Below are 53,136 nucleotides of genomic sequence, written 5' to 3' on the forward strand. Positions count from 1 at the left end.
GCAAATCAATAAGTCATTCTCTTGATAGGTATATTCTGACTGACACTTGGGACAATGCGGTAAAGACATAAAAAACTCGAAAAGCTGTATTATGCCGTGAATGCGCTGTTTTTAAAAATCTGGATGCCTTGTTAAAACGGAATTTTGATATCGACCAGTTTCCAAGACCATCCCGAGCGGTGCAATATAAACTGGACTTCTTTATCTTGCTGGGTTTGTAGCGTGACTTCAAAAGCATTCCAAGCTTCGTAATGGCCCGAGTAGCGCATAGCAGGTTGTTCTTCAGCAGTGGTCGCTTTGGGGGCATCCGATTCGGGGTTAGAATGCATATCTTGATTCAAATTTTGCTCAAGGTACGAACGCTCAAAGCGTTCTTTCAGTGCTTTGCCTTGTAACAGCAACATCATACCCTCGGGAGTCAGCGCAACTTCGACCAATCGATCCATTAAGCTTGATGCCACCAAGGCACCTAAAGCATTTGCAGGGCCATTTTGTTGATCTTGCAAATCACCCAAACGAATGTGGATGCGTTCTTTTAAATGTGTCTGAACGCTCGGAAAATCGATATAGCGAGATAGCGTCTGTGCATCATTTTTTTGCACAGCATTCTGGATTTGATAAACCACCCAATACGGCGATGCAACCACATACCCCAGAATAACCAGCACCAGAAGTATAAGAAGATATTTAAGCGTTTTCATTGAGTGTGCCAATATCTCCTTTTACTACATGATACTGGTAAAGTCTTATGACTCAGCATAAAACAGAAGCATAGGTTTGAAATACGAATGAACATCCGACTGCTTAATTATGAAGCTGTTCGTCGTCTTCTTCGTATTCGTACAAGTAGCTCATGCAGCCCCAGCCGTCGTAATCGCCGTTAAATTCCTGCCCGATACGCGTAAACCACTGCTCTAGATCTTCAATATCTTCATATTCTGGAATCATGGTGACATGAATGTTGAGCACCCATAAATCTGAGCCTTCAATATGCTGATCTTCTTGAAAAAAAGACACTTTTTGTTCTTGGTGCAACAAATGTATTGCGCATTTTTCAAGATCGGCCTGCTCTTTAAATACAATCGAAAATTCAAACTCGTGTGGCTCTTTCAGGTCATTGCCATCTTCAACCATCTGCCAGAGCACATTGCCATTGTCGTCGTCTGGAAATAATTCGTAATTTCGGCTCATTCTTTTATCCTTGTTGTGATGGTGCAAAAGTCTGTTTTTAGCTTAGCTTACTTTTATGTCAATTTTAGCGTCGGATACGTTTTATTACTCAATTTTATGTCATGGTATCCAGAGCATATACCAGAATTAAAACGGCACAGTCGAACTCAATTCGAGCGCTAAACCTGTGATCGGATGAATCAAACTAAGACGTGTGGCGTGTAGTGCCATACGACCAAGTGCAAAATTCTGCGGTTGCGGATGGTACAGTTTGTCGCCCAGAATCGGATGACCAATATGCATGAGATGCACACGGAGCTGATGCGAACGCCCAGTGACGGGTTCAAGCCGCATACGGCTTTGCTGAGTAGCAGCACAATATTCCAGACGCGCATATAGGGTTTTGGCAGATTTACCCGTTTCAAAATCAATTTTCTGCTTGGGGCGGTTTGGCCAATCGGTGATGAGTGGTGCTTCGATACAGCCTTGGGCGTCGGGGCATCCTTGTACCAACGCAGTGTATTCTTTTTTGATTCGGCGCAATTGAAAGAGTTTGCTCATAGCCACTTCTGCATCACGATGCTTGGCAAACATGAGTAAGCCCGAGGTGGCCATATCCAGTCGATGTGTCACTCTCGCCTCTGGATACATCGTCAGCACACGTAAATACGCACTGTCTTGATGCTCAGGCAGACGGCCCATCACCGACAATAATCCCGCAGGTTTATCCACCACAATCAGGTCATGATCTTCAAAGATAATATCGAGTGGATGTTGGGGCGGATTATAAATAAAGCCTGAGCGCATAAAGCTGGTGTGTCTTTTACTGGAAACTGGCTGCGCACCATATCAAGCACATTTTTAACTGTCAATTGGGGTGTAAAACTGCTCTTATTTAGAAACAGATGAGACACAAACAATCTGTAAAAGCTGATTTTTTTGATGAAATAGCGCAGAATAGTTAGCATATTTTTATAGAACTCAGGTTAGAAGTTTTATGAGCGATGTCGCTTTTACTGCATTTTCATTGATTGGTGTCGATGCACAAAAATTTTTGCAAGGCCAAGTGTTATTGCATGTCGAACGCTTAGCCGAAAACACCACCCGCTATACCGGAATTTGCGATTTAAAAGGCCGTATTCATTTCGGTCTATGGATCACCAAGTTGAACCCTGAAGAGTTTATTTTGGTCACCACACACGATCAGGGTGAAGAATTTGCCAAGCACATCAAAAAGTACGGTGCATTTTCTAAAATGAAACTGGACACACTTGGCCCGGTTTTCCCTACCATTCAAGACACTACGACCGTATTTTCAAATGCCGAGACAGATGTTGCCGCTTGGCAGCTTGCGGCCATTGAGTCGGGTCAAGCATGGATTTCTCAGGCCACCGAGCATGTGTTTCAACCGCAAGAGTTACGCTTGCATCAGCGCCTTGGTGTGGACTACGACAAAGGCTGTTATTTAGGTCAGGAAGTGGTTGCCCGCCTCTGGTTTAAAGCCAAACCTAAGCGCTGGTTACACTTGGTGGCAGGTCAAGGTGATGTACCTGCCGCAGGTCAGCAACTGCATGCAGATGTTGAGGTGGTCAACAGTATCGGCACAGCCACAGGCTTTACCGCTCTGGTGGTGGCCAAGCCAACAGTATTAGAACAAGCAGCAGTTGAGCTACATGAATTACCTGCACATTTAAGTGGTGACGTTGCACGCCCACAAAGCTAAAGCAAAGCATAAAGGGCTCAAATACCGGCGTCGGTGTTTGAGTCTTTGTTTTTTATACCTTAGCGCTGCATTAATCACATTTTGTAACCAAAACTACGCCATTATTTCGGCATTATGCTTAAAGCATTTTTGTTTGGAATTTTTATGAAACTTTGGCTTCATACATTGGTTTTAAGTTTAGCGGGCATGGGTTTGGCACATGCCGATGTAAACACGGTACAACAAAATTTAAAAAAGAATTATCCAGATATTGCGGTCAGCTCGGTCACCCCGACGCCCGTCAAAGCTATTTACGAAGTATTGACGCAGGGTCAAATTGTTTATACCAGTGACGATGCCCAGTACTTTTTGGTCGGTAACTTGGTTGATCCGAAAAATCAGCGCAACCTCACCGCAGAGCGTATGCAGCAGGCCAATAAAATCAACGTGGCAGATTTGCCTTTAAATCAGGCCATCAAACATGTCAAAGGCAATGGCAAACGGGTGCTGTATGTTTTTAGCGATCCTGATTGTCCATACTGCAAACGCCTTGAAAAAGAGCTGAGTCAAATCGACAATGTGACCATTTATACCTTTCTCTATCCATTAAAAAGCTTGCATCCAAATGCCGAAAAGATTGCAGCTCAAATCTGGTGCTCAAAAAATCCGTATCAGGCATGGCAAGATTACCTAATCCGCGATCAAGCACCGACCGCCTCTGCACAGTGCGCAACGCCTATCCAGAAGAATCTGGCCTTGGGTGAAAAGCTGAATATTTCGGGCACACCGACAATGTTTTTGAAAAACGGCGAACGTCTTGCCGGTGCGATGGATGCCGCAAGTTTGAATACCGTGCTAGATCAGGCCAAATAAGCAGGTTGCTCAGTTTTGGGGTTATTTCGATAATGGATAATCGTAATCACCCCATTTGCTGGTCTGAATTCCCATACCATGTAAACCTTCAATTAGTTTCACCGCAGAACGCACACCATCGATAATCGGAATGCCAATTTCTTGACTCACACGATCGGCCATTTCGGCCATACCACCACAGCCCAGCACAATGGCGCCAATTCCGTCTTGCATTTTGGCCTGCTGACAGCTTTCGAGCAGTTTGATATAGGCATATTCCTTGTCATTTTCTAGGGCGAGAACTGGCAAATCGATACAGCGAATTTTGGCACAGTGCCCTTCAAAGCCATATTGTTGCAATAAATGCTCGGCAATAATTCGGGTACGTGACAAGGTGGTGACAATCGAAAATTTCGTCGAAACCAAAGTCGCCATATGAAACGCCGCTTCGGCAATACCAATTACAGGAGCTTTTGCCAGCTCACGTGCAGCATGTAATGCAGGATCACCGAAACAGGCAATAATGTGCCCATGCACCCCCTGCTCGCGCCCTTCTCGAATTAAATCGAGTACGCCAATGGCCGAAATCGCCTCATCGTAGTGCCCCTCAATGGACGGCACGCCTGTTTTTGGATTTTGCGCAATAATCTGGGTAGAAGCTGCGGCCACTTGCTCAGCGGCGAGACCTATAGAGTGCGTCATTTCTTCACATGTATTCGGATTAATCACTTGAATGCGTGTATTTATTGCTTCATTTTTGCGCACGATGCTCTTCCATTTTGCTCGAGATATTGCCCGATTCTCGCATGTAAATTTTAAAAGACACAAGACATCCTCAATAAAATCATCACTTCCATTATTTTTTGATGATGACATGATGTAATTGGCGTGAATCCTGCATGACTGGTCTGAACAGTTCATCCGCATGATGTAGCACTATGACAGACAATTCAAATTACAGTCCAAAATTGACCAATGAAGATTTGGCACCCGCTAAACAAAACTGGTCGTGGTATAACATTTTTTCATTCTGGATGGCCGACGTACACAGTATGGGTGGCTATATTGTTGCAGCCAGTCTGTTTGCACTCGGACTGGCAAGCTGGCAGGTTTTTCTGGCATTAATTGTGGGTATTGTGATCGTTCAGATCTGCGCCAATTTGGTTGCTAAGCCAAGCCAAGTGTCAGGCGTACCGTATGCCGTCATTTCCCGACAAGCCTTTGGGGTCTATGGTGCCAATATCCCGGCATTGATTCGAGGGTTAATTGCCATTTCTTGGTACGGTATTCAAACTTGGTTGGCATCGAATGCGCTCATGCTCATTTTGCTCAAATTTTTTCCAAGTCTGCAACCCCTCACACTGAATAGCTTTGCTGGCTTAAGTAGCATTGGCTGGATCTGTTTTGGCTTTATGTGGGTATTACAGGCTTTAGTATTTTGGAAAGGCATGAATGCCATTCGGGTATTTATCGACTGGGCAGGCCCGCTGGTATACGTGGTAATGTTTATTTTGGCAGCGTATCTGGTCTATAAAGCAGGCTGGAGCAATATCTCATTTAGTTTAAGCGAAAAAAATCTCACGACTGGTCAGCAAATTACCCAAACATTTGTAGCCATTGCATTGGTGGTTTCTTATTTTTCTGGGCCACTTCTTAATTTTGGGGATTTCGCCCGTTATGGCCAAAACATGCAACAAGTGAAAAAAGGCAATTTCTGGGGTTTGCCATTTAACTTCATTTTCTTCTCTCTGATCACCGTGGTTACTGTCTCGGCGACCTACAGCGTATTTGGCAAAATGGTGACCGATCCGCTGGAAACCGTTGCCATGATTGACAGCACGGTGGCCGTGGTATTGGGCCTGATTACAGTACTTACAGCCACTATTGGCATTAATATTGTGGCGAACTTTGTGTCTGCCGGATTCGATTTTTCTAATATTTTCCCACAAAAACTGAGCTTTCGTGGTGCAGGGATGATTGCCGCCTTAGGCTCGGTACTCATTACTCCATGGAATTTGTTTAACTCACCCGAGCTGATTCATTACACCTTAGATGTGCTGGCCGCATTTATTGGCCCGCTCTTTGGTATCTTGATTGCAGATTTTTATTTTGTAAAAAAACAGCAGGTAATGGTCGATGAGTTATTCAATGACAAGAGCACGGGACAATACTGGTATAAAAAAGGTGTGAATCCAAAAGCAGTTTGTGCGCTGATTCCTGCTGTCGTGATTGGCTTAGTATTTACACTGGTGCCTGCGCTACAACATCTCGCGCCGTTTAACTGGTTTATTGGTGCATTTCTTGGCGCAAGCTTCTACCGTTACTTAAGCCGCGAAGAGGTGAAAGCCATTCAACGGGCTATGATCAAACCTTAATACACGCTGCTTTTCTTCATAAGCTCTCCATTTTTGGGGAGCTTTTTACATGGTCTCCCCAGAACGATACGCCTTGTAGCAAAATCCTGTAAATTGTCTCGATTGAACCATTTACATTCGGCATAAATTACTTAATATGAACTAGATCACAAAACACAAATACTCATCAACGGAATGATATGAGTAAGCATTAGGATTTTGGTACATGAAAAAACAGCTTCTTGCCCTTGTTGTGGCACTATCGACTACAGTGAGTTTTGCAGCAACCGCACCGCAAGCCCAAGGCAGTAATCCTGCACAAAACACCCCGTTTGAAAAAGCAGAACAGCTTTATAATCAAAAAAATTATCCAGCGGCTTATCAGGAAATTGACCGTCTGGCCAAAACTGGTAATGCGCAGGCCATTTATAATTTAGGCTTTATGACCGAACTGGGCCAAGGGACCAGCAAAGATCCGAAAAAAGCCTTACGCTATTATGAAGAAGCATCGAACAAGGGCTATTCAGTTGCCACTTATCGACTGGCCCAGATTTATTCGATTGGTGATTTGGGCGTAGCGAAGGACGCTCAGAAATCACGCCAGTATCTAGAAAAAGCATCGAATGCTGGCTTTGATGAAGCAACGGTGGAGCTGGCGGTATTACTCTTTGCAGAGAATAAACCGGCGTCAGATCAGCTTGCTTTGCAAAAACTCAATCCGCTGATCAAGCAAAATAATTACCGTGCCATGCACCTTAAAGCCATCTACGACATCAGTCAGGGCTTTAAAACCAAAAATGAAGCGACCGTTAAATCGGGCTTGAGTACCATCGAAACACTGGCCAAAAAAGGCTATGTTCCGGCCTTGATGGCGGTGGGCAATATGATGGCCAATGGCAACATTGTGCCGCAAAATCTAGATGAAGCCAAAAAAATCTTTACCGCGCTGGCGCAAGAAAATGTGCCTCAAGCTAAAGAATCTCTGGCAGCAGTAAATAAACTGATTGCCGAAAAAGCCAAAGCGCCAGCGGCAAAAAGTAAAAGCTAACAATGTGTGTCACTTTGCCCGATTGTATCGGGCAAATGTGATTCTACCACCACAAGATAATCAGCATGCTCACCCCTATAAAGCCAATAACTGTACTGAGCATAAGCGGCGTGAGCGCGCGTTCATTGAGTCCGTAGGCTTGCCCGAATATACCAAAGGCGATCGGCATGGGCAAAGCGGCCAAAATGGTTCCGGCATGCAGCATTTCTTCACTGACATTAGGCAAAATACTAAGCAAGCTAAAAATAAGCAGCGGCATGAGTAGCACTTTCATACCGACCAAAAGTGCACTTTGCAGGTTTAAGGCTTTAATTCCCATGCCGACCAAACTGCCACCAATTGCAAATAATGCCAGAGGCGACGCCGTTTTTCCAAGTAACTCCAATGATTGATTCAGAAGTGCCGGAAGTCTCAAATCGAGCAAAATACAGCTCATTCCCAAAATAATTGCAATAATGACTGGGTTTTTGAGTAGGCTTTTTGCCGTTTTGATCACCAATGGAAAAATTGCCTGTTTTTCTTGCATCCCCGCTTCGGCCAAGGCCAATACCAAAGCCAGAATCAACAGATTTTCTAAAATCAGGGTAAGCGAAATATAGATGGCAGCATGCGAACCAATCAGCATGGTCAAAACAGCGGTACCAATAAACCCGGTATTTGACATTGAAGCCCCCATGGCCATCACTGCTGTCGGGGTGAGCGAATAAGTAAAAAAGTAACGATAAAAACAAAAAGCCAAGGCAAAAATTACCAAGGAACCACCGCCATAGGCTAAAAAATAAGACGGATGCCAGATGTCGTTTAAGGTTTTGTTCGATAGCGCAAATAACAAAAATGCAGGTAGGGCGATTTTGATAATAAACGCACTGAGTGCCTTGATTTGCTCAGGCGTAATCAGGCGAATGGAGACGCTGATATAGCCTGCAAGTAATAGCAGAAAAATCGGAACAATGACCTGAACAACCACGACGGGATTCCTTGCGTTAAAAACTAAAAAAAGACGCAATTGAATTGCGTCTTTTCAAATGATTAATGTTGAAACGGTTTAAAAAGCTGCTTAAGACCATGCGGCTGACAACGCAGATACTGTGGTGAGATTTCAATCTCGGCACCTAAGGCTGCCGCTGCATGCCATGGCCAGCGTGGATCGTACTGAATGGCACGGGCAAGTGCTATGGCATCGGCTTCGGCATTTTGTAAAATGGCTTCGGCCTGATCTGGCTCGGTAATCAAGCCCACCGCAATCACTGGAATTGCAACTTTTTGCTTAATTTGCGCTGCAAAAGGAACCTGATAATTGGTGCCTACATTAATCTGTTGCATACGGTGTAAACCACCGCTCGAAACATGAATATATGCTGCGCCTAATTGCTCAAGCGCCTCTGACAAACCGACACTGGATTCGATATCCCAGCTCTCGGTAGACATCCAGTCGGTTGCGGAAATGCGCACACCCACCGGATATCCTTCAGGTACCACCGCCTTGACGGCCTGAAGCACCTCGAGTGTCAGACGGATACGGTTTTCAGATGAACCGCCGTATTCATCATCTCGTAAATTAGACAATGGCGACATAAACTGGTGCAACAGATACCCATGTGCTGCATGCAACTCAATCAAATCAAATCCCGCTTCCACCGCACGATGTGCAGCAGCCACAAAATCGTCTTTGATTTGCTGGATTTGCTCGAGTGAAAGAGCTTGAGGCGGCGCATCGTGCTCACCAAAACCAATACTGCTCGGTGCAACCGTTTGCCAGCCGTGCGGATCGTTTTCAGGGATTTGACCACGCCCTTGCCAAGGCTTGTCTGTCGAGGCTTTACGGCCAGCATGCGCCAACTGAATGGCAAACGGCATCGGCGAAAGTTGTTTGACTTTGCTCAGTAAAGTTTTGATCTGATCACGCTGCTCATCATTCCAAAGCCCCAGATCGGCATAACTGATTCGTCCTTCGGGCTGTACCGCCGTGGCTTCGATAATGCATAAACCGGCGCCCGATAGCGCATAGTTTGCCCATTGCTGCTCGTGCCAATAGGTCACTTCACCCTGATCGGTTGCAGAGTACTGACACATCGGTGCAATCACGATTTTGTTGCTCAGACTCAATCTTTCAAACTGAATTGCTTCAAATAACTTCGCCATTTTAGTGCTTACTCTCTCAGATTAGAACTGTTTGACTACGCGGATGCCCGCACTCCAGTTACGTCCGTCGGCAGGTTCAAAGTAGCGCCCATTACCATCGTTTACAATCACAGAGCCGACATAATCTTTGTCAAGTAAATTGTCCACTCGTCCAAATACATTGACCTTCCATGCTTGCATATTCCACACGTAACCTGCATAGGCTGCCATAACGGTGTAGCTTGGTGCTGTATCAGAATTTTTATCATCGACATAAATTTTGTCGTTGTACTGTGCATCGAGCCCTGCATAGAAGCCCGTTTGAGGCTTCCAAGTGATTCCCAGATAGCCCTGATTTTTTGCAATACCCGGAATTTTATTGCCTGATGTAATGGCAGCAACGCTTCCACGTGCTGGTACATCGGCATCGAAGGTCGCATCGAGATAACCATAACTGGCCGTAGCCACCAGATCACGCCAGAGGGCTTTATTCCACGTCAGCTCAATCCCCTCACGTAAGGTTTTATCGGCATTGCGAAAGGTTGCACGGCCGTTGATACTGCCTGCCGAGACAATATCATCCTTGGTTTTGGTTTGAAATGCAGCCAAAGTAAAATCACCCAGTCTGTTTTGCGATTTTAGCCCTGCTTCATAGGTATCGCTGGTCGATGCATTTAAATCAAAGTTAAATCCACCCAAGCCATCCGGGCGATACGCCATCTCGGTAAAGGTAGGTGTTTCAAAGCCTTTAGCATAACTGACATAAGCCAGTAGTTCAGGCTGAATTTGCCAGCTTAAGGCGGCAGACGGCAATACTTTCGAATATTCCGTTTTGCCACTGTCATCGCCGTTGACACCTACAATATATTGATCATCTGATTTGTAGTGAACGTTGCTATAACGTAGCCCTGTATCGAGGCGCCAAGTCGGTAAAAACTGCCATGAGGCTTGTAAATATGGGTCGATATTCCAGAGCGTATTGTCTTCATCACGGCGTAACTTTCCTTTTACGCCGTAGCTTGGTTGATTATTGACCTTGATATAGTTTTCATAACCTTTACGATCTTCATCCATAAAATCCAGCGCCACACCCGCACTCAGCGTGGTGTGAGGAAGCAATTCTTTTCCGGTCCAGCGAAGGTCTGCACCGTAATAGTTTCGGTCAAAATCAATTACACCACCAGCATGTCGCGGGTTGTTTTGCGCAGACTGAGGAATCGACTGGTATTGTGTGACTTGACGATTCCCCAGATATCCCATCATATACAATTCATTTTGATCGTTGAGGGGTTTGGTCCACGTGAGGCCGGTTTGGGTTTGCTCAATCTCTTTACGCACGTCATAAAGATTATTGGCATCATTAACCTGTTTTGGATTGGCTTTCCACTGCTCACGTGTCAGGCCTTGCGGATCATCGGCATTGATTTTGACATAATTGGTAATCCAGTTAATTTTTGAACCATCATCTAGATTCCAAGTCAGTTTGGCGTTGTTCAATACTTTTCGGGCTGCGCTGTGGTCACGATAACCGTCTGTGTCGAAGTAAGATGAACTGATTACATAACTCGGTTCGTTCGGCGCTTTGGCACCGCCTTGCAAAATAATGCCACTACGGCCTTTATCGTGACTGCCGCCAGAATATCCCAGCTCAATCGAATCTTTGCCCTGACCTTCTTTGGTGGTGGTTAAAATGGTGCCACCTGAAGAATTTCCATATAAAGATGAAAATGGTCCAGTGAGCACTTCAACGTGATCCAAACTGCTTAAGTCGATATTGGAAGTTTGACCCTGACCATCTGGCATAGTGGCCGGAATACCATCAACATATAAACGAATGCCGCGCACACCAAAAGTTGAGCGTGCACCAAAGCCTCGCATTGAGAGCTGCAAATCTTGTGCATAATTTTCACGATTATTAATTTGCAGGCTTGGAATCCCTTTCACCACTTCGGTGAGATTCACTTGTGCAGATTGCTGCTGCGCTGGTGCATCGACACGAAAAATAGATGCGGGTGTTTGCAAATATGTGGTGCCAGTACGGGTAGCTTCAACCTGAATGACTGGGAGTGTCAGCGGGTTGTCTGCGGTATCTTGTGCCCAAACAGAGCCAGTCGCCCCTAAACCTGTTGCTAAAAATATGCAGTGAGAAAGCGTATTGAATCGTAAAAAACGCATTCATTTATCCTTATCTTGAAATCTTTACCCAAAAAGAAAAGTTTTAAAAGCCCAACGAATGTCTGACTATCATATCGATAAAAAACGATTTTATCGATGTCTGATCAGATCTTTATGTAAATACGCCACATTTTGACGTCTATAAAAAATCAGCCTATCTTTAACAGGCTCATAGCATGCGTCCTGCCCTTTACAAGTGACAGGATCGTCCCCATATTAACATCGGTTTGATAAGTTGAGCTGATAATGCCTGAATTACCTGAAGTCGAAACGACAAAAACCAGTTTACTCCCCCTGCTACATCATCGCGTCCAGTCTGTGACAGTACGTGATTCCAGATTACGCTGGGCAGTTCCAGACGATATTTCACGTTTGGTGGGCCAAGAACTTCGTGCGCTCAAGCGTCGTTCGAAATATATCTTGGCTGAGTTTGAAACCGATCAGATGCTCTGGCACTTAGGGATGTCAGGCAGTTTTCGGCTGTGTACGGCTCAAGATGAACTGCGCAAACACGATCACCTGATTTTAACTTTCGATGATGGCACCGAGTTGCGTTATCACGATCCACGGCGTTTTGGCTGTATTTTGTGGCTCAATGATGAGCATCAGAAAAAGCTGATTGATACCCTTGGGCCAGAGCCGCTCAGCGATGCTTTTAACGCAGACTATTTATATGAAAAGCTTCGCACCAAACAAGTCGGCATAAAAATTGCAATCATGGATAATCATGTGGTGGTGGGTGTAGGCAATATCTATGCAACCGAAAGCCTGTTTAATCAGGGCATTCATCCGGCACAGCCAGCCAATACCTTATTGAGTGAGCAAATCGCTGGCTTGGTGGTTGAAATTAAACGTATTTTGAGTCATGCGATTCAACTGGGTGGCTCTACACTACGTGACTACACCAATGCCATGGGTGAAAACGGTTATTTTCAGCAAACGCTGCTGGCCTATGGCCGTGCAGGCGAAATGTGTGTGAACTGTGAGACCACATTAGAAAACATAAAGCTTGGACAACGTGCCAGTGTATTTTGTCCCCAGTGTCAGCCGTTAAAGCTAAACAGTACTGCCCCGAAACGACGCAAGAGAGGTTAATTCATGCAAACAGCAATTGTGCGACATATTTTAGTGAAGGACAAAGATCTTGCAGAGCAACTGAAAAAGAAAATTCAGCAAGGTGCAGACTTTCATCACATTGCCAAGCAATACTCGACCTGTAATTCGGCCAAACGCGGCGGAGAGCTCGGCGAAGTCAAAAAGGGTCAGTTAGTTCCAGTAATAGACAAACTGGTATTTAGCGCCGCCGAACGCATTTTGCATGGCCCAATAAAAAGTCAGTTTGGTTTTCATTTGCTGGAAATCAAATTTAGAACTGATTTTCGTTAAACACTGCAACTCGGCCACGTGGCACATATCCGTCATCGTGGCCTTGTTATAATCTGTCAATGTGCAGATTTACGCGCGTTTTGATTCATCTGATAGGTCCATGCCTCCAGTTTTTCTCCAGTTTCCAATTGAATCTCGACCTGAACACGCTCATATTGAAAGCCCTCAAATTCGTCTAACCTATCCCAATGCTGGTCTAGCTCATCACTGCTAAACAAGAAACCTGCTACCTGAGGTGCGCCCGAATCCAGAACAATCGCAGGCAAGCCTTGATCTGGCCCCCAATCCAAGGTATGAATCACGCCGCGAACATAAGCCTTTTGCCAGACTCCATCTATATTGGCCATAATGTGTGCGTTTTCTCGGTTTGGGCACAAGGTGCCATAAGCAAAAAGTCTGTTCACTGCCAAAATATCCTCTGGATTTCAAATGATGTGCACGAATCGTTATTTTCTCAAATTCATAAGAAAAATTCATGCCAAATAAAATTGGTACATAAAAAACGGCACTGTTTGTGCCGTTTTTCAAACAGGATGTTGAATTTAAGCTTCTGGACGCTTTCTTAACTCGTCACGAATTTCGCGCAGTAACGCAATATCTTCTGGTGTCGGTGCTGGTGCAGCAGGCGCAGCCTCTTGTTTACGGCGCATACGGTTGATGAGTTTCACCATTAAAAATACAACCCATGCCAAAATCAGGAAGTTGATCAAAATGGTAATAAAATTACCATAGGTGAGCACGTTCACCCCCGCTTTTTGCAAGGCATCTAAAGATTGCAGATTTTCAGGATTGTTCCCGAGTACAATAAACTTCTGGGTGAAGTCGACGCCTCCTCCGGTAATCAGTGTGATTAATGGCATTATCACGTCTTTTACCAAAGAATCGACAATCTTACCAAATGCACCACCAATAATGACCCCGACGGCCAGATCAATCATATTGCCCTTAACAGCAAATTCTTTAAATTCTTGAATAATACTCATGAAAAATCTCCAGACAGCACTTTAATGCTGCGTTGTTTTTTAATGACATTCTTAAAATGAATGCAGCTTTTATGTCAGTTATGGATTTTAATTTACTGTTTTTTACTTCAAAAACAAAAGTTATTTCACATTTCAACTACATAAAACGTTTTTAGCACCGCGTTTTAAACATAAAAAAAACTGCCAGACGAGCTGGCAGTTTCTTGCTTGTATCGAGCCGGAGCCGATTACGCGCGGTTACGTTTACGTTCGTTTTCAGTCAAGTAACGCTTACGGATACGAATTGACTTCGGTGTTACTTCAACTAGCTCGTCATCTTCAATGAATTCAAGCGCTTGTTCAAGCGTGTATTCAATTGCAGGTGTAAGTGTCAATGCATCATCTGTACCAGACGCACGTACGTTGGTTAACTGTTTCGCTTTGGTTGGGTTAACCACCATGTCGTCAGAACGTGAGTTGATACCCACGATCATGCCTTCATACACTTCAAGCTGTGGCTTAGCAAACAAACGACCACGGTCTTGCAAGCTGAACAATGCATAGCCCAAGCAAGTTCCCTGAACCATAGAAATCAATACACCGTTTTGACGCTTCGCAACAGTACCTTGTTTCACAGGACCATAATGAGAGAAGCTTGACGTCATGATTCCTGTACCAGAGGTCATGGTCAAGAATTCAGAACGGAAACCAATCAAACCACGTGATGGAACAGTTGCTTCAATACGGATACGGCCTTTACCGTCAACTTCCATATTGGTCATTTCGCCTTTACGATGGCCCATTTGTTCCATCACAGCGCCTTGATGCTGTTCTTCTACGTCAAATGTTACGTTTTCGTAAGGTTCTTGTTTTTCGCCATCAATTTCTTTGATGATTACTTGTGGACGCGATACGCCCAACTCGAAACCTTCACGACGCATGTTTTCAATTAAAACTGAAAGGTGAAGTTCACCACGGCCAGATACTTTGAAACGGTCTGGACTGTCTGTGTCTTCGACACGAAGTGCAACGTTGTGAATCAATTCGCGGTCAAGACGTTCACGAATGTTACGTGAAGTCACGAACTTACCTTCTTTACCAGCAAACGGTGAGTTGTTGACTTGGAAAGTCATCGATACGGTTGGTTCATCAACAGACAATGGTGGAAGCGCTTCAACATTTTTCTGATCACAAATGGTGTCTGAAATGTTGAGTGCATCAATACCGGTAATACATACGATGTCACCTGCAGATGCAGAATCTACATCGACACGCTCAAGACCATGGTAACCCATGATTTTTAAGATACGACCGTTACGTGTGTTGCCTTCTTTATCAATCACAGTAACAGGTGTGTTGGTTTTTACTGAACCGCGCTGAATACGGCCAACACCAATTACACCTACGAAGCTGTTATAGTCGAGTGATGAAATTTGCATTTGGAACGGACCATCAACATCAACTGCTGGTGGTTCAACGATGTCTACAATCGTTTCAAACAACGGGGTCATGTCTTCAGCCAATTCTTCTGGTGAAGGACCTGCAACACCGCGAAGACCAGATGCATAAACAATTGGGAAGTCCAACTGCTCATCAGTTGCACCCAAGTTATCAAACAAGTCAAATACTTGATCGATCACCCAGTCACAACGTGCGCTTGGCTTGTCGACTTTGTTGATAATCACGATTGGCTTCAAACCACGTGCAAACGCTTTTTGAGTTACGAAACGCGTTTGTGGCATTGGGCCTTCTTGAGAGTCAACAAGCAACAATACGCAGTCAACCATCGACATTACACGTTCAACTTCGCCACCGAAGTCGGCGTGTCCCGGGGTGTCTACGATGTTAATACGGTATTCGGTGTCGGTACGTTTGTCGAGCCACTTGATTGCTGTGTTTTTTGCAAGAATGGTAATACCACGCTCGCTCTCAAGCGCATTCGAGTCCATGACACGCTCAATCTCACCCGCGCGATCGCCAAGTGCACCTGATTGTTGAAGAAGTTTATCGACAAGGGTCGTTTTCCCGTGGTCGACGTGTGCAATAATTGCAATATTGCGGAGATTTTTGATATCTGACATGAAAATTCGATAAGCCTAAAACTTGAGGGCAAATTATACAGAAAAATGCTACATAAAAGTAGTGACAGTTTATTGACATAGCCGCGTTTTTTTCGCCTCTTGTCTATTATCTTTTATTATTTCCCTCATCTCGATTAGAATACCGCCACCTTGTCGTAGCTGACCGATGATTTTACATGTCTGATTCTTCCAATTTTCCCTTTAAAAACAACGATCAACTCGACCTTGTGTATAGTTTGAATGATCGGCCTGCACCGTTTGTCTCATTCTTGGCAGCTTTGCAACATTTACTCGCAATTATTGTTCCGATTGTGACACCAGGCTTGCTGATTTGTCTGGCATTGGGGGTTTCACGTGAAGAAACCAACATGATCTTGTCGATGTCATTGGTAATTTCTGGCGTTGCCACATTTTTACAATGTAAAAAAGTCGGCCCTTTAGGGGCTGGTCTTTTGATCGTGCAAGGTACCAGTTTTAACTTTATTGGCCCCATTATTGGGATTGGTAGCGCTATGGTGGCGGCCGGTACGCCTGTCAATCAAGTCATGGCTGCTATTTTTGGTGTGGTGATTGCCGGCTCATTTATTGAAATGGGTGTGTCGCGTATTTTACCTTGGATCAAAACCCTGATTACACCGCTAGTGACTGGTATTGTGGTGTTACTGATCGGACTCACCTTAATCAAAGAAGGCCTCATCAGTATGGGCGGTGGTTATCAGGCCATGCAAGATCAGACCTTTGCCAGCAGCGATAACCTCATTATGTCATGCACAGTGTTGGCAATTATTATTCTTCTCAATCGTATTCAGGTGATCTGGATCAAGAGTTCTGCCATCCTGATTGCTTTAATTGTGGGATATATTCTTGCGGGTTTTATGGGTCATTTAAATTTTTCAGGTTTAAATGAAACACCATTGGTTCAGATTCCCACGCCTATGCATTTTGGGCTAAGCTTTTCATGGAGTCTGTTTATTCCAATGGCGTTTATTTATCTGGTGACTTCACTTGAAGCCATCGGTGACATTACCGCAACCAGTAAAATTTCAAATCAGGCGGTCAATGGCCCACAGTGGATGCAACGAATTAAAGGTGGCGTACTGGTTAATGGCGCCAACTCGCTACTGGCGGGTCTGTTTAATACCTTTCCAAGCTCAGTATTTGCACAAAACAACGGCGTGATTCAGCTCACGGGTGTAGCCAGCCGCTATGTTGGGATTTGGATTGCGGTACTGCTGATTTTACTTGGACTGTTCCCTGCTGTTGCGGGCATTATTCAAGCCGTACCGCAAGCGGTTTTGGGTGGAGCTGTTATGGTCATGTTTGGTGCGGTGGCAGCATCAGGTATTAATATTTTATCTGGTATTCATTTAGATCGACGTGCCCTACTGATTATTGCCATTTCACTGGCACTGGGTTTAGGTGTTGCACAAGTACCGCAAATTCTGGAACACTTACCCGAATTGTTTAAAAATATTTTTAGTTCAGGCGTGGCTACTGGTGGGCTTGCAGCACTGATCCTAAATATTGTTTTGCCTGAACATAAACAATAATTTAGATCGTATTTACATTTTGCCCAGTGAGAACTGGGCTTTGTTCTTCATGAGAGATTAAGATGGATCCACGCAGTGAAGTGGTACTTCGACAGCATCAATATTTTTCTGGCACGGTGCTATTGATCAATCCGCCTGCCGATGGCTTATGCCATGAACTGAATCAGCACGCACAAGCGTCTGTTTGGACGTGGAATTTTGCCGATCATCAATATTTTGAACAGCAATCAATTGTGACCAGTTTTGGTGTACATTTTCCTTCGGTTACACCCGATCAGGTGATTATTTTTGTTCCCAAATCTAAAGAACTACTGCGCTATATTTTGCACGTGGTGGTCAGTCACCTCACTCAAGGCCAGTCTATTTTTTTGGTGGGTGAAAAAAAAGGGGGGGTAGAACGTGCTGCCAAACAGTTACTCGATTATGGCAAGACCATAAAACTGGACAGTGCACGACATTGCCAGCTTTGGCAGACTAAAATAGACAAAACCGAGCAATTGCAGCCTCTTGAACAGTGGGTACAACAGTATACGGTTGAAGTTGCACAAAATAGCCTCACGGTCTGTGCATTACCAGGTGTATTTAGTCAGCGTCAGCTTGATGTCGGAACAGCCGTACTTTTACCTTATCTTGAACAGATAAAATCGGGTAAACTTGCCGACTTCGGATGTGGTGCAGGGGTATTAAGTGCATCTTTAGCGCAGTTAAATCCGCAAAACAAGATTTACGCCATGGATGTGGATGCATTCGCACTATGTTCTACAGAGATGACATTTCGTCTAAATGGACTCAATCCGGATCAGTTACAGCTTTGTGCGGTAACGGGCATTCATGATGCACCATCGGATTTGGATGCTATTGTAAGTAATCCACCTTTTCACCAAGGGATTCATACCGACTATGCCGCCAGTGAAGGCCTGTGTACAACAGCCAAAAAACACTTGAAGGCAAACGGTGAATTGTGGATCGTGGCGAATCGTTTTTTAAATTATCCCGTTTTGATTGAACAAGCCTTTGGCCAATGTCAAATAAAAGCAGATCAACAAGGCTTCAAGGTGCTTTATGCCAAAGCAACTTTAGGAAAGTAAGGAATTTTCATGAGCGAAACGACTCAACCTGATCAGCTCCAGCGTAAGCTAGGTGCTCGTCATTTAAATATGATTGCCATTGGTGGCTCAATTGGCACAGGTTTATTCCTTGCATCCGGCTCGACTATTGCCAATGCGGGACCTGGCGGTGCCCTGCTGGCCTACGTGCTCATCGGCGTCATGATTTACTTTTTGATGACCAGCCTAGGCGAACTGGCAACGCATAATCCAACCTCAGGCGCTTTCTTTACCTATGGTAACCGCTATGTAGAAGAAGGCTTCGGTTTCGCGCTGGGCTGGAACTACTGGTATAACTGGGCCATTACCGTAGCTTTTGAGCTGGTGGCAGTACAGTTGATTATGAAATTCTGGTTCCCTGACATTCCAGGATTTTACTGGAGTGCTATTTTCTTGGTGGTGATTTTTGCCATCAATGCCATGACCGTTAAGGGTTTTGGTGAAAGTGAATTCTGGTTTTCAATGGTCAAAGTGGTCGCAATTATTGCCTTTATCATTATTGGGATGGCCATGATTATTAAAATCATGCTGACACCCAATATAGCCACTTTTGGCAACTGGACATACAAAGACGCGCCTTTCGTGGGCGGCTTGCAAGCGATGATTGGTGTGGCCATGATTGCTGGATTTTCATTTCAGGGAACCGAGATGGTCGGCGTTGCGGCAGGTGAATCTAAAGATCCAAAACGTACTATTCCACTTGCAATCAAACAGATTTTCTGGCGAATTCTACTGTTTTATGTGGTCTGTATTTTTATCATTGGCACATTGGTCAGCTACGACGATCCACGTCTGCTTCAAGCTGCGCATAGCTCAGATATTGCATTATCACCTTTTACCTTACTCTATGAAAAAGCAGGATTTGCCTTTGCTGCAAGTCTAATGAATGCAGTGATTTTAACTGCAATTCTTTCGGCTGGAAATTCGGGTATGTACTCCTCTACCCGCATGCTGTGGGATATGGCCAAAGAAGGCCGTGCGCCAAAATGGTTTGCTCGACTTGACCGTCGTGGCGTGCCAATGAATGCACTTTATGCCACTACAGCCATTGCAGCTTTGTGTTTCCTAACCACATTTATTGGACAACAGGAAGTCTTTAACTGGTTACTCAACATGTCAGGCATGTGTGGCTTCATTGTTTGGCTGGGTATTGCGATTTCACATTATCGTTTCCGTAAAGGCTATGTTGCACAAGGTTATAAACTTGAAGATTTAGCCTATCGAGCCAAATTTTTTCCATTTGCACCGTGGTTTGCCTTTATTTTATGTTCGATTATTATTTTAGGACAAAACTATCAAGCCCTTCTGGGTGGCAAAATCGACTGGATGGGATTACTCTCAACGTATATTAGTATCCCATTGTTTTTGGCAATCTGGTTAGGCTACAAATGGAAATACAAAACTAAATTGGTGACTTACCAAGAGATGAATGTCAAAGCGGATAAAGATCTGTAATGCTAGTCACTTAACAGAGTAGACAACAGCTCGATTATCCGTCACACTGTCAATGAAACCCAGCAATCGCTGGGTTTTTTATCCTTTGTACGAGGTATTAGTCACTTACACAAATCTTTAATTTCCAATAGGAAGCATGATGAAACTCAAAGCTGCATCTAAAATTCAGGCTAGAAATAAAGTCGCACTATCACCACTGCTTCAAAAAGGCGGCCTACATGAAACTGAACAACCGCGCACACAGCATCGCCGGGATCGTAAACAAAGCAAACAATGGCTAAAACACGGGCATTACAACGAATTTTAAGGTGAATACTATGAATTATTTAATTTCAATCAGACAAAAAAAAGCAGCTCCGAAGAGCTGCTTTTTTATTTGATCAAACTCAGATTATTGAGCTTGTTGACCAGGCTGAACAGTTACTGTACGGCTACCAGTGATCGTAGCGAATACACGACGGTTCATCGCACGGCCTTCTTTCGTGCTGTTGTCAGCAATCGGTTGATCCCAAGCAAAACCTTGAGTTGTCAAACGAGCTGGATCGATGTTGTATTCGTTAACAAGTGAAGACTTCACAGAGTTTGCACGAGCCAAAGACAAACGTTCGTTCAACTTACGTGGACCAGTGTTGTCTGTGTGACCATCGATACGAGCAGTTGCATTTGGATATTCAACCAATTTCTCAGCAACTTTCGCGATTTCTGGCTTGTATTGATCTTTGATGTTTGATTTGTTTGTATCAAAGAATACACGAAGTTCCATGTTAAGATCTTCAGTCAACTCTTGTGGTTGAGGTTGAACTGGAGTTGGCTCAACTGGAGCAACTTCTACTACAGGCGCAGCAGGCTTCAAGTGACCGCCAAGAACAACGTTCAAACCAGCAAGTGCTGTGTAGTTCCAGAAGTCTTCATCGATGTTGTAAGTTGCACGCGCTTCAGTACGAAGAGACAATGCATCGTTCAAACGCCAGAACGCACCAACACCTGCATTACCCAAAGTACCTTCTTCAGTTGTACCGCGCGCACCGCGTGGAACACCGTCAAAATCATACTTGTAGTGACCAGCACCTAGTAATACGTATGGCTTGATTTTGCTGTCATAGTTTTTGGTGATCAAATCAGAAGTAACGTAGAAGTTACCGTTGATTTGTTGTTGTTTGTATTCAGCACCTGCTAGAGCACCGTCTACATCACCTTTAACTTGGTTATATTCAGCTTCGAAACCTAACCATGGAGTTAATTCAACACCAAGTGCTGCACCAACAAACAAGTCGTCTTGAAGCTCAGGACCATTCGTTAGGTCACCTTTGTTTCCGCCGTTGTTGTGTTGAGAGTCTTGGAATGTGTAACCAAGTAATAATGGAGTTACTGTAACACCAGCATTAGCAGCAGCTAGTGGAGCAGCAACAAGCATAGTAGCAAGTGCAATACGACTCAATTTCATGGATATCCTCCAGAGATAACAAATTGTTTGTTGTTCAAGCTCAGCCTAAAATTTATTTGGCTTCCTGAGATAAGCTATTTTTGTACCCCAGTTTTATTTTTAAGCTACTCACGTTGAATCATACAAACACTTAAACTGATTTCCAAGTGCTTGATAACTTTAATCAAGTAAATTATTGACAAAATTACTTACAATTTCCGTTGTAATTCGGTAACTTTTTACTCAATTTATTTCTGTGAATAACCAACTCTTCACGCTTTCTTTATTTTAACAGCATTAAAACGCTTAGGTAATAAATATTTCAATTCGTTTATTTTTGCAACACGCTTAAGGTAATCAACTGTTAAAAAAAGAAAAAAACTACAAATGATGGACATTCCTTTACTATGAATAACAATTTTTTAGGTTTTAGTTTAATTGAATTTATCGTTACCCTCACGGTTTTAAGCATTTTAATTGGTGTCGGAGTACCGACTTATCAGCATGTTATGGCGACTCAAGAAGCCAACCATATCCCAAGAACACTCACAATTCACATACAAAAAGCAAAGTCCGATGCGGTGCTGTATCGTCATAACGTTGTGCTTTGCCCGAGTATAGACAAGCAAACCTGTAGCGATGACTGGAGCAAGGGCTTTATTGTATTTTTAGATCAAAACCGTAACCGGCAGCGAGATCTCAATGAAGATCTGCTATCGAGTACAGACTGGAATACCCGTTATGGCATGCTGTCTTGGAAAGGCACTTTGCAATCTAACCATTTGATGTTTCGGGCCGCAAGTGGCTTGCCAATCGGATCAAATGGAAGCTTTTTTTATTGTTCGCAAAAAGTCAGTCATAAACGTCTGGTGATCAGCCGCATGGGGCACTTTCGTGTCGAAACCCTTGCCGATTGCCCAACATGAGAACTGGACAGTCTAGCTATCCGATGTCTGCACAAGCAGTATCAGCTTAAATTTTGACTATACTGCTGTCACGATCAAATACAACCGCATAATAACGAACTTGGAGTAAATAACATGATAGACGTCGTGATTGTTAATGGTGCACGTACCGCTATGGGCGGTTTTCAAGGTGCTTTATCTTCAGTTTCTGCGCCAGAGTTGGGTGCTGTAACCATTAAAGAAGCGATCCACCGTGCTGGTTTAGCGCCTCACGATGTTGATGAAGTCATTTTAGGCTGCGTACTCCCTGCTGGTCTTAAACAAGGGCCTGCGCGCCAAGCCATGCGTCAAGCAGGTTTACCCGATCAAACGGGTGCTGTGACCATTAACAAACTTTGTGGTTCAGGCATGAAAGCCGTGATGCAGGCCACCGATGCGATCAAAGCGGGAAGCGCTCAAATTGTAGTAGCTGGTGGTATGGAATCAATGAGCAATGCACCTTACATACTCAGTAAAGCTCGCGCTGGTTATCGTATGGGGCACGGCGAAGTAAAAGATCATATGTTTTTAGATGGTTTGGAAGATGCCGAAACTGGCCGGCTCATGGGTTCTTTTGCTCAAGATATGGCCAGCCAGCGTCACTACACACGTCAACAAATGGATGATTTCGCAATTCGTTCGCTTCAACGTGCACAAACCGCTATTCAGGCTGGATATTTTAAGGATGAAATTGTACCTGTCACGGTCACTTCGCGTAAAGGCGATGTTGTGGTCGAACAAGACGAGCAACCCCTGAACGCCAAACTTGATAAGATTCCGAGTTTAAAGCCTGCTTTTGCAAAAGATGGCACCATTACCGCTGCCAATTCGAGCTCAATTTCAGATGGCGCTTCGGCTCTAGTTTTATGCTCACATGAGCTTGCTATGCAGCGCGGGCTTGAACCACTGGCCAAGATTGTTGCGACTGCTTCCAACTCTCAGCACCCTTCAGAGTTTACCATTGCCCCTGTAGGTGCGATTGCAAAAGTTTTAGACAAGGCTGGATGGCAAGCAGATGAAGTCGATTTATGGGAAATTAACGAAGCCTTTGCAATGGTGACCATGTGTGCGATTGATGATTTCAAACTGGACACCGAAAAAGTGAATATCCACGGTGGTGCATGTGCGCTCGGCCATCCTGTAGGCTCTACCGGTTCACGAATTATTCTGACGCTGATTCATGCGCTGAAACGTACCGGAGGACGCAAAGGTATTGCTGCCTTGTGTATTGGCGGTGGTGAAGCGACCGCGGTGGCCATTGAACTGCTCTGAAACACTAAAAATCTATAGATGATGACTCCCGCCTCAGCGGGAGTTTTTTTGTATTTTCCGATAAAAAATACTGTTTTTTGCTGAAAAGAGACTAAATTAAAAACATTATTATCATCGTTTAGGATCACACCGATGCAGCTTAATCACTATCTCAACTTTGCTGGTGAAACCGAAGCCGCGTTTATCTTTTATCAATCGGTATTTGGTGGTCATTTTGCACAACTCACTCGATACGGGGATATCCCCGCCGAAGACGCCCAGTCGCTTTCCGATCTGCAACGTCAACAGATTTTGCATGTCTCTTTACCCATCAATGCCTATACCGTGCTGATGGGATCTGATATCAATGAACAATTCTGTGCAGCAGACTCGCGCGGACTCAGCAAAGGCAATAATCACTATATTTCGATTAATCTGGATCACGATGAGACCGAGGCACGACGTCTTTTTAATTTACTCTCGGCAGGTGGACACATCGAGACGCAACTACAGAAAACCTTTTGGGGTGCCCTTTATGGCGCCTTTACCGATCAGTTCGGGATAAAGTGGATGGTCAATTGCCAGCTTGAATCGGTTTAAATTACTTCATTGGGCTTAATGTGTAGACAGTTTCATAAGAACCAAACCCGAAACAATTAAGACAGCAGCGAGCATTCTCATGGCACTCACTGGCTCGTGCAATAGAAAAATCCCCAATACAAATGAGCCAATCGCACCAATTCCTGTCCAGACGGTATAGGCAGTACCAAGCGGTAGTGTACGCATTGAAATCGAGAGTAAAATAACGCTTAACAGCATAAAAATGATCGTTACAACGCTTGGCACGAGTCGGGTAAAGCCTTCAGAGAGCTTCATCGAGTACGCCCATATCACTTCAAAAAAACCAGCAAGAATCAGAATCAACCAAGCCATGCTTACATCCTTATTGAATAATCAGGTCGGCCTGATAATTTTCCCACTCTGGGGGAGGTCGTTCCTCCTTAATTTAAATACTTTAATATAGGATGGGTCGTTAAAAAAGCAAAAGCCCACATTATTGGTACATAACAAAATCAATTACTGAATCACAAACGAGGTTTTTTTCTGAAACACTTTGCGGGAACGGTTGAGCAAGAACATCACCATGAGCACTGTCATCACAATATCCGGCCAGTTCGAATTAAGTTGAAGGCACAGCAAACCCGCAATCACCACCGCAAGACTAAATACCACTTCATAAAAACTCAGTAATGTTTTCCAGTTTAAATCCAGTTCGGCCGCGTGGGTCTGTATCAATAACCACATATTCACCAGCATGGTAAGGAGCGCCAGTAACCCCACGAGCACCACCATTTGCGACATGGCGGATTGACGCATCACAATCTGTAAGGCCACACCAAACATCAACAGCAGGCTTAAGCCCAATTGCAAATACACGCCTGCGCGGGTGAGTTTGTATAAGCCGACTTGTTTTTCCTGAATCGCAAAGAGCATCATGGCATAGATCATCACATCGCTCAGTAGAATCAACCCGAGCGCCATCAACGCGGTAGAAGAAGCAATCACTCCGGTGAGGAACGTCACGATCAGCATCACCAGATTAATACTAAGCAACCAGCTAATCATCTGATTACGCCGCTGCATATAAGACCAGTCGATTGGCTCAGGGATATAATTGGTCTGGGTTTGCTGAAATACCAATTGAATTCCATTTTGATTTAAATGCGCTTCAATAGGCTGTACGGGGCCATCATGATAAATTGCCAAGTGATGGGTTTGCTGATCAAGCTCGACATAACCCACATGGTCTAAATTATTCAAGCACGTTCTAATTTGCTGCTGAGTCACGGGGGTGAGCTCAGGCAAATAATAAAAACTCATAAACTGACGGTTGAGATCGTCATCGACTGGAATATTCAATAATTCTTGAGACATCACAGTACATGGTGATTGAGTGTGCAGCGAATGCAGCAAAGCATCGGTAATCAGATTGGTTTGATACTGCTGTTTTAAATTCATTTATGCACCATGAGCATTACATCGGTGACCGCTGATACGTTGATCAGCGGCTTATTTCAAAAAACTTACATTAAAACTTAAACGTTACGCCCGCACCATACCACCACGCTCGATCTGAAACGGAAAAAAGTGCTGTGGGATGCTGCTTATAATGATATGCAACATCAATGAATGGCATCACTTTTTTGTTAATTTCATAGCGTGTTTGTAATCCGGTTTTCAGCTCGTTCAAACCGGTTTCAGCAGCTTCTGACGATTGATCCGAGATCACAATATCCGCTTTCAAATACGGTTTTATTACAATCTTCTGCGTCAGCAACACATCTCGTTCGGTTTCGACGCTTAAGCCAGTGTAGCCATGTGCGCCTATAAACAGCGAGAGATCCGTTTCAAAAAAGTATGGTGCCAGTCCATGTAGTGCAATCACGCCATCAAGTGTCTCATCTGCTAATTCCGATGCATCATCACGATACCTTAAGCCCGTTTGAATATCCCAAAAATCAGAGATCATCCGGCTATAGCGCATAGAAATATTACGTGAAGCAGATTCAGATTCTTCTTTCTCAAGTTCTGCCTTGAGATACAGCTTGTTTTCATCTGTTCCCCACCAACTCCGCAGTTCCGATTGTACTGCACCTTTGCCGTGGGTATTTACCATCCACTGAGTATCCACTTGTGTGGCCTGATACCACTGTCCGCCGTGCTGATCGCGATGATGTTGCGCTTCATCGGACTCCTGATATGCAAGATGTGTATCTTTTAGAGTGGTCGTTGGCATTGGCATGATAGCGTGAGAATGGGTATGCATCTGCTCATTTGAAGTTTGTGCAATCGTTCCTGTACTGCCTAACGCCGCGCAGATACACAAGGTCATTTTAGTGATGCGCATGATGAGCTCCTTGTGATGGCGTTGGTACAAGCTCCGCGACAGATGAAGCACTTGATGCTGTATCTGAGTTTTGATCGGTATGCGCAACAATCAGCTTATTCATCATGCCTGCCGACATATGGTAGAGCAAATGACAGTGAATGGCCCACTCGCCCACCTCATCTGCGGTTAAAAGTGCGCTCACAGTTTGCCCTGGAGGAACAATAATGGTGTGCTTGTTGGGAAGATTTTCAGGTGCTTGACCATTTTCAAGTTGTACAAACATGCCATGTAAGTGCATGGGATGCGCCATCATGCTCTCATTGATAAATTTCAGCCGAACACGCTCGCCATATTTGACCTGAAGCGGCTTGGCCTCTGAAAACTTTTGTCCATTCATCGTCCAGATATAACGCTCCATCGTACCGCCTAAATGAATTTCAATTTCTCGATCTGGAGCACGCAGATCTGTCTGTGGCGTGCGAGCACGTAAATCGGCGTAACTGAGGGCTTTCATACCCTTTGGTGTGGCGGCATTCGACCAGCCCTGCACACGAGTATCATCGTTTTGCATCATATGCTGCATGTGTAAATCGTGCTGCTGATCCATGGAGGCCATCGGCATGTGTTGCATGTGTGCATGATCTTCTTGCATCGGCATCGAATCATGTTCAGTGGTATGCATGTCTTGTGCCTGTGCAGGTGTACTCATGTGAGCGTGTCCCATGTCTTGCATGGTCAGTACAGTGCGAGGCCGCGCCACAGGTGCAGGAAAAGCTTTAAGATGAGTGGCATTTTTATTGATGAGTGATGCTAAAGCAAATCCGGTTCGGTCAATCGATTCGGCCTGAATCTGATAGGCATCGTGCTGAGGTTGTACTACGACATCATAGGTTTCGGCAGCACCAATTCTAAATTCATCTACCGATACAGGTTGAACGGGTTGACCATCGGCAGCCACGACCGTCATCTTTAAATTGGGAATCCGTACATCAAAAAATGACATTGCTGCAGCATTGATAAAACGCAACCGAATACGTTCGCCTGGCAGAAATTGGCCGGTCCAGTTTTGGTCTGGTGCTTTGCCATTGACCAGAAAAGTATAACCACTCACATCGGACAAATCCGTTTTCAGCATACGCATCTGATTCCACATTTTGCGATCTTGCCACGTGGCTTTCACGCCTTCATGCTTCACCTGTTGCCACACATCCGACCATGTTTCACGGCGGTTTTGATAATACTCTGCATCTTTCTTCAGATTTTTTAAAATCTGATCGCCACGAGTCGGATGTGAATCTGAAAGCATTACCACATAGTCACGCTGCACAGGAGGCGCTGCATCTTGATGCTGGCTTGGCTTTGGATAAATAATCAATGGTCCATAGAGTCCGTCTTGTTCTTGCCCCTTACTGTGAGCGTGATACCAATAGGTGCCATTTTGACGAACACGGAAACGGTAGACGAAATCACCATTCGGACGAATCCCTTGAAATCCGTTGAATCCCGGCACGCCGTCCATCAAGCCGGGTAATAATAATCCATGCCAATGCAGTGCGGTTTGTTCTTTCTTTAAGTTGTTGTGTACATGGATGACGGCCTCATCGCCTTCGTTAAATTCCAGCAACGGCGCTGGAAACTGCCCATTTACCGTGATTTTACTGACTGATTTTCCATTGAGATTGATGTTGTGTTGATCAATCGTCAGATGATAGGTTTTTACCGCTGCACTGGCCGCGCTGGACAGCACCAGATACATTGCAGCAAACCATAGGGTTGGCAATTTTAATTTCATGACTAACCTCAAAATTTAAAAAACATTAAACGCGTAACGTTAAAGATCTAAATCGAGATTAGGCTCTAGGAGGACGTAAAATATCTGTGAGATAGCCACTCTCAGTATTTGAGCTATAGTCTATGGCTGTACTCGACACCAGCGTGTACGATGTCGGCAAGGCGATTATGGGAATTTCGCCCAACATGACACAACTGATCATCTGACAATGTAATGGTGTACATTTTTGGCAATCTGCAAAGGATTGACTGGAATGATCATTGATACTGGCACAGTCTGATGCGACAGGTTTTTCTGTTGCCTGTGTGGCATGGCTATGTTTCATCACTGATTGATGACAATCAGACATGACACCATGATCATGTGCCGAATGATTTAAATGTTGCAGCGACATGTCTTGGTTTGAAGGTGATGCGTGCTGTAGCGTTGTCGATGCCATGGCAAAGCTGCTCCAACTCATGAAGATCATCATGAGCCACACCAACCAGCGATATCGACGAAAACGCACGTTCAAACCCAGTGCTCCAAAAAAATAGTGATGTCTTTGCTATTACACACCCTTATCTAGCATAGCCAAATTCGTGCACAGGCTCAATCCTCATTTATATCGCTCAGTTTACGATTGTGCGTGTTGCTAGAAGTTTGAGCACTCACTTTAACAACATTTCAACCCAAAAATAAAATGTTATTCAAAACGTTCACTCGTAAAAAAAGCACGCATATTGCGTGCTTTTTAAACCAAAACCGATGCGTAAATAAGCAATTGTTTTATGTTTGATTATTCTATCACCAGTTTATCCATACACTTATGAACACGGTTATCCATATAGTTATAAACAAACTTATCCACAGGACATGTATAAATTAAAGTGTTTACTCTTATACAGACTGAGTGCCCACTTTGGCCAGCTCTAATCGCATTTCATCAATAACCGCTTTATAGTCTGGTTTTCCAAAAATGGCTGAACCCGCAACAAACATATCCGCACCTGCTTCAGCAATCTCTCGAATATTGGCTGGGCCAACACCACCATCAACTTCAAGGCGAATATCACGACCGCTGGCATCAATCAATTTGCGTGCCTGACGTAATTTGTCGAGTGTCATTGGAATGAATTTCTGTCCGCCAAACCCCGGGTTGACACTCATGAGTAAAATTTGATCGACCTTATCCATTACATAATCAAGATAATGCAAAGGCGTTGCTGGGTTAAATACCAACCCAGCTTTAGCACCACCTGCTTTAATCAGTTGCAGTGAGCGATCGATATGATCAGATGCTTCTGGATGGAAAGTAATAATGTCTGCACCTGCTTCAATAAAATCCCCAATCATTCGATCGACTGGCGATACCATCAAATGCACATCAATCGGTGCCTGAATGCCATAACTTTTAAGCGCCTTACATACACCCGCACCAAAGGTCAGATTTGGTACATAATGATTATCCATCACATCAAAATGAACGACATCTGCACCCGCCGCCAAAACACGTTCGACATCTTCACCTAAACGGGCAAAATCGGCAGACAAGATAGAAGGAGCAATCAAATACGGCTTGGACATATACGACCTGGCAAACTGAAGAACAAGAGCAACAGTATAACAAAATCAAGTACAGACTGCCTGTTTATCCTACACAGTTTCAGCGCAAGAGATTGCAAAATTGCAACGCAGCATTCTCGTTTGGCCGGTACTATCCCGCTGTAAAATTTGCTAATGTCAGGATCTATACTTGAGGACAGCACAGTGAAAACACAAACAACACTTGATACACAAGACGGTAAACGTATTGCGAAACGCCTAGTCAATCATTGGAAACACAAATTTGAAGTGGCAGAGTCAGAAACAGAATTTCGAATTATGATGCCGACAGCAACCGTCATTTTAACGCCTTCACATACAGCGCTTGTGGCACGTATTGAAAGTGATCTTGACGATCATAGCCGCCTTGAAGGTGTGGTGATTGAGCACTTGAACCGAATGGCACAACATGAGTTTGATGCAACATGGGATACGCTTTAAAACAAAAAAGTGAAGCATTTCTGCTTCACTTTCAATAGGTTGAATTTATACATTCATCCTTCAAGCTGTACGGCATGAAATTGCAAATGATCTTCAACAAAGCTCTGAATAAAATAATAACCGTGATCATAACCTGCATGTTTTCTTAAGGTGAGAGGCTGCCCCACTATTTGACATGCACGTTGAAATATATCTGGATTTAACTGATCGTAAAACTGATCATCCATGCCCTGATCAATTAGAATATCTTTAAACAAAGCACCTTTGCTTTCAACCAATACACTTGCATCGTGATCTTGCCATACGGCTTGATCTGCCCCCAAATAATGTGAAAATGCTTTTTGGCCCCACGGACATTGTACAGGCGCACAAATTGGTGCAAATGCAGAAACGGATTTGAATTTTTCAGGATACTTAAACGCTAGCGTCAATGCCCCATGCCCGCCCATCGAATGGCCCATGATGCCGATCTGACTTGGATCGACTGGAAATTCTTGTTGCACCAAAGCATATAACTCCTCGGCAATGAAACTTTCCATTTGATAATGGGCTTGCCAAGGCTGCTCAGTGGCATTGACATAAAAACCTGCTCCCTGCCCCAAATCCCAATGATCGCCTTTGGCCACGTCTTCACCTCGCGGCGAGGTATCTGGCATAATCAAAACCAAATCAAGATGTGCAGCCAGACGCTGAGCATGTGCTTTGATTGCAAAGGTTTCTTCGGTACAGGTGAGGCCAGCCAGATAAAACAGCGCCGGACAGCGGTTGCCTTCAAGTGCCGCAGGCGGCAAAAAAATCCCAAATCGAGCAGTCCCGTTTAAATGGGTCGACTCAAATTGATAAATTCGTTGTTCTCCGTCATAACACTTGTTTTTTTGCAGCAGTTCCATGGGTCTTTTCCTCATGTGAAATTACGCTGGCCTGTGGCACAGTTTGTTGTGGGAATAAATGTTGTTCAAGTTGAGGCAGCATCAATTCCATATTTTTACCAATCATCCATTGTGGCTCGGAAGGCTCAAAACCTTGTGCCTGTTCCCATTTTGCGACGGTTTGCTTGGCTTGCAAGAATGCATCTTTCATTGAATGATGATCACGCATGGCCTGATCAAAGAGTGCCCGACCAAAATAGGTATAATCGGCTTCGTTGGTACAACCAAATGATTGTCGGTCGGCAGCCGATGCCGTAATGATCAGTGTATCTGGTGATTGTAATGCGGGGATAAAGCTGCCCGAGAAACACGAAGACACCACAATGACACGCCAGCGAATACCGGACTTGTCGAGGGCTTCACGTAGCCATTTTGGATCGACTTGCCCTAAATCTAGCGGTGCATTTTCAATTTCAAACTGATCTGGCGCGCCATGCGAGGTCATGTACAAAAATAGCACATCACTTTCACGGTTCATTTGTTGACCAATCCGGTTTAACGCCATCGCGATACTGGTTTTCGATGCCAACGGAATCTGGGTTCGGGTATCTGGATTATTGACCAGCATCATCGAGCGGCCAATGGTGCCAAAACGCGTATCGAATTGCTCTTTAATGCGCATAATTTCAGATTTAAAGACATCCTGATAACTGGCACCTGCCACCCCTAAAAAGTACCAGTGACTTTGCGCAAACTCACCATACTGAATTTGCTCAAGGGCTTTATTGAGTAGGCGACTCTGTGCATAAAAGGCATCTTCGGCAAAGCTAGGAGGAACATCTTCTACTTTCCAGATCGGCTGACTACGCACCGATCCCTGCCACACCACCAGAGTCACCAGCGTTGCAATCATAATGAGTGCACGCTCCCACCATGGCCATTTTAATTCACGGGCAAATACCCATACCACCGCCAGACTTTGCCATACAAACAGCACCATAAAGATGCTCGGCAAATAGTCATACAATGAATAAGGCAAATAGTCGAGCTGGCCCAGATACTGGATCAAACTTTGTAAAAGCGCAATATTGGTGTCCAGTACCAGCCACAAAATTGCAGGTACCAGCATCAGACGGGCATTGTTGGTTCGCTGAGAAAGGAAAATCCCGACAATCAGTGCCAGAAATGGCCATAACGCGTAACTGACCAATCCTTGAGAATTAAATGCGCCTCCATCGCCTGCCACCAACCAGCTAAAGAGCGTATTGGCAGCACCCCCCAACACACCCCAAACCAAAAGCTGAAAAATCGAGGGATGGATGACCTGAAGCGAACGTCTCGACCCCAAAAATAACCATAAACCCGCGGTTTGGTTGCTTTTAAAATCATGCCAAAAGTTAATGGACGGTTTGAGGTCGATCATAGAATTGTTCGGGAGGCCGTGAGTTTGGTAAGCACTTTATGAGTTGAATCCGAAGTGCAATTTTCTTGGTGACGCATGTTCACTATATAGCAAAGTTTTGGCAAATATTGAAGCAATGATCACACTTACTCACAGAGAAAGCTGAAAATAAGCATCAAAACGACAGGCATCACCCTGCCATTGATGGTCAGGAGTCTCATCATTTAAAAATACAGCATGTCTCGGACGTTTCACCACCACACGCTTTGCCATTTGCCGTGCAAGGGCTAACAGTTGATCTCCTAAATCCATCTGCCCATCTTCAGGTAACAACAGATGCAGTAGCTGCATTTGTTTTTTTACCTGAGCCTGCTTCTTGGCTGCTTGCTGATGCTGGTCACGCTGCGGAAACATCGGATCTAAATACACCACATCAGTGATCGCCTGCTGCTCAATTCGCTGCGTCAAGTAGTCGGCAGCATCTGAAAAAATCAAGTGCATACGTGCCATGACAGGCGCTAAATACGCATCCTGTTCGGCCTGTTGTTTTGCAAATTCGAGCAAGGTAAAAAGTATAGGATGACGCTCCACCAAAGTGACCTCTGCACCAAGACTGGCCATGAGCAAACCATCATGTCCCAAGCCCGCAGTGGCATCAATTAAATGCGGCTGCTCACCCAACTGACACGCTCGTGCAATCATTTCAGATTTTAGGCTGGCACGTTTTAATCGAGGAATTTCAGCCATCCAGTCGGGCTGCATTTTCATTCCATTGGCACTAAGCCATAACCCTGCATGATCGACACATAAGGCCAATTCGGGATGCTGTCTTAAGAAACGGGCATTTAATTGCTCAATCTCGATCAGTTCAGTGACCACACCGCGTGTCTGAAGAAGCTGTTGAACCGCTTCTGCCTGATCTTTTACTTCGGCCACAGCATATAATCGCATTGGATTTACCATCAGGTATATCCTTTAAAAATAAACAATAAAAACAAAGATAATGCAATCACTGTGCTTTGCCTTGCTCGGCAATCTTTTTCCACGCATTGTCACGCAAGTAAACGGGAAGTGCCTGTTCAGCCGACACCCATTGCTCATTGAGTGCATAGTGTCTTGCAAGTAATGCAATGTGATGTGCATTCGGCTGGACTGCTGCCACCTGTGTCTCTGTGGTCGCGATTAAATGCGCGCCTGAACCAACAACGGTAAACTGAGCTGCTGCCTGAGCATCTGCATAGTTCAGCAAACGTTCTTCGCCATCGAGTTGCATGATGCCAGCATCATCGAGTACATAATTAGCCAAATAAACTTCTTGCATACGTGCATCTAAAACAGCAGTCACCTGTTGTAATTGATGGGTTTGATAAGCGGCCTGCGCCAGTGCCTGCAAAGTAGACACTGCAATCACCGGCAGGTCATTGGCCCATGCCAATGCCTGTGTCACAGCAGCATTGATCCGTACACCACTAAATGATCCTGGGCCTCGACTAAATGCAATTGCTGTGAGTTCATGCAGCTCGGTCTGCGTATCGCGCAAGGCGGCTTCAATCATGGGTAAAATTGTTTGAGTCTGAGCCTTGGCTCGATCATCAAGTTGAAAAAAAAGCTCTTGATGTTGATCGATCAAGGCCACAGAACATTGTTCATTGGCTGTTTCCAATGCAAGCACTTTCATGCAAACCTTACGCTATATAATTAACAAAAACGCTGAACATCATACTCTACTCCCCGCTGTCAGGCGAGTGATTCAACGTAATCGGTTTGCACGAATCCAAGATTCAAATCGACTCATATTCATCAAAAAAATAAGGTTCAAGCTGCACATATTTTTTATAGTACTCGGCATAATGCATGGCACTCATTTTAAGCTGTGCCGCACCCTGATCATCGAGTGTTTTAACCACTTTGCCCGGCGACCCCATTACCACCGAATTATCGGGAATGACTTTACCCTCAGGAATCAGGGCATTGGCACCAATAATGCAGTTTTTGCCAATGACGGCATGATTCAGAATCACGGCGTTAATACCGATCAGGCTGTTATCACCAATGGTGCAGCCATGTAGCATGGCCTGATGTCCGATGGTCACATAGTCTCCGACCACCAGCTCAATTCCCGCATCGGTATGCAACACGGCATTTTCTTGTACGTTGGTAAAATCGCCCAGCCGGATTAGACAGTTGTCTGCACGAACGACCGCTCCAAACCAGATACTGACTTCATTACCCAGTTCGACTTGACCAATCACGGTCGCATTACCTGCAATCCACCCCTTCCACGGATGGTGTTTGGTTCTAGGGTGATGTCCTTGAAAGCTATACATCATCTGAGTTACTCCTTTCTATTGTTCTTTTCAAGTTTTTGCCGAATAAATAGAGGCGAATTTAATAAGAATGGCCACTCCTTTTGATAACCAAGGCCATATTGAAAGAGTGAAATCAACATACGTGCCGTTAAACCCCAGACCACCTCATCTTCGACACGCATACTCGGAAAGTACAACGTTTGCTTGATATATTTCACCTGATGGGGTTCTGGCGGCGCATTGAGTAATTGTTCAAGCGAAGCAAAAAAAATACGATCGATTTCAGTAGGCTGCGGTATCAAATGCACATCGGGTGGAATCAGCCCGACAATGGGTTTCACTAGCATGCCATTTTTGGCACGCTGCATGGGCAGATCTCCCATCAACTCGACATCGAAGGGATTAAGTGCCGTTTCTTCTTGCGCTTCACGTAATGCCACCACGATATTACTGGTATCACCACGGTCACGTTTTCCGCCCGGAAAAGAGACTTCTCCGCCATGATTTTTTAAGCGGGTAGAACGCCGCGTCAATAACACCTTCGGATCTTTTTCATCGGTAATCGCAATTAATACGGCAGCTTCTGCAGGTTGAGTACGTCGCGCAAAACGTAGTCGTTGTTGTAACCGATGGGTTAATCCTTGTTCACTCATTTGCGCCTCTCGATTCTTGTTATTTTTCCATCATAGCTCAATTTTTTTGGGGTCGTATACAAATGATGCGAAACAATAAAAATTCAGTTATGCTGAGCTATCTTTAGCCCCGATGATTGTTATGAGTTTTTGTATCGTTTGTGGACATAAAACAGAAGAACAGATCCCGCTAGGTGATCATAAATTGCGCCGTGTTTGTGGCAATTGTGGCCATATTCACTATGAAAATCCAAAACTCATCTGCGGGGCACTTGCAGTTTGGGACAATAAGGTTTTGCTGTGCCGTCGGGCAATCGAACCACGTTACGGATTGTGGACTTTACCCGCAGGCTACATGGAGTTGTTTGAGACCATGGAAGAAGGCGCTGCACGTGAAACGCGTGAAGAAGCCGAGGCCGAGATCGACATTGAACATTTATACTGCATGTATAACATTCCACGTATCGGACAGATCTACGTGTTGTTCAAAGCCCTGCTCAAAGACGGCGTATTCGGCGCCGGTGAAGAAAGCATCGAATCGCGGTTATTTGAAGAACACGAAATCCCATGGGGCGAACTGGCGTTTCCAAGTGTTGAGCGTACGCTTCGACACTACTTTGAAGACCGTAAACAACAGCACTTTCCGGTACATTTAGAGACCATCGGCACCCGTCTGGATCACACAGGATAAAATAAAAAAAGGCCAGTCATACTGGCCTTTTTCATGTTGTTGATTATTTATTTTTTACACTATAACAGTTTGGTAGCTCAATGCTTAGTGTACCAGATGTGCGCTTGGCCAGTTCAATCTGTGCAGTTGTCGGTGCGGGTTGAACATTGGAAATATTGTTGTAAACCCGTTGATAAGCCGCATAAATATTGGCCCAGTTTGCCGAGTTGTTGTTAAAGTCAGTAATCGACAGTGCACGAGAATTCGCGCTTTCGTCTAATAAGTTATTCAGGTTGATTTTCACACCGCCAGAGCTAAGTCGGACTGATGATGTTTCTCCACTGACTGCAAGTCCTTGATTTAAACCAAGCAGCACCCCTTCTAAAAGACCAAATCGTGCTTCATTTAAAATCATACGAATGGTGATCGACTTGTCACTTGCCGAGAAATTGGCTGCACCTGTTGTTCCAATCCGATATTGCGTCACACCGAAGTTATCTTGCATGCCATTGGTCAAAATTCCACAATTTCCAGACATATCATTTGTAGTGGCATTCGCTCCAATATCGGTACGGATATCGCCATTTTCATCGATCACGATTCCGAGTTTGACATCTGCCACAGTGGTATCTGTAAACTTAAAGATCAGTGTGGCATTGAGTGGAAATAGATAACGTCCAGAGCTGATGTTATTACTCGACTTAAATACACGTCTGTCGAGATAGGTAATCGGACTAATCTTGGCCAGATCAATCGTCCCATTAAAGGTTTCATTATCGGCAGTTTTGGTCCATCGTCCAAAAACCGAACTGTCTACCGTCGTGGTATTCATGGCACGCTTATACAAATCGTCTGTTGCCACCACCAAATAGTTATCGATTAATTTGCCTTGGAAAATTTTTAAGTCGTCGCTACTGTTCGCACTCAAACTAAAACGAAACGGTTGCGCTGACGACAGCGATTTGGTCAGTGGATTGAGCCACGTGCTTTGTGTTTGTGCCGTCATTTTGGTTGGTGCAAACTGACTAATTAAGGTGAGATAACCCAAATCACCCGTATTTTTAGGTACGCCCTGCCATTGTAATCCATAGCCCGAGGTTAAGCCTTGTCGGTCAGTCATCAGGTACATATTGGCAATAATTTGTTTATTGGTTGTAGATGAACTGCCGCGGAAACCACTGGTGTACTTTAAAATCGCCAGATCGACCAAACTGCTTGGGGTAAAGATTTCTGCGTTGTAAATTCCTGCATTTTGTATATTGGCCATTTTTTTGACCACACTCAATGCCTGAGCCTCAGACACCGTCGAGACATCGACCCATCCCACCAGTGCCGCTGCATAGCTGCCGTCTTTAAAATCGCTCACGCTCAAGGAACGCGTAATTTTAGAGAGTCCATTTTTGAAATCTTCAGTCATGGCAACAGGCTGAATATCTCCGGCAATATTACTGTTTTGCTGCACGCCTAAAGCCTGAAAAATACGTACCAGTGCAGTGGCCACCTTAACGGTATCATCCGATAAATCAAATGTCGCAGGTGCCTTACCCACCATTGCGGTTGCCATATCAAGCAGTGAAAGCGGTTGCTGACCAATATTGATAGGCGAAATGGTTTTTAAGTCTAGACTGCCCAGATTAATCTGCTTGTCTGCTGTTTGACCCTTGATCGAAAAATTAACGGTATCGCCAAGCTTACATGCGCCTGTAAATGCGTTACCACTTTGCGCCGTCACGAAATGATTCACCTTATCACTGCTACAATCGAAATTCAGACCTGCAATTGGATAAACCATATAGAAACTTTGGCAGTTAGCATCGGTGGTTTTACAACTGGTGCTTGTGGTAACGCCATTATTGGTGTCTTCATTAATATTGCCACTTTCACCACCACAACCTACCAGTGCAGATACAAGCGCAGTCAGCGCGGTCGAAATTAAAATTTTCTTTTTCATTGTTGTACCCATCTTTTGGGTTAACGGATTGCCGTTAACTTGATTTGTCCTTGATTGGTCAGTAACTTGTCTTCTACGTCCAGAGCGGAAGCCAACGGTGTCATCAAAATATAATGCGCGTTTTCGGGTAAACGAATGATGCCTTCTAATGCTGCATATTTAAGTGCAGTTGCAGGATACTCTTGATTTTTATAGCCGCTCACTCCTTCGAGTACACAGCCTTTCTGATCGAGAAACACCACAAAAGGCCAATAAAATTGGGGATTGGTTTGAGTCGATGCATATGAGGTCAGTTTCATTTGCTTTAATGGCTCAGACAAGCGCACCACATCATAATCAAAGGTATTTTCAAGCGGTTTTCTTGGCCAGACCGAAACTTCTTTTTGCGTGTCGAATACCTTGGCTTTCTTCATTTTTTTACCTTCAAAACAAGTCGTATCCAAACTTTCAGTTACGTCTTGCTTAGGCATAATAAAGTAGGTCGAAGACAATGCGAGTGTCTCAGTCGGAGTTTCACTTGCCCTCGGTTTAAGCACCTGATTCAAAAAAGAACGACTCACCCCTTTTTCACGCTCGACTGGCTGCATACGCACAACACCCGTTTTCGAGTCAATCTCCCCTTGTGGCATCATGTAAAAACGTTTTTTTCCATCCAAGTTAAATTCACGATTTTCTAAATATTCACTGTTGACGTATTCTTCACCGCCAATACTGGAAATATAGGATGACTGCTTGCTTGATGATGTATCAGTCTTCACCGCAGGCAATGGCGCTGTGTTTTTTGTAGCTGTTACTGCCATCTGATCTGAACGTTTCACGGTGGGTTGCGATACGTTCGGCATCGATTGGTCAGCACTCTTTGTAGCCATTTGGTCACTTGGAGGAGATTGCGATGGTACCGCAGCAGTATGAGTGGCTTTAATTACAGGCTTTGAAGTCGATTCAGCCAGCGGTATAGCCTGTTGACTCGTCGCTTTTTTTGAACTGATAAATCCAGTGGATGTTTGGGTTTGGGTACTTGATACTGCGGGAGTCAATCTAGACACATCAGTTGGCGCAGTTGGATAGGACTTTTGTACTGGATTTGAGGGAGCTTTTGAGCTGGGAGCGGCAGAATGACCTGTTGAACGTTGAGACGTCTGCTTTTGAATCACCAAAGGACGTCCATCAGGCCCAATAATGGTAAAAAATTCAGCTGCATAAAGATTCATGCCAGTAACTAAAAGTGATCCAGCACACATACAAAACCACAGCCGAGTACGTCTGATGCTGTTTTTTTTCATTACCACCGTGTCCTGTAGTTAATCCCCAAAATGGTTACTTTTGTATTGGTTTTGACATCTAAACCTGCATAGGGATTGAGCAAAATATTACTCACGCCAGTTTGGTTGGCTAAGGAGCTGCTGCCTGCCGGAATATTGTCTCTACTGCGTAAAAAGCCCACAGACAAATCGACATCGGTATCTGCATCAAAACGATAACCAATGCCCAGACCGAATAACTGTGCATTATTGATCGGAATCAGGGTATTACGTTTGTCGTCTGGAATGGCAGAAGAACGTGGCTCATAACCCGCTCTCAGTTTCAAGCGATCAGTTGCAGAATACTCAACCCCAATTCCCCAGCTCCATGGTGAGGTAAAATTAAGTGGCAGCGCCAGACTGGTATTGGAGATATCGCTTGAAAGTAGCTTGGCAATTTGCAACGCCGAAACCTGCCGATCAAATTCAAATCGGAATTTGTCCCAAGCGCTATAGTCTGTCCACCCCACATCGAAATTGATTTGTAAATCGGGAATAATTTTATAGGTAATCCCTGCCTGAAAGTGGGCTGGATATTCAAAATCCATGGCCACCAAACCAGACTCTGTGGCCGGAATACTGGAAGGAAAACCAAGCACACGTGCAAATACACTCCCCGTCGCAGAGGAATTTAAACCGCGAATCAACTCGCGCGGTGCACGTTCATTGTCGATAAAATATTTACCCTTGAGGCGCATTTTACTCGAGCTTTGGTACACCATACCAAAGCTAAAATCTTCACGCGGTTCCCAAAGCAGGCCAAGGTTGTAGCTTGGGCTTAACGCCTGTTCGACCGTGACCTTTAACTGTCCAAAGCGGTTAAACGGATTCATGCCCTCTTGAGCATTACAAATCCCGAGTAAAAGCAAATCGGTGATAAAGTCTTGATTGTCTTTAAATGGTGCACAGACCACTTCATCAACTAAACGCAATACCCCTATTAATTCGTTTGGAAAGCGTAAATCGGTTTTCAATGAAATGGCTTGATAAGACATTCCAACCGACGCCCCCAAGGACAGTTCATCATTGACTTTAAATGCAAATGAAGGCGATAAGTAGGTAATACGCTCTAGCGCAACCTGCTGCCCCATAAAATTTCCTGGGTTACCATTTTCAGCACCAAATCCTGCGACCAAAGGTGCATAGACTGCTGTGGCATAGGTAATTTTAGAACCGGGCGGCTTATACGCGATCCCTGCAGTAGGTGCAGCAAGCGGAACACCTTCACCCAAATCGACCATTTTTTTCAAAATAGGCACGTAAATACTGGCATATTCAACATCGCCGCGAACCGAACCTTTAAAGTCGGTACACAAGTTCGATGCGACTTCTGGCCCATCGTTACACACCAATGGGTCGTCGGAATAACCAAAAACGTTATATCCAGCCGGTGCAGAAAACTCACGCTGAATATCAAAGTTGGCAATTAAGCCCTGTACATCGGTTTGTAAGCCTTCAATACGGGTTAATGCTGCCGGGTTAAAGTGAATCGCGCTGATGCCTGGCGGATCGGCAGTTACCGCATTACCCAGCGCAAGAGAACGCACATCCACAGAAAGGTTTTGTCCAAGCTGTGCAAAAGTGACATTGGAGCAACCCGTCAGAATAATTGCTGATGCTAACGGGCGTAATCTGAGATATCGCATAGCGACTACTCCCCTTAGCTAATTTTTTTGGCAAATCCAGCAATATCCAGTGGGAACGAGATTCCAAGCGAGACATCCGGTGCATCTTCAGTCAGACCAATGCCCAAGGTTCCGTTAATAATGGTTTTAGGAGAGACACGTACACCAAGAGCAATCGCAAAAATAGAGGATGTTTGATCGGCTGGCTTGAAGGTTTCACCAGAACTATAGGTAAATTCAGAATTAAAATTGAAACTTTGCTGATACGACATCGTCAATGACACGTCGTAGTTGAATGAATATGCAAAGCCTAGCGAGAAGCCACCACTAATGCCTGGATCAAACTCGGTGATCGTACGTGTACCACGGCGCTGATTAAGATCTGATTCCTTAAATCCGTAGTTGGCAGAAACCGAAGCAAACAGCACAACCGGATCGATATATTTACGCGTACTTGCACCAATACCTGCCGAATAATAGCCCTTACCGGTCGATAAATCCGTGACAGGATTAATTTCGTATGGACTATCGCCCGTTTTGGTCGAAATATTACCAAATAAAATAAGAGGTAAACGCCCTGTCTGGAGTGGGAAAGGTTCCCAACGCGCTCCAAATGCAATATCACCTAAACCGGCAGTGGTGGTATCTTTTAAATTATCCGCTTTGGCCACAAACGGGATCGATGTGGTTAAGGTTAAGTTATCCCGCAGGCCATATTGCAGGGTAAAAGTATTGGTTAAAGTATGGTTGGCATCTTCTTCAACTCGAAGCTGATTAACAGTACCGTCTTCAATAGCCAAATCTAAGCGTGTATCGCGATAGTAGGTATAATCAATATCGTAGTAACTTGAGATTTCACCACGTTTGATCAGAGAATATTGGCGCTCGTTGGAGGTGAAAACTTCTTGAAGATTACTTTCCTGTGTGGCATCACCTTCTTGTTTTTGAAGTGCCTCAGCCGCCGAATTTGACGAAACAGCAGGTGCTGGCGTACTTGCTGTTGCCTCAGCGGCAGCCGTGCTATTCGACTCGGTAAACACGCTCCCCTGAGCTGGCGCTTCAGAAGACTGTGTCGCTGTCGCTTGCTCGGCAGACTTTTCTTGTGATGAGGCAGCGGCTACATCATCTGCCGCATAGACACCCCCAATCATGAGCACATTGACACTCAGTGCCAAAAACGTTTTGTTCATCCCTTGCGTTCTCTTCTTCATTCTATCCACCACGTTATTTTTTTTCTTACCCAACTATTTACGCTTATAATACAACCGCATAAATGTATTTACCTTTTCTCCATAGGTCATCGAATCCTTGTTGTTGTCTACACCCCTTCTAACCGTAGATGCTTTGTCTGCGATGCGTTCCATATAAAAAGTCGGATACTGCATGTCAATCAATGCATAACGGTTGACTGTGGCATCCTCGACATGTCGTAAATCACTGTCTTGAAGTGCCAATAGCGTTTTACGCTGGGCTTCGGGCACTTGAATCAAAAACAAAGTGTTATTTTCCCAGACTTCTTTAAAGCGCACTTCATCGAAACTGATATTGCCTAGTGCTGGATCTGCCACATAGACTCGGCCGTCTTTATAACCTTTGTACACCACAAAATGTTTAAAACCAGCATAGGAAATCGGTACGATTGCTGGCTGTCCCTGATTGACCAGATCTGAAAACTCACCTCGATAACCGCCACTTTCCAAACCTAAAGCGGTCACAAAACGTTTCATATCGAGAAGTGAAAAACTTCTGCGCTCGATAATCCGCTGATATTCGCCAAAACGGAGCAGCCCATTCATAGTTTGTTGTTCGGTCAGTTGGGTTCCAACATAGCCATTCAATAATGTGGTCAGTGCAGCCGATCCACAACTATAGTCATAAGCCTGACGCACAATACCGCGAAACTGATCTTCCACAGCGGGCTTGATCACGACTGCTTCACGGTGCATACGTGTAAAGGATGGCTCTCTGGAATCAAGTGTTTCCGTATATTGAACTGTCCCCGGAGCTTTATCTTTAATATCGAAGGCTTGGGTTGCAAAGTAATAGATCAATGCCGACCCTAAGGTAATCTCTAACATAATCTTTTGGTTCTACTTTTGGGGCAGCAATGCCTGATTTTCATTGTATTTTTAGAGCAAATACTCTACATTCCCTGTCTTTTGAAGATACCTTTTTTTTGAAGAAATTGCAGCTTTTTTTTGGTTTTTTTGACGAAATACGTATTTTTTTGTAATAACGCATACAAAAAAACGCGTGTCGATCACGCGTTTTTTTGCAGCAATTAATGACGTATTAGTGACCACTAATGGTAATAGTCGAATTCCCCATATTCAGCCCTGCAATTTCAAGATCACCAATGGAACTGGCAGTTTGAGTACCTAAATGTACACCTTGCACATAGGTATTAATATTTTGAGCGCTGGTGTTTTTAATTTGAATCCCGTTTGTAGTGACGCCAATACTGGCATTCAGATTTAAATCACCTGTAGTGTTATTGGCACCACGTACATAGATGTTATCCAAATAAATCTGACCACCACCTTGTGCATCTTTTAAACCCAACTTGGAAATCGTCAAACCACCTTGTAGGGTCGAGTTCAGTACAATCATCGCGCCTTGTGGCGTCGCGCCCAACTGAATATTGGCACTCACTTTACCCAAAGAGAGCGTTAAACCGGTTAAGATTTCGGTTGGTGTACCTGTTACACCACGTAAGCCTGTGGTCGTATTTACAGATGCATTCGAACTCGCGACACCAATTGAACCAATCCCCACATCGACAGCACCCACTGTGGCTGCAATATTCAAAAATGCCCCGTTTGCACTTCCATCGGTATCAATTTTTAAATCTAGAAGATTATCACTCGAAGTTTGCTTAACGGTGACGCCATTGATGGCAATCGCACCCGCTTTTCCGGTTGCACCCGTAATACCAGTGTCAGTTTTTAAACCGTCGTTATCATGTAAATATAGCTTATCAATACTGATTCCGGCATTATCGAGCTTGATCCCAATATTTAAGCCATCCTGACCAGTGGTCGCACTCATAGATGCATCATCCATTGCCTGCATAGCCATGGCATTTGCACTTAATAGCATTGAAGAGACTAACGCCAATTTCGTCAACATTTTCATTCCAAACTCTCCCAAGAGCATTTATTTTTATTTCTGACTACTCTCATTCTTACAAGAAGAATGTTCCATATCCCTGAGTAGCTGAATTTTGCCTCTTTAAAGTAGCGCTAGTTCACATTTTGCGCAACTAATGTTGCGTAATTTTTATCATTTTGCCGATAAGTGGCAAGCCAGCTTATGTGCATTTAAATTGTGTAGTAAAATTGCGTTTCTGCTTATCTGTTCATTTTTGGGCGATTTTTCCGTGCGCTATATTCAAAAACTTCCTTTACCAGTGCCATCCATTCAGCATATTTTGACACAACTTCATGCATCGACTGGTTTAGTTTTTTTGAATAATCACGATTCGCCTATCATTGCATTTCATCCTGAAGCTTATGCAATTTACCAGCATGATGAATATCGTTTTTATCAACATGATGCGTTCACAAACTATCACTTAAATCACGATTATAAAAATTTAAACGATTTTATTCAGTTTGATCCCACTGCTTCAGCTTCATCTGATTTAGGCTTTCAAGGCGGTTATATTGGGTTTATCGGTTACGATATTGCAGCTTCTCAGGCTGTATGTGTAAAACATGCAGTACAACCTGCCTTGTATATTGGATTGTATCGAACCTATTTATGCCAGCATGCAGATGGCTGGTATTTTTATAGCGATGCAGAACAGCCTGAACAACACTATAACTGGCTGATTGATCAGCTCAGTCAAACACTTGCTTCTTCCATTCAGCCACTTCGCCTACATCATTCTTTTCGTCCACGCTGGTCAAAAAGCGAATATTTACACGCCTTTCATAAAATTCAAGATTACATCAAGGCCGGCGATTGTTACCAGATTAATTTAACCCAAGAGTTTCAAACCTGTTGTGAGGGTGAGCTTCTGTCAAAAGCAGATCAATTGTGGACGCTCACCAACGCACCGTATGCAGGATATTTAAAGCTAGATGATTTTGAACTGCTCAGTTGTTCCCCCGAACTTTTTATTGAGTTTGAAGCAAATCGGTCTTTGAAGACGCGTCCAATCAAAGGCACCATGCCACGCTATAAAGATCTTGAGCAAGATGAAAAATCGAAACAACAACTAAAGTCTTCAGTCAAAGATCAGGCCGAAAATGTCATGATTGTAGATTTACTCCGTAATGATTTTAGCGTTCACGCCGAAACTGGTTCAGTTAAAACCACTAAATTATTTGAAATTGAAAGTTTTAATCAAGTGCATCACATGGTGAGTGAAATTACGGCTCAATTAAAAAAAGATGCCAACCCATTTGATGTTCTTCGTTCTGCTTTGCCAGGAGGCTCCATTACAGGTGCACCCAAAATTCGTGCCATGCAAATTATTGAAGAATTAGAGCAGGCACCGCGCGGCGCATATTGCGGATCGCTTGGTTATTTTAATTTGGATGGTACAGGCAGCTGGAATATCCTGATTCGCACAATACAAAAATATCAGGATACGCTCTCTGTCTGGGCAGGCGGCGGTATCACTATTGCATCAGATGCAGAAGCTGAGTATCAAGAATGCTTAGATAAGGTATCTGCCATGCTGAATCTGATCAATACATGGCAGTCCCACACAGACAATTATGCAGAATGAAATAAACGGCTTAAGCTGTCGATCAAACGCTGATTTTGCACATCGGTACCAATCGTAATACGCAAAAACTGATTGATACGTGGCTTGTTAAAATAACGAACAATAATGCCTTGTTCTCGTAGTTGTGTTGCCAGTGTTGCAGCATCATGTGCTGGATGAGTCACAAAGATAAAGTTGGCTTTTGATGGCAAAACTTTAAAACCGAGTGTCTCAAGTTGCGTCACTAAAATCTCACGGCTTTGAATGACTTTCTCGCACTGCGCTTCGAAATATGATTGATCTTGAAACGATGCGACTGCTGCAGCAAGTGCAAAGCGATCAATCGGATACGAGTTAAAGCTATTTTTTACTGCTTCCAGTGCAGCAATCAGATGTGCCTGTGCCAACGCAAAACCAACACGTAACCCTGCCAGTGAACGAGATTTTGAAGTGGTTTGACACACCACCAAATTATCGTAACGTTGAATCAGGCTAACCGCCGATTCTGCTCCAAAATCAACATAAGCCTCATCGATCACCACCACACGATCTGGATTATTTTTCAGCACCTGCTCAATTTTATCGAGTGACAATGCAATACTGGTCGGCGCATTCGGATTGGTAATAATAATCCCGCCGTTTGGTTGCTGATAGTCCTCGACATCAATTTCAAAATGCGCGTTGAGAGGGATTTGCTTGGTTTTGACACCAAAAAACTGACTGTATACCGGATAAAAACTATAGGTAATATCCGGATATAAAATTGCATCGTTTTGAATAAAGAATGCTTTAAAAATATGCGCCAATACTTCGTCTGAGCCATTTCCGACAAACACCTGACTCACATCTAGGTGCTGCTGATCGGCGATGGCCTGCTTCAACTGTAGCGCATCTGGGTCTGGATACAAACGTAAGGCATCTGCCTGATTGTGCAAAACCGCTTCGATTGCCGCCACGACGTTAGGTGAAGGCGGATACGGGTTTTCATTGGTATTTAGTTTAAGGAGATTCTGAAGTTTAGGTTGCTCGCCAGGCACATACGGCTCCAGCTCACGGACTTCCGGGCTCCAAAATCGCATTTGTTCGTTGCTAATATTCATTGCGCTATTCTCTTGTTGGGGCCAAGCCATAGCCCCTAAAAACGATCGATAGTTTGGTCAACCTTAAATCTTACTGATAACGGTAGCGAGCTGAGCGTGCATGTGCATCCAGATTTTCCTGTTGAGCCAGAATATCTGCTGTCTTTGCGAGGGATTTTACACCCGCTTCTGAACACATGATGAGGCTCGAACGTTTTTGGAAATCGTAAACACCTAGTGGCGATGAAAAACGTGCTGTTCCCGAAGTGGGTAATACGTGATTCGGACCTGCACAGTAGTCACCAATGGCTTCAGGCGTAAAGCGCCCCATAAAAATGGCACCCGCGTGGCGAATATCCTGACTCATCTGCTCGGCATCATCTACACATAGTTGTAAGTGTTCAGGCGCAACTTGATTGATCAATTCGATCGCTTCAAGACGATCTTTTACCAACACCAAAGCACCACGATTAGCAATTGAAGTACGTGCAATATCGGCTTTTGGTAAAGCGGCTAAATGTTCTTCAATGGCTTGTGCCACATCATCAAGTAGCTGAGCATCTGGGGTAATTAAAATTGCCTGCGCCACAGTGTCATGTTCGGCTTGTGATAACAAATCCATCGCCAGCCATTTGGCATTGTTCTGTCCTTCGGCATAGACCAAAATTTCAGATGGGCCTGCAATCATGTCGATACCGACCTGACCAAACACTGCACGCTTGGCCGCTGCAACGAAACGATTTCCCGGACCCGTAATTTTATCTACACAAGGTACAGTCTGAGTACCATAAGCCAATGCTGCCACTGCCTGAGCGCCACCGATCGTAAATACTCGATTTACTCCTGCCAGATAAGCAGCTGCCAATACCAGCGGGTTTAGCTCACCTTGCGGTGCAGGTACGACCATGACAATTTCAGGTACGCCCGCAACATGAGCAGGTATCGCGTTCATTAAGACAGAAGATGGATAAGATGCCAAACCACCTGGAACGTAAATTCCCACGCGATCTAAAGGCGTTACCTTCTGACCTAGGGTATTACCCAACGCATCAACATAGCTCCAGCCATCTTGCTTTTGCGCTTCGTGAAAACTACGAATACGCTCTGCGGCGAGTTCAAGGGCTTCACGTACATCGGTGGTCAGTGCTTCAAAAGCTGCTTTAAGTTGCTCTTGGGTCAGTTCCAAATCTGAAAATTGATGCGCTGGATGTCGATCGAACTGTTGAGTGAGCTTAAGAACATGTGCGTCACCATGCTGACGTACATCAGCAATAATTTGGTCTACAGTTTTTAAAAGTTCAGGATCATTTACAGTTTCAAACGCCAACAAGTCTGCAAAGACTTGTTTGAAGTTTTGATCTTGAGTCGATAAACGTCGCATCAATTTACCTACACGGTTTTTAGTGAAAATAGACTTCTAGTGTACTCTTTTTCAGTGCTTTTGTGGAAACTCAAAACCCCAGAATTGGAGTAATGTTTGATTGAAATTCTGGCTCAGCAAGATTTGATTTTCTGATTGATCTTGTCAAAACAATTTATGTTAAAGACCAATCATCTCATGGTTTTAGGTGATCGATAGCTCTTGTGTTCGATAAAAAAACCGCCACATCGGTGACGGTTGTTTGAAACGATAAACTTTTACTTGACCTGACGTGCTGCAACCGCCTGTTCGACTTGCGCCAGAATTGGATTAAGCAACGCTTGCTTGCGCTTAAAGCTGGCTTTATTCACAATTAAACGTGAAGAAACCTGCATGATTTCTTCAAGTGGTTCCAAACCGTTTGCACGTAGTGTATTGCCTGTATCAACTACATCGACAATATAGTCACCCAATCCCACCAAAGGTGCCAATTCCATTGAACCATACAGCTTAATCACATCGACCTGTTCACCAAGGCTGGCATAGTATTGACGTGTTAAGTTCACATATTTAGTCGCAATTTTAAGGCGGCCTTTAGGTGGTGTAATCCCGACTTTACCAGCAGTCATCAAACGGCAATTGGCAATTTTAAGATCCAGCAACTCATACACATGCTGAGCACCATGCTCCATCAACACATCTTTACCCGCCACACCAAAGTCGGCAGCACCGTTTTCTACATAAGTCGGTACGTCAGATGCACGTAAAATGAGAATACGCACTTTTTGATGTGTGGTTGGAAAAATCAACTTACGCGACTTGTCTGGGTCTTCAAGTAAATTGATGCCAGCCGCTTCCAGCAACGGCAATGTTTCCTTTAAAATTCGGCCCTTACTGAGCGCTAATGTTAAACCATGATCAAAATTTCCCATTACGTTAAAGTTTGGATCATCGTTTCTCATATCATTCATTAACTTACTCGCTTAATCTGCGCGCCTAAACCTTGCAATTTCTCTTCAATATTTTCATAACCGCGATCGATATGATAAATACGATCAATCAGCGTTTCACCCTGCGCAACTAGCGCAGCCAAAACCAATGAAAATGATGCACGTAAATCAGTTGCCATCACAGGCGCCGCTTGAAGTGTTTCAACGCCAGTGACAATCGCATCATTGCCTTCAACCTGAATATTGGCACCCATACGTGACAATTCAGGGACATGCATAAAGCGATTTTCAAAGATGGTTTCAGAAATAGTCGCAAATCCACGACCAATCACATTGACCGCCATCAGCTGCGCTTGCATATCTGTTGGGAATTCAGGATGTGGCAGTGTTCTAAAACTGACCGCTTTCGGACGCTTCCCAAGCATATCCAACTCGATCCAGTCATCACCACGAGTGACTTCAGCACCCATTTCTTCAAACTTTTCTAGCACAGATTCAAGTAAGGTTGGGTCGGTATGTGTGGTTTTGACACGTCCACCTGTAATTGCAGCAGCGGCCAAGTAAGAGCCCGTTTCAATACGATCGGCAACGACTGAATATTCACACCCTTGCAGATGTTCAACGCCCGTCACAACCAGCGTACTGGTGTCTAAGCCTTCAATCTTTGCACCCATCTTAATGAGCATTTGGGCCAAATCGGTAATCTCTGGCTCTTGCGCAGCATTTCGAATCGTGGTGACACCTTCAGCTAAAACTGCTGCCATCAAGAGATTTTCCGTACCACCAACCGTGACCATATCAAAGGTGATATCGGCACCCTTTAAACGACCATCCACAGTGGCATGTACGTATCCATTTTCAACTTCAATTTGCGCACCTAATGCTTCAAGCGCTTTAAGATGCTGATCGACCGGACGCGAACCAATTGCACAGCCGCCTGGCAGCGATACCTGCGCCTTGCCATAGCGTGCCAACAATGGGCCAAGAACCAAAATAGAAGCACGCATGGTTTTAACCAACTCATACGGTGCAAATTGATTATTGAGTGTCGAGGTATCCGCTTTAACCGTATCGCCTTCATAGTCCATGGTAATACCAAGACCACCAATCAATTTTACTAATGTATTTACATCTTTAAGATTTGGAACATTACGCAAGGTAATTGGCGTTTCGGCCAAAATCATGGCAGCCAACAAAGGTAATGCTGCATTTTTTGCACCCGAAATACGCACTTCGCCTTCGAGCTTTACTCCACCCGTAATAAGAAATTTATCCATGTAGAATTAAGCTCCGAATAGACTTGCTTTGCGCCATTCGTCTTTGGTCATCGCACGAATTGTGACTGCGTGAACTTCACCACTGGCAATATAAGAGTTCAAAGGCGCATAAACCGCTTGCTGACGTGCAACCGTACGTTTTCCTTCAAATTGATCATCCACGATACGGAGGTCAAATTTTCCAGCTTGTCCACTTACTACTACTTCCGCCGCGGGAAATGCATCTTGTAAAATTTGTGTAAGCTGTTCATTATTCATTGCGAGACCTCTTATACAACCTTGGGTGTAAAAACCCGTCATTCTACTATAAATCATGAAGATAATTCAGTAGTAAACTACATTTTGTTCATAAAAAAAGAGGCTGGAGACCAGCCTCTTACTATTTAAAAAAATCAAACAGGAACAACAACTTGCTGATAAGCGCATTGTATTTTACGATGCTTTTGCAATTGCCGTTTTAATTTTTCTGAGAGTTTTTTTATCGAGGTATACATATCGTCGGCAGAGGCCTGTGCAAAAAGCTCTATACCAGGTAAGCGTACTATCGCTTCAGCGATATGATTCGAACTGCCTTTGTGAGTTCGTTTATCGATTTGATGATCTTTTGAAAGTTTCACCTGCATGCTATTCACTTGATCTAAATGTTTTGTCATTTGACCAAATTTAGATTTAATATCGTTTTCAATGGCAGGTGTGATAGTTAAATGATGTCCACGAATTGTTATCTGCATAATTTTATCCCTCACCTTCTATCAGGATATTCATGTTCGCAAAATGAACTTAAGACAATAAAAGTTTGAAGCACGTCAATAAGTCATTTCAACCATTCCTTAAATAAAAAAGATTCATTGTTTTGCAACAATGAACCAGTAGGATAGTCAGATTTTTTAGATCAGATCAAGACTTTTCTCTCAGACGATGATGCAATATGTAACGATTCACGATATTTCGCCACCGTTCTACGCGCCACATCAATCCCCTCATCTTTGAGTAAATTGGCAATCGCATTATCTGACAAGGGCTTACGTGGATTTTCAGCAGCGACCATTTTTTTAATTCTGGCACGAATCGCAGTTGATGAACATTCGCCTCCAGATGTGGTACCAACATGACTTGAAAAGAAATATTTCAATTCAAACAAACCACGTGGCGTCAGCATATATTTATTGGTCGTCACTCGTGAAACTGTTGATTCATGTAATTCAACCTCTTCGGCTACATCACGTAAAACCAAAGGTTTCATGCCCTCTGGACCAATTTCAAAAAAGCTACGCTGATGCTGCACAATACACATCGCCACTTTTAACAGCGTCTTATGACGCTCATCAATGCTTTTAATAAAATTTTTAGCTTCGAGCATCTGATTACGAAGATAAATATTATCGTCGCTTTGATCTGCCCTACGGATCATATTCGAATAAAATGAATTGATGCGTAATTTAGGCATGATGTCTGGATTCAACTGTACTTGCCATGATTGATCTTTTTTACACACCACAACATCCGGAATCTGATAGTCAGACTCTTGCGACTCAAAACTCAAACCTGGATAAGGTTTTAAGGTTTTTAAAAACTCAATCACGGCTTTAACTTGCACCATAGACAAGCCGGTGTATTTCAAAAGCTTGTTTAAATCGTTACTGACCAAAAGTTCGTAATATTTTAATAAACATAATCCTTCATTACGTAATGGAGTGTTTGGATCCAAGACATCCAACTGAATTTTAAGACATTCAGCAAGATTTTTAGCGCCGACACCCACCGGATCGAGACGCTGAATATGTTTGAGCACCACAACGACTTCATCCGCTTCGATTTCTTCACTCATACCTGCTTCAGACAGCAGATGTTGTGCCGCTTCAATCACTTCATCAATTTCAGCATCGAGAAATCCCTTTTCATCCAAACAATCTACAATGCAATAGGCAATCAAGCGATCAATCGTTGAAAAGTGGAGTAAATTAACTTGCTCTAAAATATGTTCTTTTAAAGTATGTTCGGCTTGTCGATTATCCTCACGCTCTTCATATTCAGGTGACGCTAGTGCAGTTGACTGATGGGTATAGATATCATCCCAATCGGTATCTACTGGTAAATCGTCAGGTAAATGATCTGCATTAAGATTTTGTGTCAGATCGGTACTTTCTTGATTTTCAGCATGAGAAAGACTTTCTGCAGTGCTCTCTTCTTCTATTTTTTCCAATAAAGGATTACTGTCGAGCTGGATTTGGATTTCTTGTTCGAGTTCCAAACTTGATAATTGCAGTAGACGTATTGCCTGTTGTAATTGAGGGGTAAGCGATAAAGAATTCGCAACTTTCAATCCAACTGATAACTTCATAAAGCAACATCCCAATAACGAGTTACATTAAGCAAAAAATGTGCCGATATTGAAGTTATAGCATAGGAATTAACTTTATCCTACAAAAAAAAATGTTTGAGAAACAATTAATTTGTAAAAAATAGATGATGAATTATACAAAACGAATAAAAGTTATTCAGATTAACACACGAACTTAAGCTAGTTTATCTCATAAACAATAAAAAATGATCACACACGTTATCTATTCATGTATGGCAGGTACTTATTTTTAAACATAAAAAAGCCCCCTTAACGTATGTTAAGGGGGCTTTCGTATTTAAAAGCTGGCGATGACTTACTCTCACATGGCTAACGCCACACTACCATCAGCGCGAAGAGGTTTCA

Annotated in this window: 53 protein-coding genes (1 of these 53 running past the window's edge); 16 read left to right on the forward strand and 37 right to left on the reverse strand. The window is 44.0% G+C overall.

What is annotated here, in order from left to right; translation table 11 throughout:
* The 4 genes from L2096_RS07825 to L2096_RS07840 all read right to left on the reverse strand — a co-directional run.
* Nucleotides 1-69, reverse strand: partial view of a zinc ribbon domain-containing protein YjdM gene (locus L2096_RS07825; RefSeq protein WP_055415800.1) — the beginning only. The gene continues 276 nt to the left of window position 1, outside the view; 69 of the gene's 345 nt are visible here — the first part of the coding sequence; it begins with the start codon at nt 67-69; the stop codon falls past the left edge of the window.
* A gap of 62 nt (nt 70-131) precedes the next feature.
* Nucleotides 132-701, reverse strand: a complete 570-nt coding sequence (locus L2096_RS07830) for a DUF2939 domain-containing protein (protein ID WP_119025400.1) — start codon at nt 699-701, stop codon at nt 132-134.
* Between the two features lie 103 nt (nt 702-804).
* Complete coding sequence (locus L2096_RS07835; protein ID WP_119025401.1) at nt 805-1,191, reverse strand: ribonuclease E inhibitor RraB; 387 nt, start codon at nt 1,189-1,191, stop codon at nt 805-807.
* A 126-nt stretch (nt 1,192-1,317) separates the two neighbouring features.
* Entirely contained in the window at nt 1,318-1,977 is a 660-nt protein-coding gene (locus L2096_RS07840; RefSeq protein WP_004945544.1) for a pseudouridine synthase, read from the reverse strand.
* Nucleotides 1,978-2,167: 190 nt separating this feature from the next.
* Here L2096_RS07840 and ygfZ point away from each other — a divergent pair, with 190 nt between their 5' ends.
* Nucleotides 2,168-2,893 carry a CAF17-like 4Fe-4S cluster assembly/insertion protein YgfZ gene (gene ygfZ / locus L2096_RS07845; protein WP_076032982.1) on the forward strand — a complete coding sequence of 242 codons (726 nt, stop codon included), beginning with the start codon at nt 2,168-2,170 and terminating at the stop codon, nt 2,891-2,893.
* Nucleotides 2,894-3,037: 144 nt separating this feature from the next.
* Nucleotides 3,038-3,745, forward strand: a complete 708-nt coding sequence (locus tag L2096_RS07850) for a DsbC family protein (RefSeq protein WP_250365190.1) — start codon at nt 3,038-3,040, stop codon at nt 3,743-3,745.
* 21 nt (nt 3,746-3,766) lie between these two features.
* On the opposite strand, the gene L2096_RS07855 is transcribed toward L2096_RS07850, so the two are convergent.
* On the reverse strand, nt 3,767-4,489 hold the full coding sequence (locus tag L2096_RS07855; RefSeq protein ID WP_081407809.1) for an aspartate/glutamate racemase family protein: 723 nt from the start codon (nt 4,487-4,489) through the stop codon (nt 3,767-3,769).
* Between the two features lie 173 nt (nt 4,490-4,662).
* On the opposite strand from L2096_RS07855, the gene L2096_RS07860 reads away from it, so the two are divergent.
* Both L2096_RS07860 and L2096_RS07865 read left to right on the forward strand, forming a co-directional pair.
* A complete protein-coding gene (locus tag L2096_RS07860; protein ID WP_004934974.1) occupies nt 4,663-6,099 on the forward strand; it encodes an NCS1 family nucleobase:cation symporter-1 in 1,437 nt (478 codons plus the stop codon).
* Nucleotides 6,100-6,304: 205 nt separating this feature from the next.
* Nucleotides 6,305-7,126: a tetratricopeptide repeat protein gene (locus tag L2096_RS07865; protein ID WP_250365191.1), complete on the forward strand. Its 822-nt coding sequence runs from the start codon at nt 6,305-6,307 to the stop codon at nt 7,124-7,126.
* 43 nt (nt 7,127-7,169) lie between these two features.
* On the opposite strand, the gene L2096_RS07870 is transcribed toward L2096_RS07865, so the two are convergent.
* From L2096_RS07870 to L2096_RS07880, 3 genes are all read right to left on the reverse strand, one after another.
* The gene (locus tag L2096_RS07870; RefSeq protein ID WP_076032985.1) at nt 7,170-8,093 is read right to left on the reverse strand and encodes an AEC family transporter; all 924 of its coding nucleotides are present in this window, start codon (nt 8,091-8,093) and stop codon (nt 7,170-7,172) included.
* A gap of 62 nt (nt 8,094-8,155) precedes the next feature.
* Nucleotides 8,156-9,268: an NADH:flavin oxidoreductase/NADH oxidase gene (locus tag L2096_RS07875; RefSeq protein WP_250365192.1), complete on the reverse strand. Its 1,113-nt coding sequence runs from the start codon at nt 9,266-9,268 to the stop codon at nt 8,156-8,158.
* Between the two features lie 21 nt (nt 9,269-9,289).
* A complete protein-coding gene (locus tag L2096_RS07880) occupies nt 9,290-11,422 on the reverse strand; it encodes a TonB-dependent receptor family protein (protein ID WP_250365193.1) in 2,133 nt (710 codons plus the stop codon).
* 246 nt (nt 11,423-11,668) lie between these two features.
* Between L2096_RS07880 and mutM the strand changes: the two genes are divergently transcribed.
* Together mutM and L2096_RS07890 are read left to right on the forward strand one after the other, a co-directional pair.
* Nucleotides 11,669-12,517, forward strand: a complete 849-nt coding sequence (mutM, locus tag L2096_RS07885) for a bifunctional DNA-formamidopyrimidine glycosylase/DNA-(apurinic or apyrimidinic site) lyase (RefSeq protein ID WP_250365194.1) — start codon at nt 11,669-11,671, stop codon at nt 12,515-12,517.
* A gap of 3 nt (nt 12,518-12,520) precedes the next feature.
* Nucleotides 12,521-12,808 (forward strand): peptidylprolyl isomerase, encoded by a 288-nt coding sequence (locus L2096_RS07890; protein WP_004934954.1) that lies wholly within the window; start codon nt 12,521-12,523, stop codon nt 12,806-12,808.
* 56 nt (nt 12,809-12,864) lie between these two features.
* Here the strand turns inward: L2096_RS07890 and L2096_RS07895 are convergent, their stop codons facing one another.
* The 3 genes from L2096_RS07895 to typA form a co-directional block, all read right to left on the reverse strand.
* Nucleotides 12,865-13,212 carry a gamma-glutamylcyclotransferase family protein gene (locus L2096_RS07895; RefSeq protein ID WP_004945525.1) on the reverse strand — a complete coding sequence of 116 codons (348 nt, stop codon included), beginning with the start codon at nt 13,210-13,212 and terminating at the stop codon, nt 12,865-12,867.
* Nucleotides 13,213-13,350: 138 nt separating this feature from the next.
* The gene (gene mscL, locus L2096_RS07900) at nt 13,351-13,791 is read right to left on the reverse strand and encodes a large conductance mechanosensitive channel protein MscL (RefSeq protein ID WP_250365195.1); all 441 of its coding nucleotides are present in this window, start codon (nt 13,789-13,791) and stop codon (nt 13,351-13,353) included.
* 227 nt (nt 13,792-14,018) lie between these two features.
* Nucleotides 14,019-15,851, reverse strand: coding sequence for a translational GTPase TypA (gene typA, locus L2096_RS07905; protein WP_004934944.1), 1,833 nt, complete (start codon nt 15,849-15,851; stop codon nt 14,019-14,021).
* 176 nt (nt 15,852-16,027) lie between these two features.
* Between typA and L2096_RS07910 the strand changes: the two genes are divergently transcribed.
* The 4 genes from L2096_RS07910 (at nt 16,028) to L2096_RS07925 (ending at nt 20,269) form a co-directional block, all read left to right on the forward strand.
* The gene (locus L2096_RS07910; protein ID WP_250365196.1) at nt 16,028-17,401 is read left to right on the forward strand and encodes a uracil-xanthine permease family protein; all 1,374 of its coding nucleotides are present in this window, start codon (nt 16,028-16,030) and stop codon (nt 17,399-17,401) included.
* Between the two features lie 62 nt (nt 17,402-17,463).
* A complete protein-coding gene (locus L2096_RS07915; protein WP_218262170.1) occupies nt 17,464-18,489 on the forward strand; it encodes a methyltransferase in 1,026 nt (341 codons plus the stop codon).
* Nucleotides 18,490-18,498: 9 nt separating this feature from the next.
* Nucleotides 18,499-19,962 carry an amino acid permease gene (locus tag L2096_RS07920; RefSeq protein ID WP_004945517.1) on the forward strand — a complete coding sequence of 488 codons (1,464 nt, stop codon included), beginning with the start codon at nt 18,499-18,501 and terminating at the stop codon, nt 19,960-19,962.
* Nucleotides 19,963-20,101: 139 nt separating this feature from the next.
* The gene (locus L2096_RS07925; protein WP_004934934.1) at nt 20,102-20,269 is read left to right on the forward strand and encodes a hypothetical protein; all 168 of its coding nucleotides are present in this window, start codon (nt 20,102-20,104) and stop codon (nt 20,267-20,269) included.
* 84 nt (nt 20,270-20,353) lie between these two features.
* Here the strand turns inward: L2096_RS07925 and omp38 are convergent, their stop codons facing one another.
* Nucleotides 20,354-21,406, reverse strand: coding sequence for an outer membrane protein Omp38 (omp38, locus tag L2096_RS07930; RefSeq protein ID WP_004934932.1), 1,053 nt, complete (start codon nt 21,404-21,406; stop codon nt 20,354-20,356).
* 386 nt (nt 21,407-21,792) lie between these two features.
* On the opposite strand from omp38, the gene L2096_RS07935 reads away from it, so the two are divergent.
* The 3 genes from L2096_RS07935 (at nt 21,793) to L2096_RS07945 (ending at nt 24,180) form a co-directional block, all read left to right on the forward strand.
* Complete coding sequence (locus L2096_RS07935) at nt 21,793-22,311, forward strand: GspH/FimT family pseudopilin (protein ID WP_250365197.1); 519 nt, start codon at nt 21,793-21,795, stop codon at nt 22,309-22,311.
* 114 nt (nt 22,312-22,425) lie between these two features.
* Nucleotides 22,426-23,601, forward strand: coding sequence for a thiolase family protein (locus L2096_RS07940; protein ID WP_250365198.1), 1,176 nt, complete (start codon nt 22,426-22,428; stop codon nt 23,599-23,601).
* A gap of 132 nt (nt 23,602-23,733) precedes the next feature.
* Nucleotides 23,734-24,180: a VOC family protein gene (locus L2096_RS07945; protein WP_119025411.1), complete on the forward strand. Its 447-nt coding sequence runs from the start codon at nt 23,734-23,736 to the stop codon at nt 24,178-24,180.
* Between the two features lie 15 nt (nt 24,181-24,195).
* On the opposite strand, the gene L2096_RS07950 is transcribed toward L2096_RS07945, so the two are convergent.
* The 6 genes from L2096_RS07950 to rpe all read right to left on the reverse strand — a co-directional run bounded on the left by L2096_RS07950 (nt 24,196) and on the right by rpe (nt 29,828).
* Nucleotides 24,196-24,513: a DMT family transporter gene (locus L2096_RS07950; RefSeq protein ID WP_004934921.1), complete on the reverse strand. Its 318-nt coding sequence runs from the start codon at nt 24,511-24,513 to the stop codon at nt 24,196-24,198.
* Between the two features lie 144 nt (nt 24,514-24,657).
* A complete protein-coding gene (locus L2096_RS07955) occupies nt 24,658-25,599 on the reverse strand; it encodes a hypothetical protein (RefSeq protein WP_004934920.1) in 942 nt (313 codons plus the stop codon).
* A gap of 70 nt (nt 25,600-25,669) precedes the next feature.
* A complete protein-coding gene (locus tag L2096_RS07960) occupies nt 25,670-26,488 on the reverse strand; it encodes a copper resistance protein B (protein WP_250365199.1) in 819 nt (272 codons plus the stop codon).
* The gene (locus L2096_RS07965; RefSeq protein WP_250365200.1) at nt 26,475-28,262 is read right to left on the reverse strand and encodes a copper resistance system multicopper oxidase; all 1,788 of its coding nucleotides are present in this window, start codon (nt 28,260-28,262) and stop codon (nt 26,475-26,477) included. The genes L2096_RS07960 and L2096_RS07965 overlap by 14 nt, the downstream gene beginning before the upstream one ends.
* Nucleotides 28,263-28,320: 58 nt before the next feature.
* Nucleotides 28,321-28,770 carry a hypothetical protein gene (locus L2096_RS07970; protein ID WP_250365201.1) on the reverse strand — a complete coding sequence of 150 codons (450 nt, stop codon included), beginning with the start codon at nt 28,768-28,770 and terminating at the stop codon, nt 28,321-28,323.
* 371 nt (nt 28,771-29,141) lie between these two features.
* A complete protein-coding gene (gene rpe / locus L2096_RS07975; RefSeq protein WP_025096140.1) occupies nt 29,142-29,828 on the reverse strand; it encodes a ribulose-phosphate 3-epimerase in 687 nt (228 codons plus the stop codon).
* A 183-nt stretch (nt 29,829-30,011) separates the two neighbouring features.
* Between rpe and L2096_RS07980 the strand changes: the two genes are divergently transcribed.
* Entirely contained in the window at nt 30,012-30,287 is a 276-nt protein-coding gene (locus L2096_RS07980; protein WP_250365202.1) for a DUF2218 domain-containing protein, read from the forward strand.
* A gap of 53 nt (nt 30,288-30,340) precedes the next feature.
* Here the strand turns inward: L2096_RS07980 and fghA are convergent, their stop codons facing one another.
* The 6 genes from fghA to L2096_RS08010 all read right to left on the reverse strand — a co-directional run bounded on the left by fghA (nt 30,341) and on the right by L2096_RS08010 (nt 35,520).
* The gene (gene fghA, locus L2096_RS07985) at nt 30,341-31,177 is read right to left on the reverse strand and encodes an S-formylglutathione hydrolase (RefSeq protein WP_250365203.1); all 837 of its coding nucleotides are present in this window, start codon (nt 31,175-31,177) and stop codon (nt 30,341-30,343) included.
* Nucleotides 31,146-32,579, reverse strand: coding sequence for a C13 family peptidase (locus L2096_RS07990; protein ID WP_004934899.1), 1,434 nt, complete (start codon nt 32,577-32,579; stop codon nt 31,146-31,148). The genes fghA and L2096_RS07990 overlap by 32 nt, the downstream gene beginning before the upstream one ends.
* A gap of 129 nt (nt 32,580-32,708) precedes the next feature.
* Complete coding sequence (locus L2096_RS07995) at nt 32,709-33,521, reverse strand: class I SAM-dependent methyltransferase (protein WP_004934896.1); 813 nt, start codon at nt 33,519-33,521, stop codon at nt 32,709-32,711.
* Between the two features lie 46 nt (nt 33,522-33,567).
* Nucleotides 33,568-34,236: a tRNA (adenosine(37)-N6)-threonylcarbamoyltransferase complex dimerization subunit type 1 TsaB gene (gene tsaB, locus L2096_RS08000; protein WP_151815455.1), complete on the reverse strand. Its 669-nt coding sequence runs from the start codon at nt 34,234-34,236 to the stop codon at nt 33,568-33,570.
* Between the two features lie 103 nt (nt 34,237-34,339).
* Nucleotides 34,340-34,888 (reverse strand): gamma carbonic anhydrase family protein, encoded by a 549-nt coding sequence (locus tag L2096_RS08005; protein ID WP_151675853.1) that lies wholly within the window; start codon nt 34,886-34,888, stop codon nt 34,340-34,342.
* A 5-nt stretch (nt 34,889-34,893) separates the two neighbouring features.
* Entirely contained in the window at nt 34,894-35,520 is a 627-nt protein-coding gene (locus L2096_RS08010; protein WP_004934887.1) for an NUDIX hydrolase, read from the reverse strand.
* 121 nt (nt 35,521-35,641) lie between these two features.
* On the opposite strand from L2096_RS08010, the gene L2096_RS08015 reads away from it, so the two are divergent.
* Nucleotides 35,642-36,190, forward strand: a complete 549-nt coding sequence (locus L2096_RS08015) for an NUDIX hydrolase (RefSeq protein WP_025096147.1) — start codon at nt 35,642-35,644, stop codon at nt 36,188-36,190.
* 43 nt (nt 36,191-36,233) lie between these two features.
* Here L2096_RS08015 and filF read toward each other — a convergent pair whose 3' ends face one another.
* The 6 genes from filF to filA all read right to left on the reverse strand — a co-directional run bounded on the left by filF (nt 36,234) and on the right by filA (nt 44,181).
* Complete coding sequence (gene filF / locus L2096_RS08020; protein WP_250365204.1) at nt 36,234-38,120, reverse strand: putative pilus system protein FilF; 1,887 nt, start codon at nt 38,118-38,120, stop codon at nt 36,234-36,236.
* Between the two features lie 20 nt (nt 38,121-38,140).
* Nucleotides 38,141-39,403 (reverse strand): putative pilus assembly protein FilE, encoded by a 1,263-nt coding sequence (gene filE, locus L2096_RS08025; protein WP_250365205.1) that lies wholly within the window; start codon nt 39,401-39,403, stop codon nt 38,141-38,143.
* Entirely contained in the window at nt 39,403-41,067 is a 1,665-nt protein-coding gene (gene filD, locus L2096_RS08030; RefSeq protein ID WP_004934875.1) for a putative pilus system OmpP1/FadL family transporter FilD, read from the reverse strand. Before filD ends, filE begins: the two co-directional genes overlap by 1 nt.
* A 14-nt stretch (nt 41,068-41,081) precedes the next feature.
* Nucleotides 41,082-42,236, reverse strand: coding sequence for a putative pilus system protein FilC (gene filC / locus L2096_RS08035; RefSeq protein WP_004934872.1), 1,155 nt, complete (start codon nt 42,234-42,236; stop codon nt 41,082-41,084).
* A gap of 54 nt (nt 42,237-42,290) precedes the next feature.
* Nucleotides 42,291-43,124, reverse strand: a complete 834-nt coding sequence (filB, locus tag L2096_RS08040; protein ID WP_004934869.1) for a putative pilus system C39 family peptidase FilB — start codon at nt 43,122-43,124, stop codon at nt 42,291-42,293.
* 214 nt (nt 43,125-43,338) lie between these two features.
* On the reverse strand, nt 43,339-44,181 hold the full coding sequence (filA, locus tag L2096_RS08045) for a putative pilus system protein FilA (protein WP_004934866.1): 843 nt from the start codon (nt 44,179-44,181) through the stop codon (nt 43,339-43,341).
* A gap of 244 nt (nt 44,182-44,425) precedes the next feature.
* On the opposite strand from filA, the gene pabB reads away from it, so the two are divergent.
* Nucleotides 44,426-45,784 (forward strand): aminodeoxychorismate synthase component I, encoded by a 1,359-nt coding sequence (gene pabB, locus L2096_RS08050; RefSeq protein WP_502801292.1) that lies wholly within the window; start codon nt 44,426-44,428, stop codon nt 45,782-45,784.
* Here the strand turns inward: pabB and hisC are convergent.
* The 7 genes from hisC to L2096_RS08085 form a co-directional block, all read right to left on the reverse strand.
* Nucleotides 45,772-46,863: a histidinol-phosphate transaminase gene (hisC, locus tag L2096_RS08055; protein ID WP_104124722.1), complete on the reverse strand. Its 1,092-nt coding sequence runs from the start codon at nt 46,861-46,863 to the stop codon at nt 45,772-45,774. The genes pabB and hisC overlap by 13 nt on opposite strands.
* Nucleotides 46,864-46,933: 70 nt before the next feature.
* Nucleotides 46,934-48,223 (reverse strand): histidinol dehydrogenase, encoded by a 1,290-nt coding sequence (hisD, locus tag L2096_RS08060; protein ID WP_004945451.1) that lies wholly within the window; start codon nt 48,221-48,223, stop codon nt 46,934-46,936.
* A 257-nt stretch (nt 48,224-48,480) separates the two neighbouring features.
* Complete coding sequence (hisG, locus tag L2096_RS08065; RefSeq protein ID WP_004934855.1) at nt 48,481-49,173, reverse strand: ATP phosphoribosyltransferase; 693 nt, start codon at nt 49,171-49,173, stop codon at nt 48,481-48,483.
* Nucleotides 49,173-50,429, reverse strand: a complete 1,257-nt coding sequence (gene murA / locus L2096_RS08070) for a UDP-N-acetylglucosamine 1-carboxyvinyltransferase (RefSeq protein WP_250365207.1) — start codon at nt 50,427-50,429, stop codon at nt 49,173-49,175. The genes hisG and murA overlap by 1 nt, the downstream gene beginning before the upstream one ends.
* Nucleotides 50,430-50,435: 6 nt before the next feature.
* Complete coding sequence (ibaG, locus tag L2096_RS08075) at nt 50,436-50,687, reverse strand: BolA family iron metabolism protein IbaG (protein WP_004934849.1); 252 nt, start codon at nt 50,685-50,687, stop codon at nt 50,436-50,438.
* A 134-nt stretch (nt 50,688-50,821) separates the two neighbouring features.
* Nucleotides 50,822-51,160: a ribosome hibernation-promoting factor, HPF/YfiA family gene (gene hpf / locus L2096_RS08080; protein WP_250365208.1), complete on the reverse strand. Its 339-nt coding sequence runs from the start codon at nt 51,158-51,160 to the stop codon at nt 50,822-50,824.
* A 161-nt stretch (nt 51,161-51,321) separates the two neighbouring features.
* Nucleotides 51,322-52,770 carry an RNA polymerase factor sigma-54 gene (locus L2096_RS08085; RefSeq protein WP_004934842.1) on the reverse strand — a complete coding sequence of 483 codons (1,449 nt, stop codon included), beginning with the start codon at nt 52,768-52,770 and terminating at the stop codon, nt 51,322-51,324.
* Between the last annotated feature and the right edge of the window lie 366 nt (nt 52,771-53,136).

The organism is Acinetobacter sp. ACZLY 512 (assembly GCF_023614015.1).
Taxonomy (GTDB): domain Bacteria; phylum Pseudomonadota; class Gammaproteobacteria; order Pseudomonadales; family Moraxellaceae; genus Acinetobacter; species Acinetobacter soli.

Coding starts and splice junctions, on each gene's coding strand:
- L2096_RS07830 (WP_119025400.1), bottom strand. CDS start 701: ATGAAAACGCTTAAATATCTTCTTATACTTCTGGTGCTGGTTATTCTG.
- L2096_RS07835 (WP_119025401.1), bottom strand. CDS start 1,191: ATGAGCCGAAATTACGAATTATTTCCAGACGACGACAATGGCAATGTG.
- L2096_RS07840 (WP_004945544.1), bottom strand. CDS start 1,977: ATGCGCTCAGGCTTTATTTATAATCCGCCCCAACATCCACTCGATATT.
- ygfZ (WP_076032982.1), top strand. CDS start 2,168: ATGAGCGATGTCGCTTTTACTGCATTTTCATTGATTGGTGTCGATGCA.
- L2096_RS07850 (WP_250365190.1), top strand. CDS start 3,038: ATGAAACTTTGGCTTCATACATTGGTTTTAAGTTTAGCGGGCATGGGT.
- L2096_RS07860 (WP_004934974.1), top strand. CDS start 4,663: ATGACAGACAATTCAAATTACAGTCCAAAATTGACCAATGAAGATTTG.
- L2096_RS07865 (WP_250365191.1), top strand. CDS start 6,305: ATGAAAAAACAGCTTCTTGCCCTTGTTGTGGCACTATCGACTACAGTG.
- L2096_RS07875 (WP_250365192.1), bottom strand. CDS start 9,268: ATGGCGAAGTTATTTGAAGCAATTCAGTTTGAAAGATTGAGTCTGAGC.
- L2096_RS07880 (WP_250365193.1), bottom strand. CDS start 11,422: ATGCGTTTTTTACGATTCAATACGCTTTCTCACTGCATATTTTTAGCA.
- mutM (WP_250365194.1), top strand. CDS start 11,669: ATGCCTGAATTACCTGAAGTCGAAACGACAAAAACCAGTTTACTCCCC.
- L2096_RS07890 (WP_004934954.1), top strand. CDS start 12,521: ATGCAAACAGCAATTGTGCGACATATTTTAGTGAAGGACAAAGATCTT.
- mscL (WP_250365195.1), bottom strand. CDS start 13,791: ATGAGTATTATTCAAGAATTTAAAGAATTTGCTGTTAAGGGCAATATG.
- typA (WP_004934944.1), bottom strand. CDS start 15,851: ATGTCAGATATCAAAAATCTCCGCAATATTGCAATTATTGCACACGTC.
- L2096_RS07910 (WP_250365196.1), top strand. CDS start 16,028: ATGTCTGATTCTTCCAATTTTCCCTTTAAAAACAACGATCAACTCGAC.
- L2096_RS07915 (WP_218262170.1), top strand. CDS start 17,464: ATGGATCCACGCAGTGAAGTGGTACTTCGACAGCATCAATATTTTTCT.
- L2096_RS07920 (WP_004945517.1), top strand. CDS start 18,499: ATGAGCGAAACGACTCAACCTGATCAGCTCCAGCGTAAGCTAGGTGCT.
- L2096_RS07925 (WP_004934934.1), top strand. CDS start 20,102: ATGAAACTCAAAGCTGCATCTAAAATTCAGGCTAGAAATAAAGTCGCA.
- omp38 (WP_004934932.1), bottom strand. CDS start 21,406: ATGAAATTGAGTCGTATTGCACTTGCTACTATGCTTGTTGCTGCTCCA.
- L2096_RS07935 (WP_250365197.1), top strand. CDS start 21,793: ATGAATAACAATTTTTTAGGTTTTAGTTTAATTGAATTTATCGTTACC.
- L2096_RS07940 (WP_250365198.1), top strand. CDS start 22,426: ATGATAGACGTCGTGATTGTTAATGGTGCACGTACCGCTATGGGCGGT.
- L2096_RS07945 (WP_119025411.1), top strand. CDS start 23,734: ATGCAGCTTAATCACTATCTCAACTTTGCTGGTGAAACCGAAGCCGCG.
- L2096_RS07950 (WP_004934921.1), bottom strand. CDS start 24,513: ATGGCTTGGTTGATTCTGATTCTTGCTGGTTTTTTTGAAGTGATATGG.
- L2096_RS07955 (WP_004934920.1), bottom strand. CDS start 25,599: ATGAATTTAAAACAGCAGTATCAAACCAATCTGATTACCGATGCTTTG.
- L2096_RS07960 (WP_250365199.1), bottom strand. CDS start 26,488: ATGCGCATCACTAAAATGACCTTGTGTATCTGCGCGGCGTTAGGCAGT.
- L2096_RS07965 (WP_250365200.1), bottom strand. CDS start 28,262: ATGAAATTAAAATTGCCAACCCTATGGTTTGCTGCAATGTATCTGGTG.
- rpe (WP_025096140.1), bottom strand. CDS start 29,828: ATGTCCAAGCCGTATTTGATTGCTCCTTCTATCTTGTCTGCCGATTTT.
- fghA (WP_250365203.1), bottom strand. CDS start 31,177: ATGGAACTGCTGCAAAAAAACAAGTGTTATGACGGAGAACAACGAATT.
- L2096_RS07990 (WP_004934899.1), bottom strand. CDS start 32,579: ATGATCGACCTCAAACCGTCCATTAACTTTTGGCATGATTTTAAAAGC.
- L2096_RS07995 (WP_004934896.1), bottom strand. CDS start 33,521: ATGGTAAATCCAATGCGATTATATGCTGTGGCCGAAGTAAAAGATCAG.
- tsaB (WP_151815455.1), bottom strand. CDS start 34,236: ATGAAAGTGCTTGCATTGGAAACAGCCAATGAACAATGTTCTGTGGCC.
- L2096_RS08005 (WP_151675853.1), bottom strand. CDS start 34,888: ATGATGTATAGCTTTCAAGGACATCACCCTAGAACCAAACACCATCCG.
- L2096_RS08010 (WP_004934887.1), bottom strand. CDS start 35,520: ATGAGTGAACAAGGATTAACCCATCGGTTACAACAACGACTACGTTTT.
- L2096_RS08015 (WP_025096147.1), top strand. CDS start 35,642: ATGAGTTTTTGTATCGTTTGTGGACATAAAACAGAAGAACAGATCCCG.
- filF (WP_250365204.1), bottom strand. CDS start 38,120: ATGAAAAAGAAAATTTTAATTTCGACCGCGCTGACTGCGCTTGTATCT.
- filE (WP_250365205.1), bottom strand. CDS start 39,403: ATGAAAAAAAACAGCATCAGACGTACTCGGCTGTGGTTTTGTATGTGT.
- filD (WP_004934875.1), bottom strand. CDS start 41,067: ATGCGATATCTCAGATTACGCCCGTTAGCATCAGCAATTATTCTGACG.
- filC (WP_004934872.1), bottom strand. CDS start 42,236: ATGAACAAAACGTTTTTGGCACTGAGTGTCAATGTGCTCATGATTGGG.
- filB (WP_004934869.1), bottom strand. CDS start 43,124: ATGTTAGAGATTACCTTAGGGTCGGCATTGATCTATTACTTTGCAACC.
- filA (WP_004934866.1), bottom strand. CDS start 44,181: ATGAAAATGTTGACGAAATTGGCGTTAGTCTCTTCAATGCTATTAAGT.
- hisC (WP_104124722.1), bottom strand. CDS start 46,863: ATGAATATTAGCAACGAACAAATGCGATTTTGGAGCCCGGAAGTCCGT.
- hisD (WP_004945451.1), bottom strand. CDS start 48,223: ATGCGACGTTTATCGACTCAAGATCAAAACTTCAAACAAGTCTTTGCA.
- hisG (WP_004934855.1), bottom strand. CDS start 49,173: ATGAATGATATGAGAAACGATGATCCAAACTTTAACGTAATGGGAAAT.
- murA (WP_250365207.1), bottom strand. CDS start 50,429: ATGGATAAATTTCTTATTACGGGTGGAGTAAAGCTCGAAGGCGAAGTG.
- ibaG (WP_004934849.1), bottom strand. CDS start 50,687: ATGAATAATGAACAGCTTACACAAATTTTACAAGATGCATTTCCCGCG.
- hpf (WP_250365208.1), bottom strand. CDS start 51,160: ATGCAGATAACAATTCGTGGACATCATTTAACTATCACACCTGCCATT.
- L2096_RS08085 (WP_004934842.1), bottom strand. CDS start 52,770: ATGAAGTTATCAGTTGGATTGAAAGTTGCGAATTCTTTATCGCTTACC.